The sequence below is a fragment of the Leeuwenhoekiella sp. H156 genome (assembly GCF_052218455.1).
GTDB lineage: Bacteria > Bacteroidota > Bacteroidia > Flavobacteriales > Flavobacteriaceae > Leeuwenhoekiella > Leeuwenhoekiella parthenopeia.
The window spans coordinates 2,866,976-2,924,646 of sequence record NZ_CP197499.1 but is presented as its reverse complement, the minus strand read 5'-3'; the positions used below and the strand labels follow the sequence as shown (position 1 = coordinate 2,924,646).

The window sequence follows — 57,671 nt, the reverse complement described above, 5'->3', positions numbered from 1 at the left end:
TACCCGCTGATATAGCGCGCCGGTAATCCTATAGAGCGTATGCAGGCGATAGCTATCTGAGCGAAATCCTGACACACCCCTTTACGCTCTTCCATCACTTCATTTATGGGTGTGGAAACACTAGTAAAACCCGATACGAAATCAAAATCCACATAAATACGCTGCATCAGTTCTTCGGCGGCTTCAAATACTGAACGTCCCGGTGTAAAACTCTTATTGGCATATTCCCGAATGTTTTCGCCCCAATGTCTTATAAAAATAGACTCCAGGACAAATTGTTTGGCTTCCAGAATATCTGCCTCTGTTTTTTGAAGGGTTTTACGCGCCTGCTCCAACGTGATTCCTGTACAGGCTTCCATGCGAAAAGATGCCCGATGCGATTCATAATCCCGATTCAGCTTACTCACCGTGGTAACCTTGAGCTGCTTATGCTCTTTTTGTATCGAAAAACGGGTGATATAATTTCCGAAGAAATCTACCCGTTCTGAAATTTCATCAGCTTCGGGACTGATTTGCATTTTATATTCCAGCAGTTCCTGGCCCGGTGATTTTCGGGGTTTGAGTACCGCGATGTTGTGGCAATAACTTACCGGAGCATCGTAATTATAGGTCGTGGTATGCGAGACAGCGTATAACATTAAATGGAAAAATTTTGATCTACCAGCTGACTCTGCTTATAGGTATGATTGAAATAGGTGTTGGTGATAGATTGTGAAGTTTGAAACAACAATTCGCTCAACTCTTCGAGCAGGTCATCCAGATCTTCACGCACATAACTTTCGGGGTTGGCAGTCATCGCGAGAGCTTCTGAACTCGCTAAACGCAACTTGCTGAATGCCTCAAAAACATTCTTCTCGTACTGCGTAAGCGTATCAGATCGCTGCGAATGTGGTAACCTGGCGATATCCTTCTGCAGACGACCTAATAAAAAAGTAAGGGATCGTGGATATTTCAAATCCATCAACATCAGGTTAATCACTGGTTCTACCCGGATAAACGAGCGGTAGCTGTAGCGGTATATATTCAGGCTTTCGTGACTGCTAAGCAAAGCTTCAAGAATCTCATATTCGGTTTGACCCGCCTGTTTGTTTACTAACAGCGCGCGGCATTTTGTGATGGTGAGGCTGCTATGTTCGAGCTGTAAACCTATAAAATAGAGCAAAAGCCCCTGCTCTACCATAATACTTTCTTCAATAAGTCCCATAAAAGCAATGAGACGGGTAATGAGTTGGTTAAGACCTTTAATAAGCTTGGTAACCGTGAGGTCTTTTTCGTTTTCCAGATTGCGCCACAGTTTTTGAATGGTTTCAAAAACACGCCACATATCGCTGCTCCACAAATTACGAATGGAATAATACGAGCTGCTGAACATACTCATGGTATGCCCCAGACTTCCTACCCGTTCCCGATTGAGAATGACATCAAAAATCTCCTCTAGCGGATTGCTCATCGCATAGGTACCATCTTCCCGTTTTTCCATAAATCCGGGATAGGTACCGGTCATCTGGGTTACGGCCTTGTAGAGAATATTCAGTTTTACCGAGCATTCTTCCTGAAGAATGGTTTCAGTAGCGCTGGTTTGTTTTAAAACCATGCGTAAAAAGCGGGCGTTAACCAAAGTACGTCCTACGTATCTGCCGGCCCAGTAGAGGTTTTCGGCCGTAAGGCTGGGCAAATCGGCAAGACCGCTTACCGAAATCGCCGAACGCCGGTTCCAGTTAAAATTTGGAGTTTCCTCACTCCGATCGGGGTCAATAATCCAAAAATCCTTGCTCGTACCCCCACGCTGATTACTCACTCTTAAAGTATTACGGTCGGGTGCAACGCGTACGAGGCCACCGGGCATCACATTATAGCCTTTTTTACCGGCGATGGTGAAGGTACGCGCTACCATATTGCGTGGCTCAAAGGTTCCCTTAGTAAAATTGGGTGCCGTAGAAAAGCTGATGCGCTCCTGAGCTACAAAATGATAGGGTTTGCGTTGAATTTCGTTTTTCAGCTTTTCGAGCTCTGCCTTGGACATCAGCGAACCAAAATGAATATGCTCCCTATTGGTACGATCTATAGGTTTTATGACCAAATTGTGCAGGTTTTCGAGCACGTAGTTTTTTTCCTTTTCCTGTCCGCACCACCATGAAGCAATCTGCGGAAGCATTAAAGGTTCATTCAGGAAAAATCTACAAATAGCCGGCATAAAAGGAATTAATCCCGGGTTTTCAAGCACTCCGCTGCCTATGGGATTTACAATGGCCACATTTTGCCTGCGAACCACATCGAGCAAACCGGCAACACCCAGATGCGAATCTTCCCGAAGCTCCAAAGGATCGGTAAAAATATCGTCTACCCTTCGCAGCACCACGTGTACGCGTTTTAAGCCCTTCAGGGATTTCATATACAGATTGCCTTCCCGCACCACCAGATCATTCCCCTGCACCAGCGGATACCCTAAAAAGGAAGCCAGATACGCGTGCTCAAAATAGGTCTCGTTATGCGATCCCGGCGTAAGAATCACGATGTTCGGGTTTTCGATCTTTTCGGGCGAAGCCTCAACCAAAAGATCATTAAAATCTTTAAAAAATTCAGACAGGCGTCTGACATTCATATCCACGAATATATCAGACAAAACCCGGTTTGTGGTAGAGCGGTTTTCTAGCGCATATCCCATACCGGACGGTGCCTGGGAGCGGTCGTTCACCACCCACATACGACCATCACTGCCACGGGCCAGATCGGCCGCATACAGGAGTAAATGTTTATCGAGTTTGTATTGAATTTTGTCGCACTGCCTTAAAAAACCGCGATGTCCGTAAATCACCTCGTGCGGCACCACCCCCTCTTTGATGAGGCGCCGCTCGCCATAAATATCTTTTAAAACCAGATTGAGCAGCTCTGCCCGTTGTTTCAATCCTTTTTCAATTTGCTGCCACTCGTCTGCATGCAGCAAAAACGGGATCACATTAAGATTCCACGGGCGGTTGAGTCCGTTAGGATCATTGTAGACATTGTAGGTAACCCCGTTTTCTTCGAGTAACCAGTCAATATCGTTCTGCCGCTGATTGAGCCCGTCTGTACCTATGCGCTTGAAATTCTCAAGCAGTTCTTTCCAGTTTCCTTTTACAGAAAGATCAGGAGAAAACATCTCGTCATAGGTATTATCTGTAAAATACCGGGTAAACCAGGTGTTTGTGGCAACGGTCATAGTTAGGGGTCTAGCTTAGTATTTCTTGCGTAAATCTAATAAATGTGGGAATTCCGGGTTCACAGGTATCTCTTTAAAATCAAAGGTTTTTTCCACAGTATTGGTCTTGAGCGTACGCCCTACCAATTTCGGATTAGGTTCTGATTCTGAATGCGTTATCGTTCCCTGGGTATGACCCATTTCCCAAAAACGGTTAATACGTCTCGATTCGGCTTCCAAACTGTTGATAGGATACGTCTCGTAAGACCTTCCGCCCGGATGCGCAACAAAATAAGTACAGCCGCCAACCGAACGCTCGTTCCACAGATCGACAATATCAAAAACCAAAGGTGTATCTACCCCAATGGTAGGATGCAGGGCAGACCAGGGCTGCCAGGCCTTGTAACGTACCCCTGCAACATACTCGCCTTCCACGCCCGTATTACTCATTTGAACCTTAACCCCGTTACAGGTCACCACATAACGCTCCTGATTAAAGTTGGTCACCTTCACCTGAACACGTTCGAGCGACGAGTCAACGTATCTGGAGGTACCGCTTCCGGTCATTTCTTCTCCCAAAACATTCCAGGGTTCAATGGCAGAGCGCAATTCAATCTGAATACCCTTGACCTCAACCTGCCCATAAAGCGGGAAACGAAACTCAAAAAACGGATCGAACCAGTCTAATTTGAACGGATATCCCGCAGCATTAAGCTGAGTCACCACGTCTTTAAGGTCTTCTTTCACGTAATGTTCCATCAGGAATTTATCGTGCAGGCGGGTACCCCAGCGCACCAGTTTATGTTTGTAAGGCTCACGCCAAAACCAGGCTACGAGGGTACGCACGAGCAACATCTGAGTAAGGCTCATGCGTGCGTGTGGCGGCATATCAAAGCCGCGCAACTCAAGGATTCCCAGTCTACCGCTGGACGAATCGGGTGAGTACAATTTATCTATACAGAACTCCGCGCGGTGCGTGTTTCCGGTAATATCGGTAAGCAGGTGACGGAATAAACGGTCGGTAAGCCAAAAGGGAACATCCTCATCTTCGGGAATCTGACTGAAAGCGATTTCCAGTTCATACAGGTTTTCCATTCGGCCTTCATCGATACGCGGTGCCTGGCTCGTAGTCCCTATAAAAGAACCCGAAAACAGATACGACAATCCCGGATGGTGTTGCCAGAAGGTAAGCAGACTGCGCAGCAAATCGGGTCTGCGAAGTAGCGGAGAGTCAGCCGGAGTGATTCCTCCCAGCGTAACGTGGTTACCACCACCGGTACCCGTATGCTTACCGTCAAGCATAAATTTTTCGGTGCTCAGGCGGCTCTTTTTGGCCTCCTCATAAAGCGTAAAGGTATTTTTAGAAAGTTCGTCCCAGCTTTTTGCAGGATGTACATTCACCTCGATCACACCGGGATCTGGAGTCACTTTAAGTACTTCAAGACGGTAATCGCGCGGCGGCTCATAGCCTTCAATCAACACGGGTATGTTTAACTGTTTCGCCGTAGCTTCGATAGAAGCCATCAGATCCAGAAAGGTTTCGGCATTATCCAGAGGCGGCAGAAATAAGTATAATTTCTTGTCGCGTACTTCGGCACACAAAGCGGTACGTGCAAAGGGGTTCTTCTCCTTTTTATCGGCGTTATAATCTATTTTTCCTTTTCTCGCTTTCGCGAAAGCTTTACGTTTCTCGAGCGCTTCAGCGTAGTCACCAAAAGGTTTGCGTTTATCAAAAAGATCAGGATCTGTGATGGGTTGCGACGGAACATCAGGTTCCTCAATGAGTGAGTTTAACGGCAACCGAAGCCCTACAGGTGAATTCCCGGGGATCAAAAACAAATGCTTGCGTATAAACTGCCAGGGGCTGGTCACCCATTTTCCCTGAATGTTCGCCAGCGGCAAAATATGGCCTATTTTTTTATCAAGACCCTGCTGTAAAATTCGCGCCAGCCGGTTTCGGACTGATGTAACCGTGTCGTCGCTGTCAAGCGGATCAACGTCTACCGGCAGGCGGCCTTCTTCCCACATAAAATAAAACACATCTTCGTATGCAGGCATAATGTATTCCAGACGCACCCCAAGATTTATCGCAAGTTCCTGCAGAAACTTTTTAGAAATGCCTTCGGGCAGATCGTATTCTTTGGTAAAAGAGGCCATCAGGCTTTCGTCCTTCCAGATGGGTTTACCGTCTTTTCGCCAGTGAATTCCTATCGACCAGCGCGGTATGGGTTCGCCGGGATACCACTTGCCCTGAGCGTGATGAAACATACCCCCTGGCGCAAATTTATGCAGTAAGCGGTTTGAAAGACCTTCTGCCAGCTTGCGCTTTTCAGGACCGTCAGCTTCAGTATTCCACTGCTCAGATTCCATATCGTCAACAGAAACAAATGTGGGTTCACCACCCATTGTAAGCCGCACATCGCCGTCCTGTAACTCCTGCTCCACCTTTTTACCCAACGCATCTATGGCTTCCCATTGATCTTCAGTATAGGGCTTGGTAACCCGTGGCGATTCGAAAATTCGTGTAACCGAATTCTCAAACTCAAACTCGGTTTCTGCAGGATCTGAAAAGCCGGTCACCGGGGCCGCACTTTCAAAAGAAGGTGTGCACGCCAGCGGAATATGACCTTCTCCGGCCAGTAATCCGGACGTCGAGTCAAGACCAATCCATCCTGCACCGGGCACATAAACCTCAGCCCAGGCGTGCAAATCGGTAAAATCTTCTTCAGGGCCAGACGGACCATCCAAAGCTTTTTCGTCAGACTTGAGCTGCACCAAATATCCCGAAACAAAACGGGCTGCAAGCCCCAGATGACGCAACGACTGTACTAAAAGCCAGGCAAAATCCCGGCAGGAACCCAGTTTCCTTTCAAGTGTTTCTTCGCAGGTTTGCACACCCGGCTCCATACGCACCGTATAATTGAGGTACTGGTTGATGTGCTGGTTGATCCCTATTAAAAAGTAGATGGTTTTTTGCTTGCTCGTATCTACAGTTTTTAGAAACTTCTGTAGCAAGGGCCCGTCATCGGTCACCTCCAGATAGGGCAATAATTCTTTTTTAAGCGATTCTTTATAGGTGAACGGAAACTCTTCTACCGCTTCTTCTACAAAAAAATCAAAGGGATTGATGGTTTTGAGATCGGCCAGAATTTCTACGTCAATAGAGAGTTCGTCGGTCTTTTCCGGAAAAACCACGCGCGCCAGATAATTCCCAAAAGGATCTTGCTGCCAGTTGAAAAAGTGATTTTCAGGCTTGATTTTTAACGAATACGCTTCAATGGGTGTTCTGCTGTGCGGTGCAGGTCTTAATCTAAAAATATGCGGTGACAGCGAGATGCGCTTGTCGTATTTATATTTCGTTTTATGTGAAATAACGACTTTGAGAGCCATAAATGGACAGTTTTGGTTAGGGTTGTGCTGCGTTTATGATGCGGTACAACCTCTACTAAGATAGTGTTCCAAACCTTAAAAAGCCGAAGCTTTGGTCAAAAACTCCGGCTATGCCCTCTATTTTTAGAAAATCGCTAATGAGATGGGTTTATAATATCTCATTCGCTATCTAAACAGGGATTTAAATCATTTTTTAAAAATGACTTCTACAGATTTTTAGACGAAAGCAAATCGAGCAAATGCGCATGCATCGCATCGGTATAATCGTAATGGGTCACCATACGCAGCTTGCCTTTACCCAAAGCGCTGATGAAGATCTGTTTTTCTTTTAGCTGCTGAATAAACTTCAACTCATCAACTTCAGGTCTCAATTTAAAAATAAGGATATTGGTTTCTACCGGCTCTACCAGAGCGACTTTAGCATGTGCCGCCAGTGCTGTAGCCAGCTCCTGAGCCTTGCGATGATCTTCTGCCATACGCTGCCAGTGATGTTCCAGGGCATAAATACCCGCGGCAGCCATAAAGCCTACCTGACGCATCCCGCCACCCAAAACTTTGCGTACGCGCATCGCCTTGTCCATAAATTTTTGTTTACCTACGAGCACCGAGCCCATTGGCGCACCCAGGCCTTTTGACAGGCACACCGAAATCGTATCAAAAACCTCCCCGTAATCTTTTGGAGATTCATCGGTAGCAACCAGCGCGTTCCAAAGGCGGGCACCATCCAGATGTAAGCCCAGACCGTGCTCGTCGCAAACTTTTCTGATTTTGACAATTTCCCTAAAATCATAACAGGCCCCGCCGCCTTTATTGGTCGTATTCTCAAGACAGACCAGTGATGTCAGCGGACTGTGGTAAAAATCGGGCGGATTGATGTTTTCTTCCACCTGCTCGGCGGTGATCATCCCGCGATGACCGTCTACCAGCTTGCACGAAACCCCGCTGTTAAACGAAACCCCGCCGCCCTCGTAGTTGTACACGTGCGCATATTTATCGGCGATGAGTTGTTCGCCGGGCTGGGTATGAATTTTAATCGCAGCCTGATTGGTCATACTTCCGGTAGGGAAATACAGCGCTGCATCCATCCCAAAAAGATGTGCGATATGCTCCTCGAGTTTATTAACCGTGGGATCTTCTTTATATACATCGTCCCCAACTTCGGCCTGCATCATCGCCTGCAACATTTCGGGGGTGGGTTTGGTAAGCGTATCGCTCCTTAAATCTATAATCATAAATTCCTTCAAATTCTAAACGGTTTTAAAGCTAAAAAAATCCGTTTTATGTTGTATCTGTTTATCTCAAATGCTCCCCGCCGTCCACCGGAATCACGGCTCCATTAATCCAGTTTGCTTCAGGTCTGGTAAGCAGGTAGACTGCATTAGCGACATCTTCGGCGGTTGTAAGCCGTCGGTTGGGATTGCGGGCCATCGCCTGCTCAATTAAAAGTTCACTTCCCGGTATCAGCTGCAGGCTTTCGGTATTGGTCACTCCCGCCTGAATACAGTTTGCCGTGATTTGCAAGGGTGCAAGCTCAAAAGCGAGACTGCGCACAATAGCCTCGAGCGCTGCTTTTGCGGCGGATACCGCGGCATAGTTAGGCAAGGGTTTGCTACTACCCTCGCTGGTAAACGCAAGGATTTTGCCGTGGGATGCAAATAATTTCGCATTCGCGAAAGCGCTTGCCCAGTCGTACAGGCTAACCGCCATAGCTTCCGCAGTAAGCATAAAATCTTTCCCACTCAGGGTCGCTTCCGAAGGATTATCGGTATAAATAGGTTTTAGATTTCCCTTGGCAATGCTGTGCAACATTAACTGAAGCCGGCCTTCTTTCGCCCTAAAAAAATCAAGTAATTTTTGAATGGTTTCAGCACTCAAGGCATCGGTATTGAATTCGGCTACTTCCACGCCAAAGGCCCGCATCCCATCTAGATCGTTTTCAAAATCACCCAGTTTACTCCGCCGGGTGCGGTGCACGATGCAAATGTTCAGGCCCTTTTCAGCCAGTTTTTTTGCCGAAGCCAGTCCCAAGCCGCTGCTGCCTCCCAGGATTAATGCCCATAAGTTCGCTTCAGGGCTGGTGTTAAATTCAAATGCTGTTACCATTGTATCAAAATGCGTTGTGCCGAAAATCCGGGTCCAAAACTAAGCATCAGACCGTAATCTCCATCAGGAATTTTGCGGTTTAAGAAGCGTTCCAAAACATACAACACCGTAACGCTGCTCATATTGCCATACAGGCGTAAAACTTCTTTGGTGTCGTCAATTGTTTTACCACGCTCCCCAAAGAGGGCTTCAACCGTTTGCACAATCTTTTTGCCTCCGGGATGAAATACCAGATGATTTACCGCATCGATATCTATGTTGTTTTTTGCCAAAAACGGATCGATGATTTGCGGAAAGTGCCCTGCAATGGTTTCGGGGACTGAAGGATCTAAAATCATTTTGAGTCCGGTATTGGTGAGTTTAAAACCCATCATATGCTCGGCATCAAAAAAGTGATACATCCCCGTATCAACCACTTTCGGCCCCTCGTCTTCTGCTTTGGACGAAAGCAATACACAGGCACCGCCATCGCCAAAAATCGCCGCGCTCACCACATTAGCCATCGAGTAATCGTTGAGCTGAAAGGTGGCCGTAGGGCTTTCTACCGCGATGACAGCCGCCCGTTTCCCGGGATTGGCCTTAAGAAAATCGTTGGCATATAAAATCCCTGAAATTCCTGCTGCGCAGCCCATCTCCGTAACCGGCAGGCGGGTGATATCCTGCCGCAAATGCAGTTTGTTGATGAGATAGGCATCCAGCGAAGGGATCATAATACCGGTGCAGCTCACCGTGATGATGTAATCGAGGCTTTGCGCATCCCAACCGCTTTTCTGCAAAGCATCGGTGAGTGCCTGTTCACCCAGTTTGATCACTTCACGGGTGTAAATATCATTTTTGTCTTCAAACGAAGTTGCGGTAAACACCTCTTCGGGCGCCATAATGCTGTAGCGTTTGTCTACTGCTGCATTGCTGAATATTTTTTTGACCTTACGGCGAAAGCGTTCGTCCTGCCCTTCAAGCCAAAGATCTACAAGGGGTAATATTTCGTGAGTCTCGCGGTGGTAATGCGGAATAGCTTTGGCCACCTCACAAATTTTTACCGGATTTTTAGTTGGTTCTGGGGAATTCAATGCTGTTTTTCTAGTATCCATAAATAGCGAAAAGCCCAGCGCCAACTCAACTGATAGCGGGTAACCGGAAGCTTTTTTGTGAAAGTTACTAATTCCTTTTTTGTAAATGCCCGTTTGATGGAGATCAAACCATCGTAACGCGCAATGTGACTGCGCATAAAAACCCGGCTGAAGCCCTTAAAAAGCACGTAAGCCAAACGGCTGCGCTGTAAATCATTGATCACAACTCCCAAGCGGGATAACTGTAAAAACTGATTTAAAAACCGGTCGATTTCGGCATTGGTAAAATGATGCATTGTAAGTACCGACAGGATAATATCGCACGAAAAATGATCAGCATCCAACTTTAAAATATCCTGAACCTCAAATTGAATCTCGGGATAATCCGTTGATTTTTCACGTGCTAACGCAATACTCTTGGGATTAAAATCATAACCCCGCAGACTCACAGAAATTCCTTTTTTACGGCAGTAATTGGCTACAGTTCTAAGCGTCGCCCCATCACCGCAACCCATATCTGCGATGCTGTACTGTTTCTTCGGAAATTTTTCAAAAAAATAATCAAGTCCGTGAGTGGTGACTTTATTTCCTCCCAAAATGCGGTTTACGAGAGTAACCTCGTTAAGCGCCTGCTGCAGGGTAACCGCGTCAAGCGAGGGATCGTCCATCAATTCGGGAAGGAGGCTTCGTTCTTTCAAATTTCCAGAGGTTTACCGTGGGTTAAACTGATGATTTTTGGCAGCACTCCGGGTATCCGTTGCAGGCTGCTTATACCCAGATTGGTAGCTGTTTCGTGCTGCAAAATACGCTGCAAAACCCGGCCTGCCTGCAAACGACCGGAGAATGTGCTGTTCCAGCGTTTGATATAGCTTTGCTCAAGCTCTTCACGGTCTTGGGATTTGAAGTGATACTCCACAATACTTTCTGCTAAGAGTTTAGCCGAATGAACCGCCATTGCCATCCCATTACCGCAAAGCGGATGAATGAGCCCCGCACTGTCACCACACATCAAAATATGATTCGTGATCAATTCTTTAGGCTGAAATGAAATTTGGCTGATACTAAGCGGCTTTTCAAACACCGGAGTTGCCTGATTGAAGAAGGCCTTAAGTCGTGGGTTCTGCGAAAGTACGTCATGCTGAAAACCTTCCAGATTGCCGGAAGCTTTAAAAGCATCGAGATGCGTGAGGTAACACACATTTACCCGATTGTTTTCAACTTTTGAAATACCGCAATAACCGCCATTAAAAGAGTGAAGGCTTACCACGTTTTCAGGAACATCTGCCTCGTAATGGGCTTTGACGCCCATCCAGGGGGTTTTGTTGCTGAAGAATTTTCGCGAAAGCGCAGCATCTAAAACCGAACGTTTACCAAAACTCCCGATGACCAAATCGCTTTCAAAGCTTTCACCGGACCGGCAAAAAATCTCAAAACCGGTGTTTTTATGTTCGATGCGTTCAACAGTATCCTGCGTCCACGTACCTCCCTTTTCTTTTGCCAATTCAGCCAGTTTAAAGTCCAGCGTATAACGGCTGATGCCAAAACCACCCAGCGGCAATGCGGTTTTAAGGGTTTTCCCGGAGCGAGAGCTGAGTTCAAATTCTTCAATTTGCACAGCGCCCCAATCGAAAGGGTTGATACCCAGAGATTGCCAGTAAGGAAGAATTTCATTGGAGATGTACTCACCGCAAACCTTATGTTTAGGGTACGCGTCTTTCTCAACTAGGTGTACCTGAAAACCTGCGCGAAGCAAATGTATTGCTGCGGTCAACCCGGCCAGACCGGCACCTGCTATAGCTATTTTTAAGTTCTTTTTCAATGCAGGCTCAAGATACTCATTCAATTGCTAATTCAAGGCTTCTTTGAGACTGAAACATAGCCCTGAGATGCGTAAAAAAACAAACCTCCTGACAGTAAATACTGCCAGGAGGTTTTCTAAAATCCTGTCAAAAGGAAATTAATTTATTATTGACCCTCACCTGCCTGTTGCTTAGCCTCATTTACCATTTCCTGATTCGGAACGATAGCTAGAGTTACACGACGGTTTTTAGAACGTCCCTCAGCGGTTTCGTTGGTGTATTTTGGTTGTTCTTCACCATACCACTGCGTTGTAAATCTTCCGGAAGCGATACCCTGACCTACTAAATAATTAGTAACTGCCTGAGCACGGTTTTTAGAAAGTGTCATGTTGTATTCCGCAGAACCGGTGCTGTCTGTATGACCCACCACAAGAACGTTAGTTTGAGGATATTCGGTCATAACTTTAGCCAAACCATTAAGTGTTTGCTGAGAAGCGGCGTTAATGCTGTACTGGTTTGTAGCAAAATACACCCCACTGTTTTCGTCAAAATTAACCACGATACCGTCGTCAATTCGTTCTACCTCAGCTCCGGGAATTTCCTGCTCAATACGCTTGGCCTGCTCATCCATACGCTTACCGATTACATTACCGGCAGCACCACCTACAACACCACCAATTACAGCACCCAATGCACCACCATCACCTTTAGTACCCACATTGTTACCTATCACGGCACCAATAATGGCACCACCGGCTGCACCGATAGCAGTACCTTTTTGTTGATTATTTGCATTACGGGTTGCCTCACAAGAAGTTAGCATCGTTAAGGCTACTGCAACTACAGCAGCTTGTTTCAATATAGATTTCATAAAAATTGTTTTAATTAAATTAAGGGGTTACCCATTCTGAACTCTTACTTATTCAGATATTTTTGAAAAATTCATTACAATCTTAAACGGTTTTCCATCAACCTGCACGGTCTGGGTAAATGTCAATTCGTTATCAGAAAGGTAGTTGATATTTAATCTAAATCCAGCATCATTCATAGTCGAATTCATTTTCTCGTCAGTTGGCTTCAACAAAATGTCATAGGATATGGCATTTTCCTGATCTGGAATGCTCCATACAAAATAACGCTTTCCGGGGTTGCAGGTGGTACTGGTAATCTCATAATTACCGAAGTTGTTATTCGGTATAAATCTCCAGGTACTTCCTACCATACATTCTGATGAAACATCTCCAAAAAGAGTTACATCATAAATTCCGGTTGCATTGTTATAATTGATGTTATCTAAATTCCAATAACCTTTAAGTGTTTTACGCGATTGCTTAACAACTTCACTGGTACCTCCACAAGAAACCAGAATGACACTCAAAATTAAAATGCTGATTACTTTTCTCATAATTTATTAGGGTTTAAAAGATCTAAATTATCTGAACAATCTTGACAGTAAACTGATCAGAAAAAGAACAATAAAAATGAAGAATAAAATTTTAGCGATTGATTCTGCACCGGAAGCAATTCCTCCAAATCCAAAGATTGCTGCTACAATTGCAATGATGATAAATATAACTGTCCACTTAAGCATAGTTGTAAATTTTATTGGTTAGTAATGAGTCAAAAATAGCAGCGATATGGAGATCGATGTTATTTATTAATAGTGTTTAACTCGCCGCTGTTAAAATGCGTTAACGAAAAAAACCACAAACAAACAATTCAATAAAATTTTAACATTTACAACTTTCAAAAGGCTCTTAGCTCCTGTAAAATCTGGGCTATGCGCTGTTTGGGCAAATATTGCTGTTCCAGATTTTGAGCGAAAGGTATGGGGGTATCTAAACTGCTTAAACGTCTTACCGGCGCATCTAAATACTGGAAACACGCTTCTGCAATAAATGCCGCAATGTCTGCCATAATATTACCAAAAGCGCTGTCTTCACATAAAAGCAAAACCCTGCCGGTTTTCTGAACAGACTGCTTTATAGCATCCCGGTCTAATGGCACCAGTGACCGCAGGTCTAGAAGATCTACTTTGAAGTCCGGTTTATCCTGAAGCGATTCAAGCGCCCAGTGAACCGCTGCTCCATAAGTAATGAGGGTAATCTCTTCGCCCGACTTTAATAGTGCCGCTTTACCAAAGGGCAGATTGTAATAGGCTTCAGGAACCTGACCTCTGATGTTTCGGTAGAGGGCTTTATGTTCAAAAAATAAAACCGGGTTGGGATCTTCAATTGCAGTAGCAAGTAAACCCTTAGCATCTTCAGGAAATGCAGGATATACCACTTTTAAACCCGGAGTATGTGTAAACCAGGCTTCGTTAGTCTGGCTGTGAAAGGGACCCGCACCCACTCCCGCCCCACAGGGCATTCTAATAACCACATCTGCAGATTGCCCCCAGCGGTAATGTGATTTAGCTAAATAATTTACAATAGGATTAAATCCGCTGCTTACAAAATCTGCAAACTGCATTTCTACTACAGATTTAAATCCATTTATCGAAAGTCCCATCGCAGTCTCAATAATGCCCGACTCACATATAGGCGTATTGCGCACCCGATCTCTTCCGTATTTATCAACAAAGCCTTCGGTAATTTTAAAGACACCGCCATATTCAGCAACATCCTGTCCCAGTATAACCAGGTTTTCAAAGCGCTGCATACTTTGGTCGAGACCCTGACTAATGGCATCAATAAACCGAAGTTCCTGTACAGATCCTTTGGGAGGTTTGAGAACGAAATCAAAAGGCGCGTAAACATCGTCAAGCTCCTGCTCAGCAGTTGAGGATATAGGTTCTTCAGCAAAAGTTTCCGCAAGGGCTGCGTCAATTTCTTCCAGAATTTTTGCGCGTATCTGCATATCCTGATCTTCAGACAACAAACCGGATTCTTTTAAATAGCTGCGGAAATTTTCAACAGGGTCGCGTTTTTCCCAGTGATCCATAAGTTCTTGCGGTACATATTTTGTTCCGCTAGCCTCCTCGTGACCACGCATTCTGAAGGTTTTAAATTCTAACAAAACAGGCCGCGGATTTTCACGTACCGATTGCGCAAGTTCTGAAACGCGCTGGTAGACTTCTAAAATATTATTACCATCTATGATGTGACTTTCCATCCCATAAGCCACTCCCCGATCGGCCAGATTCGCGCAACGGTATTGTTCTGATGTGGGCGTTGAAAGGCCGTAGCCGTTGTTTTCAATACAAAACAGGACCGGCAGATCCCAGACCGAAGCGATGTTGAGTGCTTCGTGAAAATCGCCTTCACTGGTCCCACCCTCACCGCTAAACACGGCAACAAGGTTTTGCTCTTTGCGCAATTTATGAGCCAGTGCGATACCATCTGCCACGCCTAGCTGAGGACCCAGATGCGAGATCATGCCAATGATTTTGTACTCCTGAGTGCCAAAATGAAAACTCCTATCGCGACCCTTTGTGAAGCCGTTGCGCTTGCCCTGCCATTGACTAAATAAGCGCTGCAACGGAATATTTCGGCTCGTAAACACCCCCAGATTGCGATGCATAGGCATAATGTACTCATATTCATGCAGGGCTGCCGTCACTCCTACCGATATGGCTTCCTGACCTATGCCGCTAAACCATTTGGAGATTTTCCCCTGTCTGAGCAGCACAAGCATTTTTTCTTCTACTAAACGGGGTTTGAGTAGCCGTTCATATAAAGAGAGTTGCATCGCGGCATCAACCCGAGCATTGCTAAAGTCTAAAATATTGGTAACTGTATCTTCTGTTGACATATCCTCAATTAATAAAATAAAAATAACGAAAAACGCAATGAAATGCGCTCAGCCTTTCAAACCATAGAATTTTAAGTTTAGTTTAAAATCACCCCCTCTTAAAATTTGATATATTTACGTATTAATAAATTCTCAGTATTCCTTAATTATGAATAACATCCCCAGTGTAGATCTCTCTGATTTTCTAAGCAGTGACCCTTCAAAAAAGCAAAAATTTGTAAATGAAATAGGTCGCGCTTATGAGGAAATTGGTTTTGTTTCGCTCAAAAACCATTTTTTAGACGACAATCTGGTAGACGATCTGTATAAAGAAGTCAAAGCATTTTTTGACTTACCCGAAGATACCAAGAAAGCTTATGAAATAGAAGGTCTGGGCGGTCAGCGGGGCTATATTTCTTTTGGGAAAGAGCACGCTAAAGGAAAGAAAGAAGGCGATCTTAAAGAGTTCTGGCATTTTGGTCAGGATCCTGAACCTGATGCTAACCTAACTGAAGAATATCCGGAAAATGTTCACGTAAAAGAACTGGAGCACTTTAACGAAACCGGGATGCAAGCCTATAGAATGCTTGAAAAAACCGGAATTTATGTGCTGCGTGCTCTTGCTATCTACATTGGTCTTGACGAAATGTATTTCGACAAATGGGTCAAAAATGGAAACAGTATTCTCAGACCTATACACTATCCTCCCATTACCGAAGAACCAAAAGGTGCTGTACGCGCCGGGGCACACGGTGATATCAATTTAATTACGCTGCTTATGGGTGCTTCGGCCGGTGGTTTGCAGGTGTTACGCAAAGATGGAGAGTGGATTGATGCCATACCCAATGAAGATGAACTGGTGATCAACGTGGGCGATATGCTGGAGCGTCACACCAACAATAAATTGCGTTCTACCATTCACCGTGTCGTGAATCCGCCAAGGGAAGAATGGGACACTCCGCGATACTCGATTCCGTTTTTTATGCATCCGCGTAGCGAAATGCCATTAAATTGTCTTGAGGAATGTATTGATGCAGAACATCCTAAAGCCTATGAAGATATTACTGCCGGCGAATTTCTACATCAACGCCTGGTGGAAATAGGACTTATTAAAAAATAGTTTATGGATTTACAGGACCAACTCAAAAACTTATTTCCCGATCATGAGCCGGAGCCTCAACAAGAGGCTGAAGATGCTAATGATTTAGGAATATGGATGCAGGATGATCCACTAATCTGCAAATATGAAAAACGAAAAGGCAAGCCGGTAACCATCATAGAAGGCTATACGGGCGCTGATTCTGATTTCAAAATTCTTGCAAAAGAGCTTAAAACCATGCTGGGTGTGGGCGGAAGTTTTAAAAAAGAAAGCATTCTAATCCAGGGGGATTACCGCGATAAAATCATGACTTTTTTAAAAGACAAGGGATTTCGGGTAAAACGCGTGGGTGGTTAAAACCCTATTCATATGAATTCAAATACCTTGCATATCACCAACGGCGATATGGTACTAAAACGCCTTGATGCCCTAAATTTTAATGGAGATCGAATTGTTTGGCGCGAAATGCTCTGCGAAGGCCCCACCGTTGAAGAAGTAGGTTCAGAACAGTTTATCGAAGCCCGGAAGCATTTTTTAAAAGAGAATTATAATATTACCGAAGCAGATTACGAGGACAAGTTTGTTTCAGAACTGAATAAACTGGCTGCCATTAACGGCTATGAAAAGATTGTGCTCTGGTTTGAATTTGATTTATTCTGCCATGTTAATATGCTTGCAGCAATAAGTTACCTCATACAGAATAAGAAAATAATGCCTATCTACGTCGTGTGCAGCGGCTGGGTAGATGGCGAATTACAGCTTAAAGGCTTGTCGGAGCTTACCGATGAACAATTTATTAAGCACTACGAAAACAAACTCAAACTTGCCCCTGAAGACCTTGCAGTCGCGCACCACATCTGGCAGTTGTACTGCGATGAAAAACCCATAGAGCTTAAAGCCGAAATTACCAAAAGCTCTAACTTCAAATACCTGTCTAGTTGCTTACGCGCCCATGTAGAACGCTTTCCCAACAGCAAAACCGGTCTGAACACGCTGGAAACCAACATTCTTAAGCTTATAGATTTACACGAAGTTTCCTCAACACATCAACTTTGTGGTTATGTGTTGAAGTATCAAGGCTATTACGGTTATGGCGATATGCAAATCGAAAGGATGATCAAAGCCTTAAAACCTTTTTTCAAAATGAAAGAAGGCAAGCTGGTTTTAAACACCAAGGGACAGGCTGTACTTGAGGGGTCTCAAAATTTTTACGAAACCTTAAAAGATGAGTCCTTTTATGGTGGCACACAGAAATACGATTTCCTCTACAATTCAAACAATCACGAACTGGTAAGATCACACTAATTATGCCTTTAGCCTCTTCAGAGCTTATTTTAAACGAAGATCAGAGTATTTATCATTTACACCTTAAGCCTGAAAACCTTGCTGATGTTGTTATAACTGTAGGAGATCCAGACCGGGTAGCTGAAGTTAGCAGACATTTTGAACATATTGAATTCAGCACCCAGAAGCGGGAATTTAAAACCGAAACGGGAACATTTAAAGGCAAACGCATTTCTGTGATTTCTACGGGAATTGGCACAGACAATATTGATATCGTTCTCAACGAGCTGGATGCTTTAGTCAATATCGATTTTGAAACCCGGGAAATTAAAGAGCAAAAAAAATCCCTGCAACTAATAAGACTTGGTACCAGTGGAGCCATTCAGTCAGACATTCCGGTAGATTCTATTCTTTTAAGCAAACGTGCGTTGGGATTTGACTCCTTACTGCATTTTTATCAGAGTGCTTCGGTACGTGACCACGCATTTGAAGAGGCATTTTCAGCACACCTGCAATTAAATCCTGAAAAAAGCACTCCCTATTGTGTCGAAGCCGATTCCGCTTTGCTTAATCACTTCAAAAATCCCAACTATTTTGAAGGAACCACGGTAACTAACGTGGGTTTCTACGGTCCGCAAGGTCGTACCCTACGCCTTCAGACTGAAGACGTAGCTCTTAATGACAAGCTGCAATCCTTTCGCCTTCAGTCTGAAAAAATCACCAATCTGGAGATGGAAACTTCAGGCATTTATGGGCTGAGTAAACTTCTGGCGCACCGCGCATTATCTGTAAATGCAATTTTGGCCAATCGTACCACAGGAAAATTCAGCAAAAATCCTTCTGAAATCGTCGAACGTATGATTACTGAAGCCCTGGAACGCATAGCAGAACTCTAAAGGCTTTTTAACAAAAGCTTAATTTTGCGCGAGACGGGCTTTCGTATTTTTGGTCAAAATACAAGCCTAACCTATGGAAACTGACCAATCCCGACATTTAAAGCACAGAGACTTAAACTGGCTGAGTTTTAATGAGCGTGTGCTACAGGAAGCGGAAGACCGCGAGCGCAATCCGCTTTACGAGCGTATGAAATTCCTTGCGATTTACAGCTCAAATCTGGATGAGTATTTTAGGGTTCGCGTGAGTCAGTTAAGACAAATGAAGCGTATCGAAAAAAGTATACGCAAGAAACTTTCACTGCAACCTAACAAAACGGTCAAAAAAATCCTGGCCCGGGTAAAGGAACAGCAGGAACGTTTTGGCACCATTTTTAAAGATCAAATCATTCCCGATCTTGCTAAAAACAACATCAGGCTGGTAAGCGATACCGATTTTACTTCGGTTCACGGAGATTTAGCAGACATCTGGTACACCACACATCTTAAAAATACCCTGGAAACGAAGCTGGTTGTCCCTTCAAAAGGCAATTCGATCTTTATTGAAAACCAAACCCTGTATTTCTGCGTGACGTTTGAAGATGATAAGCAGTTTGGTTTTGTAAAAATACCCACAGACAGCAACTCGCGTTTTGTAGATCTGGGCAGGCATCAGGGCAACTATTACATAACGTTTATTGACGATATCATACGCTACAAGGTTCAGAGCCTTTTTGATCACACCGTTAAAGGTGTTTATGAAATGAAACTTTCGCGGGATGCCGAATTGTACATCGATGACGAACTCGACGGAATTTTAGCTGAGCGCATTTATAAATCCCTGGAGCAGCGTCAGGAAGGTCAACCTACACGCTTGCTTTATGATTCGGCTATGCCGAAAGATGAGGCCAAAAAGCTTCGCAAGCTGCTTAATCTGGGCAAAATAGACATGATGCCCGGTGGCAGGTATCATAATTTTAATGATTTCTTCAAATTCCCTGATCCTACTGAAAACCCGGAGTTGCATTATGCCGAAAAACCTTTCATCCCACATAAGGTTTTAGAGAAATCAAAGGATTACTTTAAGACGATCAGAGCGAAAGATCAGTTGGTGCATTTTCCGTTTATGACCTTTAATTACATTGAACGTCTTGTAGAGCAAGCCTCTACAGATCCCGATGTAACGCATATCAAAATCTCATTATACCGTGTTGCAGACGAGTCGGTATTAACCACAGCGCTGCTTCAGGCCATTGACAACGGTAAGGATGTCACGATCTTTATTGAGGCTAAAGCGCGCTTTGATGAAGAAAACAACATCAGCTGGGGCCGAAAGTTTGAAGACAAGGGCGGTCGCGTGATATACAGTTATCCGCGTATCAAGGTGCATTCTAAAATTTTGATGATTATACGCAATGAAGACGATAAAGCCAGAAGATACGCCTACATAGGCACCGGAAACTTCAACGGCGAAACCTCAAAAATCTATTGCGATCACGGTCTTTTTACTGCGCATCCAAAAATCACCAAAGAAATACACCGGGTTTTTAGGGTTCTGGAAGGAGAGTTAATCATCCCCCGAAACAAGCATTTGCTTATTTCTCCATTTACCACCCGTCGTATTTTTGAAAAGCTGATACAACAGGAGATTGATACTGCTCTTGAAGGTAAACCGGCGGCCATTACAGCAAAAATGAATAGCCTTGAAGACCCTGATATCATTGCGCTGCTGTACAAAGCGAGCCAGGCCGGAGTTAAAATACGTCTTATCGTTCGCGGTTTTACCTGCCTGATACCCGGAGTTGAAGGCTTAAGCGAGCATATCGAAATGACCTCAATTGTAGATCGTTATCTGGAGCATGGTCGTATCTATTTATTTCACAACGGTGGCGACGAGCAAATGTTTATGGGCTCGGCAGACTGGATGACGCGTAATCTAGACCGACGCATTGAGGTATTGACCCCTATTTATGACGAAGATTTGTTTAAAGAGCTAAGAGCAATTTTGCTCATTCAGCTTCAGGACAATGTAAAGGCACGTCTACAGGATGCCGAAGAAACAAACACCTATGTACCTCAAAAGCCCGGCGAATCTGCCATACGCTCGCAATATGCGATCTATGATTTTTTAAAGGCCAAAAACTAAACCATGAAAACTTTAAAAGTGGGCGGAGTGCCCGAGCATTTTAACCTCCCCATACATTTATGCATCGAAGAAGGTCTTTTTAGGGCTGAAGGAATTGAGGTGGAATGGGTAGAATTTCCGGGAGGAACCGGAGCGATGAATGCTGCTTTACGAGATGAAGAAATCGACGTTGCCGTTATTTTGACCGAAGGTATCATACGCGACATTGCAAACGGGAATCCGTCAAAAATTATTCAAAATTATGTATCGAGCCCATTGATCTGGGGTGTTCACGTTGCCGCTGAAAGCGCATTTCAGAGCATTGACGATTTAAAAGATGCCAGGCCGGCCATTAGCAGGTTTGGCTCAGGTTCTCACGTGATGGCTTTTATTCAGGCACATCAACTGGGATGGGACACCTCAAAACTGGAGTGCGTGGTGGTAAATAATCTGGACAATGCGATTGAAGCGCTACAAAATGGTGAAGCAGATTATTTTATGTGGGAGCATTTTACCACAAAACCTTTGGTAGATCGGGGCATCTTCCGTCGTGTTGCAGATTTCCCTACCCCCTGGTCCAGTTTTGTTTTTGCAGCTACCGAAACTGCACTAAAAAACAAAAGTCAGGAGCTTTCGGCATTCTTAAGAGTTGTAAATGCCAAAACCAAAATTTTCAAAAATATTGAAGGAATTGATCTTATTCTTGCAGAGCGCTATGATCAAAAACTAAAGGATATTCAAAAGTGGTTATCTCTTACAAACTGGTCACAAGAGAAGCTCCCGGAGGCTGAATCTGAGCAAATTGTATCCTTTTTAAAACAATTAAATATAGTAGAAATAAACTATTACTATAAATAGTAATTAACTAAGATTTAATGAAACTTTTACATTTAATTGTCTCATTCATAGAAAAATATTGCACACTTTTGTACCGAAGTAATTAAACAACTTAAATAATTCAAACATGGTTACCTTTTTTACAATTTTAGGTATCCTCCTGTTGATTAACGTGCTATTATTTAAATATAGTGTAGCAGGAGGTCCCGCTCAAAAACCGAAAAAACGTGTAGCCCCTATCGAAACAACGTTTAACGAGTCTGCCTATGCGCTTAACAAAGCATCATAAACAGATTTAAAACCAAAACCTCTAGAAAATGCCTTGAAAATTTCAAGGCATTTTTTTGTTTATAGTTTACCAGTTAATTTTGGTTTTTCCTGCGTTTTCGAGTTTTTGGTTTGTTTCACTAAAGTGTTTGTTACCAAACCAATAACCCCGATTGGCACTTAAAGGTGATGGGTGACCACTGGTTAAAACCGTATGTTTTTGAGTGTTTATCAAGGAGGCCTTCTTTTTAGCAAAACCACCCCAAAGCAAAAACAGAACACCTTGCTGTTCTTCAGAGATTCTGCGTATTACCGCATCGGTAAAAGTTTCCCAACCTTTATTCTGGTGTGAACCTGCCTGATGGGCTCTTACGGTAAGTGTAGCATTTAGAAGCAGTACGCCTTGTTTAGCCCAATGCTCCAGGTTTCCGCTATTCGGAAAAGGCTTATTTAAATCAGTCTCCAGTTCTTTAAAAATATTGATCAGAGAAGGCGGCATCGCAATACCTTCGGGCACCGAAAAGCACAAGCCGTGCGCCTGCCCGGGCCCGTGATACGGATCCTGACCTAAAATAACCACCTTAACGGCATCAAAAGGACAAAAATCAAAGGCCTTAAAAATATCTTTCCCTTTTGGGTAACAGGAATGCCGGGTGTACTCCTCACGCACAAAAGTCGCAAGTGATTTAAAGTAATCTTTTTCAAATTCAGGTTCCAGAACAGCTTTCCAGCTGGGGTGTATGTCAACGTTCATGAATATCTTAAATTTACAGGGCTGAATGAATACAAGTTTAAAATTCAGCTACGCCTTAAAATTAGGCATTTGCTATGATAAAAATTCATCCTAAAACACTTGCAGATTTAGAGTTCCACACCGTTTGTTCTCAGGTTAGTGCGCTTTGCGTTACCGAAAAAGGTAAAGTGAAAGCCCTTAAACTGCATCCTCAGCGCAGCTTTAAAAAGACGCTTTTTGCACTTGATCAAACCAAGGAATACATCAACTCAGACACCCACGAAACGCCCATACCCAATCACGGCTTTGACGCGCTTGATCACGAACTCAAAATGCTGAGTATCGAAGATACCACGCTAGAGCTGGGCAGTTTTAGAAAAATAGGGAGCCTTTCAGAAACTGCAAACAATCACCTCAGGTATTTTAAAAAGTTTCAGGAGACCTTTCCGGTTCTTTACAGAACGGTTCTTGATACCGAATATACCACGGTAATTACTGACGAAATCTCCAGAATTATAGATCGTTTTGGCGAAATAAAAGATGACGCCTCTCCCCTGCTTCAGCAAACGCGCCGAAGCATCAATATCGAAAAAGGAAAAATCAACAGCAGCTTTGCCAAAGCACTTTCAGAATATGCTTCTTACGGTTATCTCGATGAGATCAGAGAATCTATCGTAGACAATGTGCGGGTTTTAGCCGTAACTGCAATGCACCGCCGCAAGGTGAAGGGTTCGATAATGGGTAATTCAAAGACCGGAAGCATTGTGTACATTCAGCCGGAAGCTACTCAAAATGCACAACGCGAACTCAACAACCTGCTTTACGACGAGCAGGAAGAGGTAAAGCGCATTCTCAAAGCGCTTACCAATTATGTAAGGCCGTTTGCGCCTTTGCTTGAAGATTATCAAAAGTTGCTGAGTACCATTGATGTTATTTCCGCGAAAGCGAAATATGCCAAAAAACTCAATGCGGTATTGCCCAAGATCACGACAGAGCGTGAACTCGAAATAAAAGAGGCTTACCATCCCCTGCTTTTGCTCAACAACCGCAAACGTGGTGAGAAAACCTTCCCGCAGGATATCAGTCTCGACAACGATAACCGCATTATCGTAATTAGTGGGCCTAATGCCGGGGGAAAAAGTATAACCTTAAAAACCGTTGGATTGCTTCAGCTTATGTTGCAAAGCGGCATGCTGGTGCCCGTACATGAGTATTCGCGGTTTTGCCTTTTCGAAAAAATACTGACCGATATCGGCGACAATCAAAGTATCGAAAACCACCTGAGCACCTACAGCTACCGCCTGAAGAATATGAATTATTTCCTGCGGAAATGCGACGCCAACACGCTCTTTCTCATCGATGAATTTGGTACCGGTAGTGACCCCGAGTTGGGTGGCGCGCTGGCGGAAACCTTTCTTGAAGTATTTTACGAGCGTGGCAGTTATGGTATTATCACGACGCATTATGCCAACTTAAAAATGATGGCAAATGAGACCGAAGCCATCACTAATGCAAACATGCTATTTGACTCGCGGACGCTAGAACCTTTATATAAATTGTATGTGGGGGAAGCCGGAAGTTCATTCACCTTTGAGGTGGCACAGAAAAATGGGATTCCGTATTCGCTGATCAACCGGTCTAAAAAGAAAGTAGAGCGCGGCAAAATACGCTTTGATAAGAGTATCGCCGATCTTCAGAAAGAGCGCAGTAAGCTGGCCAAAACCACTAATGCGCTTAAAACTAAAGAGCAGCAGGCACAAAAACAGCAGCAGGAACTCGATAAAACCAATGCGCGCATTCAGGAGAAACTGGAAAGCTATCAGGAACTCTACGACAGCAATCAGCGTCTCATTTATTTGGGCCAAAAACTGGACGATCTTAGTGATAAGTTTTTCACCAACAAAAACAAAAAACAGCTTATGGATGAGCTGTATAAAGTGGTGCAAATCGAAAATTCGAAGCGTGCCAAGCAATCTGCAAAAGAAAAAAGAGCGCAAAAAGCCAAAGAACAGAAAATAAAACAGGAAGCTGAGAAAAAGGTTGAAGTCATACGCGAGAAGAAAAAAGAGCAAAAGCAAAAGGCTGTAAAAATTGAAGCCGAAAAGCCCAAAATAGAACTTAAAATAGGGGATCGCGTACGCCTGCCGGATGGCCGTGCAACAGGAACGCTAGATAAAATTGAAAAAGGAAAAGCAACGGTAAATTACGGTATGTTTACCACGCAGGTAGATCTCGATATGCTCGAATTTGTGCTAAGACCCAAAAAATGAGTTCCGAAAAAATCATATTGTTTGACGGAGTTTGCAATTTGTGCAATGGCGCTATCAATTTCATCATAAAGCATGATCCCAAGGCACAGTTTAAGTTCGCATCCCTTCAGGGTGAAAACGGGCAAAGACTTCTTGCGCAGCATCAAATCAATCCCAAAGAAACCGATTCTATCGTTTTGATAGAACCCCAGCGCGTTTCTGTCAAATCTTCGGCAGCCCTGCGCATTGCCAAATATTTGAACAGAGGCTATCCCCTGCTCTACGCTTTTATGATCATTCCCGGTTTTATTAGAAATGCGGTTTACGACTTTATCGCCGCCAACCGGTACAAGTGGTTTGGTAAAAAAGAGAGCTGTATGATTCCCACACCTGAGCTGAAAAGCCGATTTTTAGATTAAGAAATTACTATATCTCTATTTAATGCATTGTAAACTAAAGATTTCGTTTATTTTTAGATAAACTTTTCATTTTATGCGCGCTATAACTTATTTTCTCTGCCTTTTTATTTCTACTTCCCAAATTTGGGCGATTACTAATCCAGTTCTTCCTCAAAAGTCAAAAATCGAAAAGGTAACCGTCTTTCTTCAAGGCGCGACCATTGAACGATCAGCTTCTGTAAATGTGGTTGGAGGTGTCAACGAAATCGTGTTCAACAACCTTTCTCCGGATATTCTGGAAAGTAGTATTCAGTTACGCGGACTTGAAAAGGCAAGCATTCTTTCTATCGCATTTAACCTCGATTTTTTAGATAAAAAAGAAACCTCTGCAGAATATGAAACACTAAAAAGTGATTTGGATAAACTTCTATTTGAGAAAAACGCGCTCCAAAATTCAATTGAAGGCTATGAGCGTGAACTTAGATTATTGAGCGAAAACCAAAAAATAAATAGTGATAACACAGACCTTTCCCTTGAGAAAGTAAAGCAGATAAGCGCCTATTACCGGGAACGCAGCACCGAAATTCAGAATACCATTTACAGGATAAAACGAGATACTCAGGATCTAGATCGGAAGATAAACGACTACCGGCAGCAGATGAGTAATCTGGAAGATTCGCGCAAAGAAACCCGTGGCGAGATTACTGTGAAATTACAAAGTGAACGTGCTACTACGCTAAACATTGAGTTATCGTATAACATTCAGAATGCCGGTTGGTTTCCCTTGTACGACATCAGGGCTGAAAATGCTTCAAGCCCTATTCAACTTAGTTACAAAGCCAATGTTTATCAGCAAAGCGGAATTGACTGGCAGGACGTCAAATTAATTCTTTCAACAGGAGATCCCAATACCAATAATTTCAAACCCAATCTGGAGCCTAAATACCTCAATTTTGTAAGCCGTAACTACCGCAATTCTTCAGCCGTAAGCCGAAGTAATTACAAATACAATCCAACAATTCGCAGTGTTTCAGGTATCGTAACAGATGACTCCGGAGAAGTTCTTCCCGGAGCAAATGTCATACAAAAAGGAACATCAAACAGCACGACTACAGATTTCAATGGTCAATACCAACTTAATATTCAAGGCAATGGAGGGGAAGATTTAGTGTACAGTTATATAGGCTTTGATACAGAATCCAGACCTATCTATGGGTCAATAATGAATGTTACATTAAATGCCGCTCAGGAAGCTCTTGAGGAAGTTGTTGTAGTTGGTTATGGTACTCAGAAAAGAAATGCGGCGGTAACTGCTTTAGAAGGCCAAGCTGCGGGAATGAGCATTAGAGGAACTTCAATGCCTATACCTCAAGCATACAATGAAACCGTAGAAGCAAAACAGGAAAGCCTTACCAATACGCGTTTTGAGATCAAAAAACGCTATACCATTGTCTCAAATCAGGACATTACAACCATTGAGATTGACCAATTTGATTTACCTGCCAGCTATCAGCATTATGCTGCTCCTGAGCTCAATGAGAATGTGTTCTTAACTGCGACCGTCACAGACTGGGAGCGCTATGATTTACTGCAAGGTGAGGCCAATATTTATTTTGAAGGAAGCTACGCAGGCAAAACTGCTATTAGTCCGCTTGCTACTACAGACAGTCTTGAAATTTCTCTGGGCATCGACCCGAACATAATAGTAAAGCGCGAAAAGAAAGACAACTTCAAAAGTAAATCCCTGCTGGGCTCTACCCGAGTTGTTGATAAAGCTTACGAGATTACCGTACGAAATAATAAAAGTACTGCTGTGAATTTACTTCTTGAAGATCGAATCCCCGTTTCACAAAATAAGGATATTAAGGTCTCAGATCAGGAAACAGGAGATGCATCATATAAAGAAGATACCGGTATTTTAAAATGGGAACTCCTATTAGAACCCAAGGCTTCTGTCACAAAAAGTTTTTCGTATGAAGTACGTTATCCGAAAGGTCGAAATATAAATCTATAATTACCTGTTTTGAAACCCAAACTCCTCCTTTTTGACGTAAACGAAACCCTGCTTGACCTCAAGCCTCTGGCACGGCGAATCAATACCACATTGAGCAACAATCTGGCTTTTGATCTTTGGTTTAGCAGTCTTTTGCATTACTCACTGGTGGAAACGACCACAGGAAATCACGAGGATTTTAGCAAAATTGCCAAGGCAACTTTTGAGATGACAGCCTTTAAATTTAAAAAAGTAGTTCCTGAAGAAGAAATCGAGTCTATTTTGGGATTGATAAAAAAACTACCCCCACATCCCGATACGGTAGAAGCTTTACAGGTTTTGAAGCAAAAAGGCTTTCTGCTGGCTGCTCTTACCAATGGAAATCCAACCGTCGCTCAGTTGCAACTCACTTTTGCAGAAATCAACCAGTTCTTTGAACGTATTTTTAGCGTGGATGAAGCGCGGGCATTTAAACCCAATCCAAAGCCGTATGTCTTCGTTCTCGATCAATTAAAGGTCAAAGCTCAGGAAAGTTTGATGGTCGCTGCGCACGGCTGGGATATCACCGGCGCTAAGCGTGCCGGTCTTCAAACCGCATTCATTGCACGGGATGGTAAGTTCAAATATCCACTGGCCGAAGCACCTACCTATGATTGTAAAGACCTCAAGGATTTAGTTAAACGCTTGTCCTGAATTGATAACTCCCGGGCTTTGGCTATCAGGGCCGTCCCAGTCAAAATCTGCATAGGAATTACCTGTTCCTATTAATTTTAAACTATAACCTATGGGTACATCACCTGGCATGGAAACACCAATATCTGTAGCCGTCATTCCGGCTGCAGGCCCTGTGGCAGCTGTAAAACTTCCTTCGTAACTCAAAAACTGCATTACATTACCTAAAGGATCAACCAGCGCAATCCCATCAGGACCGTTTTGCATATTAAGCGGAATTTTCATCGTACCATAACCGGCCTGTTGATTTGGGATTGCTCCACTTAAAGCCACGGCTTTTATAATAGTTCCGTTTGAACCGTTGTAATGCACAATTTGATAGCCGCTAACATCTAATGCATTCCCGGCAACCTCAACGAATTCATCGGCAGTAATATCAGAACCCGTATTTTCGTAGCGAAATTCATTGATCCACAATTTCTGATCGTCATCAATGACACCTAATGTATGCGTATTTTGAGAACCTATTTGTGGTGTGCCATCACCCCCGGCTATACTCTCAATCGTAAATACGATGTTTGAATTTCCCTGAATAGCCGTATTGTCTAAATACGAAAAGGCTGAAGAGGTTGTAAAGCTGTCATAGCTACGCGAAACGGTAATAGTAACCGGCCCGTTTTGTACCAAATGGGTATAATCGCTAGCACTCACGGTAAGCACCAGACTATTAAAGGGCGAAGGGTTTTCAATAGAAAATGAAAGCGGGATACCACCGGAATTTTCGAGTATCGTTTGTCTGGCAGTGGTAAAAGATACTGTAGCAGACTCTGAAGAGGTACTTAAACAATAGACATTCTTAAACTGAATCCCATCCCACATTTTCAGGCAGCGCTCTACACCCTCTTCATTGTAAAAAACCACGAGACCAATGTCGGCAAGCGTTGCACGTGAAGCAATGTCATTTAAGGCAGCAAGAGTGGAAACCCTTGGCGGCATCAGACCTCTAAAACCTCCGTCTGATGATTCGCTGCTGATCTCAAGCATAGAAGCGGGACTCGGTGTAGTGGTACCAATACCTACCTGAGCCTGAATTGAAAAACTTAATAACGCTAAAACGAGATAAAAAACTTTCATACCTACCTATTTAAGTCAATAAATGGTAAGTCAAGTTTTAAAGTTGTGTAGGGCCAACGTATAGGTAGTTGGGTATCACCAATTTAAAAAATTATTAAATACGAAAATCAGAAATTTTGTGTCTTCCTATTTTTCATTATCAACATCAAAAGCTGCATCAGGTTGTTTATCAGGATTGTAATTAAACAAGCCTTCACCCTTGGCGATCACGGAAGAAACCGTAGCATCACCGGTTACATTTACAACCGTTCTGCACATATCTAAAATACGATCTACAGGAAAGATAATCCCTATCCACGCCGGGTTTAAACCTACAGATTCTAAAACGATAATGAGCATCACCAGACCTGCACTGGGCACTGCCGCAGAACCTATAGACGCAAGAGTAGCCGTTAAAACAATGGTTAATTGCTGCCCTAAAGTCAAATCAATCATATGCAGTTGTGCCAAAAAGACCACGGCAACCGCCTGATACAGGCAGGTTCCGTCCATATTTACGGTAGCACCAATGGGAAGTACAAAACTGGTCACTTTCTTATCAACGCCCAGGTTATCCTCTACACATTCCATAGTAACCGGAAGCGTCGCAGCGCTACTCGAAGTCGAAAAAGCAAGCGTTTGCGCAGGTCCCATCGCTCTGAAAAAACCGAAATAGGAAACCTTTCGCACAAATATTTTAAATATGAGGGGATAGATTACAAAAATCATTAAGGCCAAACCAAGAACTACTGTGAGTGAATACCAACTTAAACCTTTAAATATTTCGACCACTTTACCTATATCGTTACCGGCCATTTGACTCACGACACCGGCAAGCAAGGCGAAAACAAAAAACGGCGCTGCCTGCATTGTGAGGTCAACCATTTTGAGGAATACCTCCATAATACCATCAACCGCACGTGTTACGGGAGCCGACTTTTTAGGGTCGATAAACAGCATACTTACCCCGAAAAATAATCCGAAGAAAATCACTTGAAGCATCAGACCGTTATCGGCTAAAGAATTGAAAAAGTTATCGGGAACAATGTCTACCAGCGGTTGAAGGGGTCCGGCATCTTTAGTAGCATTGGCAGTTGCCATCTTATCATTTACTGAAGCATCCTGAAGCTCACTTCGCGAAAGATCTGAAATTTCTTTGGCACGATCCATAAATTCAGGATCCTGTAAATAGTTGATTCCATCTTTGATCACATAGCCTTCATTGGCAGCCCAAATTTCATAACCAATACGGTTATCAATTCGGCTTTGCTCATCTACCAGTTTCCCGGGACCGATAAGGTTTACGAGAAAAAGTCCCATTCCCACTGCAAGGACGGTAGTAACCAGATAAGCCAGAAGGGTCTTACCTCCCATTCTACCCAGACTGGCCGGGTCGCCCAGGTTTGCAACACCACTTATAATTGAAAAAAGCACAAGAGGCACTGCGATTAATTTTAGCAAATTGATGAAGATTTCACCAAAAGGCGCGATCCAGTCGATGGTAAATTGGCTCCAACCCAGTTTACTGGAAATTAATGCCCAAATAATACCCAGAACCAGACCTATTATAATCTTCCAGTGCAGTGCAAGTTTTTTCATGAATTGATGTTTTGTGTATTGACTTAGCCTTAAGGCGAAAGATAAACAAAATCGATTTATTTTAAACCGATGCTTATGGATTAAGCCAATCTTTGATCCCAGAAATAATCTTCGGTCCTGACCAGAGAGCCTTTTTTAGAGAATTCCGGGTGTGAGGTATTGATGATAAAATTGTATTCCTGGGGGATCACCGCTGAAGGCACTTTTAAAATCAGGCTGCGTTTAGAGCGGTACCATTCTGAGCCCATTTGCTGCAACTGAGGGTAAGCGAATAGTCCGCGCCAGTTTAGCGGAAGCATTTCCTTCTTCAACTCCTCATAAAGCGAACTGTCATCTGCTAAAGAAATGACCATGACCTTGTAATGAGTTCCTGTTGGAATAGCCATACGGTTCACTACAAGCTCCAGAGAAGCCAATGCCCTGCTACCCGAGGTGTAAAGTACATTTTCCCCGGCCCGGTTCCATCGAGCTTCAGCTCCTGAACAGGTTAAAGCATTCGCGTAGTGTTCTGCCGAGATGCGATAGACTTCCATCTCAAAACTTAAACGTTATCCCCAAACTCCATCCCGGTAAGACGGTTGTCAATAAACTTCGTGCCGCTGTAGGTGTTTAAAAAACTGGCTGGGGCCTTTTTGTCAAAAAAGAAATTAGGCTTTTTAAGCCAATCTGAAAATGCTTCAAATGAACCAAAGACAGCTTTTCCGTGATTGAACAGGGCAATAAGCAATACAATCTTTTCCTGAACGTGATCTTTTATAACTGTATGATTGCTCTTATAATTTCTTAAGGTCTTAACGTTGACATTGAGCCATTCTGCAATTTCCGCCTCATTAAAATGGGCCATTTCCCGAAGTTTATCTAAGGTAGCAACATCAACAACGGTATGCTCCAGATAATATATAACTGCCGCTTCATTGAGCGCTAAGGGTGTTTTATCAAACTCTGTATAGCTCATAATCAACTTATTTGCTCAAAAAAAGGTATTTTTTCGTATCTATAAAAGCATTTTTACCTAAATAAATTGAACATAAAAAAACCTGAATGCTGCATTGCATTCAGGTTTTCCGGTTTCTATTTGTCAATTCTAACTAGATCTTAGCCGCTTTGTTAATCAGCATATAATCTGCAAGTACCAGTGCAGCCATAGCTTCTACAATAGGCACCGCGCGTGGTACCACACAAGGATCGTGACGCCCTTTGCCTTGCATTTCGGTCTCGTTTCCTTCCTTATCTATGGTAGGCTGATTCTGCATAATGGTCGCTACCGGCTTAAAGGCAACTCTAAAATAAATATCCATTCCGTTACTGATTCCACCCTGAATACCCCCGCTGAGATTGGTTTTGGTGCTTCCGTCTTTATTAAACAGATCGTTGTGCTCACTGCCCAGCATAGAGGCTCCGTGGAAACCGCTACCGTATTCAAAACCTTTCACCGCATTAATCGAAAGCATCGCTTTACCCAACTCTGCGTGTAATTTATCGAAAACAGGTTCGCCCAGACCCACAGGTACATTTTGTATCACGCACATTACCGTCCCGCCAATGGTGTCACCGGCTTTGCGTATTTCCTTGATTTTATCGATCATTTTTTCGGCGAAGGCCTCTTCGGGACAACGCACGATATTTGATTCAATCTTATCAAAATCAAGCTCCTGATAAGGCGTGGTCATACGTATATCACCCACCTGATCTACAAAAGCATTGATTTTGATATTTTTTAAAAATTGCTTGGCAATTGCTCCTGCCGCAACACGGCTAGCGGTCTCCCGTGCAGAAGACCGGCCTCCGCCACGGTAATCGCGTATTCCGTATTTTTGGTCATAGGTATAATCAGCGTGAGACGGGCGATACGTGTCTTTTATATGGCTGTAGTCGTGAGATTTTTGATTGGTATTTACGATATTAAAACCAATAGGCGTCCCGGTAGTTTTTCCTTCAAAAATCCCTGAAAAAAAGTTCACACTGTCCGGCTCCTTGCGCTGGGTAACAATCTTAGACTGTCCCGGCTTACGACGTTCCATATCTTTATAGACCAAATCCAGATCGATCTCAACTCCGGCCGGACAGCCGTCTATGATTCCTCCTATCGCCTCGCCGTGGGATTCCCCAAAAGTGGTAAGTGTGAATAATTTTCCGAAAGTATTACCTGCCATAACGTGTATTTGAGCGGCGAAATTAAAATGTTTTCAGCTAAAAGCCTTGTTATTAATTGCCTATTTGACCCTAAAAAGCTGAAAAGACTAAAATTATTTAATGCTCCCCTAATACTCAGGTAACACCAAATGAGGTAATTTGTTAAAAATCATATTCTTTGAAACGTAAAGTTGATCTTGTCATCCTCTCTGATGTACACCTGGGCACCTATGGTTCGCAGGCTAAAAACCTGGTAAACTACCTCCAAAGTATCAATCCCAAAACCCTTATTCTCAACGGGGATATCATCGATATCTGGCAGTTTAGGAAACGTTATTTTCCCAAATCACATCTGCAGGTGATTAAAAAAATCATCTCGCTTGCTGCGAAAGGCACCAAAGTCTATTACATAACCGGCAATCACGATGAGAAGTTGCGCAAATTCAGTCCGGTGGAGCTGGGTAATATTTCGGTGCTTGATAAACTGGTTTTAAATCTGGACGGAAAAAAAGCCTGGATTTTCCACGGAGATGTATTTGATGCTTCGATACAGCACACCAAATGGATTGCAAAACTAGGCGGCTGGGGCTATGATTTTTTAATTGTGCTGAATAGTTTCATCAACTTCTGTTTGGTGCAACTTGGAAGACCGAAATATTCCCTTTCCAAAAAAATCAAGAACAGTGTAAAAAAAGCGGTGAGCTTTATCACCAATTTTGAAGATACCGCCGCCGAACTCGCAATCGAAAACCACTTTGATTATGTCATCTGCGGGCATATTCACCAGCCGCAAATGCGCGAGATAAAGACCGAAAAAGGTTGCTGCCTCTACCTCAACAGCGGCGACTGGATCGAGAACCTAACCGCTCTGGAATACCACAAAAAAACCTGGTCACTGATGGAATATGAAAAGCAAAATCTCGCTTTGGCTCAGGAAGACGAGTCGGTTAATACAGAGATTGACCCGGTAAGCCTGTTGGCCTCGATAAAAATGATGCGTTAATCCTCAAGTCTTGAATAGACAATTTTGTCTACACAATTTTCAGTAGGACCGCAGGGTTTAAAATTGATGGTTAACACCGACTGGTTTTCGGTAATCCTGTAGCCCACAGCCATACGCTCTGAGATATCCCGAACATCCAAATCATCAAGGGCTGGCACATAAGCTGGTGTTCCGGCTTCGATATAAAATTGTTTTGTTGTGAAAAAGATAATAGAATCTCTGGTTAACTCATAGTCCCCCGAAACCTTATAATCATAACCTAATAATTCATTGCTTTCTGCATTCCTGAAGGTACTCACTCCTTCAAAAGTGCCGTCTCCTTTAAAGGTATAGGTAAATCGATATAAAGTTGCACCTTCATCCAATTCGCTTCCGTTAAACCAGTCCCCTTTAAGATTGGCAGTTTCCGGGTTAATCAGATCCTGATCATCCTGATCGCAAGAGATTATAAATACAGCTAGAATCGCAATTAAGATTAAATTTTTCATGGGTTGATTGATTAGATGTTCCCCACTTAGATACACATATTCTCAACAGGTTGCGTAGCCTAGTCTAAAATCTTCAATTTCGCGAAGCGTAATAACAGCTTCTTGATTCCGCCGGTCTGAAAACGGATTTCTGCCTTTTGATCCTGACCTATACCTTCAATACTCAAGACCTCTCCCTGCCCGAAACGACTGTGCTCCACACGCATTCCTTTAGAAAGGTTATCATTCAAATCATCAGTCTGAATACCGGGAGTTGACTGAGGTCTTAATTTACGCAGCTTTTGCAATTGCTCTTCGGTAGGTTTACCCACTGTAGGAGGTGCGCTGCCCACGGGTTTCTTAAGGCGCAGTTTACTTTTATCGGGTTCTCCAAAAATATCGCTGTCAATCATCGGCTTATAGCGATACGTATCTAGCGGTGTCTGGATATCCAGAAATTTCTCATCGATCTCTTCAATAAACCGGCTGGGTTCTGCATCGATGAGTTTACCCCAGCGGTAGCGCGATTCGGTATAGGTAAGATAGGCCTGTTTCTCAGCACGGGTAAGTGCCACGTAGAATAAGCGACGCTCTTCTTCAAGCTCGCTGCGCGTATTCATACTCATCCCGCTTGGGAATAAATCTTCCTCGAGACCTACGATATACACATACGGAAACTCTAAACCTTTAGCCAGGTGAATGGTCATCAGCGAAACACGGTCCACATCGTCGATGTCTTTATCCATATCGGTAGCGAGGGCTACATCTTCCAGGAATTCCGAAAGGCTTCCGGTGGCATCTGCGATCTCTTTTTGTCCTTCCACAAAATCGCGCATCCCGTTAAGCAGTTCTTCAATATTCTCGATACGCGCAATCCCTTCGGGCGTTCCGTCTTTTTTCAGTTCCTGCAATAAACCGGTTTTTCGGGCAACCTCTTCGGCAACCACAAACGCATCGGCATTTTCCGCAGTAATCTGAAAACTGCGAATCATATTGACAAAGTTGTACAGCTTATTTTTGGTGCTTGAGTTGATTTTAATATCCAAATGCTGAATATTTTCCATCACCTCAAAAATTGAACGCCCGTATTGCTTAGCCGCAATCACAAGACGATCTATGGTTGTTGCCCCAATCCCTCTCGCCGGATAATTGATGACCCGCTTAATGGCTTCTTCATCGCTAGGATTCACCAGCAAACGCAGGTAAGCGAGGACGTCTTTGATTTCTTTTCGCTGATAAAAAGACAAACCACCAAAAATGCGATAGGGGATTTCACGCTTGCGCAGCGCATCTTCCATCGCACGGGACTGGGCATTTGTACGGTATAAAATGGCAAAATCACTGTGCTTCAGCTGGTTGTTCATCTTATTTTCAAAGATGCTGCTGGCCACATAACGCCCCTCTTCCCCATCGGTCAGGGAACGGTGCACGATGATTTTAGGTCCCTCATCATTTGCCGTCCAGACCACCTTATCCAGTTTGGTCTTGTTGTGCTCAATCACCGAGTTTGCCGCCTCTACAATGTTTTTGGTGGAGCGGTAATTTTGCTCGAGACGGTACACTTTTACGTCATCATAATCCCGCTGAAAGTTGAGAATGTTATTGATGTTCGCTCCGCGGAAGGCATAAATACTCTGCGAGTCATCACCCACCACACAAATATTTTGAAAACGATCTGCCAGTGCCTTTACAATCAGGTACTGAGAATGGTTAGTATCCTGGTACTCATCAACCAGAATGTATTGAAAACGTTTTTGATATTTTGCCAGAACTTCCGGAAAACGCGCCAGAAGTTCATTGGTACGCAGGAGTAAATCATCAAAATCCATCGCACCGGCCTTAAAGCAACGTTCTACGTACTCTTCATAGATTTGCCCCATACGAGGCTTTTTAGACATCGCATCAGCTTCCTGAAGTTCGGGGTTTTGGAAATAGGCTTTTACCGTAATCAGGCTGTTTTTAAAAGACGAAATACGGCTGTGCACCTGCTTGTACTTATAAATATCCTTATCAAGTCCCATTTCTTTGATAATCGCCGAAATAAGCCGTTGCGAATCCTGAGAATCGTAAATCGTAAAGTTGGGCGGAAACCCCAGATGATGCCCTTCAATACGCAAAATCTTAGCAAAAACCGAGTGAAAGGTTCCCATCCACAGGTTTTTAGCTTCGCTGTTACCTACGATGGTACCGATACGATTTTTCATCTCCCGCGCGGCTTTATTGGTAAAGGTAAGTGCCAAAATATTAAAGGCGTCTACACCTTGTTGCATCAGGTAAGCGATACGCATCGTGAGCACCCGGGTTTTACCCGAGCCTGCACCGGCGATCACCATCATCGCGCCATCTTTCTGTAAAACCGGTGCGCGCTGCGCGTCATTCAATCCTTCTAAAAGTGCCTCCAAAACATGTTCTTTTTTAAAATTTTTCTGCCTTTTTCGCAGGAGCGGAAAAATAAGGAAACTTCCCATTTTTGTGGTCCCGTTCTACATATAGTTATCAAAAAATTATCAAATAATGTCCGTTTATTTAAATGAAAAAAACCGCAATCAGTCAATTGGAAAAAAACTGATTTTTCGTCAGTTCAGAAAATAAGGCTTTTAAGAATGGGTTCCCCACATTTTAAATATCTTTAAATCACTAAAGCACCCATATGCCATTTTACAAATCAACGATTCTTTTGTTTTTTAGTATCGCATTCGCGAAAACAACACAGGCCCAGCAGCTTATTTCAGGTCCATTGATTGAAGGATTTGGGGATACGTTTACAGTGCCTGAAGCCGATTTATCTGCCGATTCTGAAAAAATCTACAAGGTGGTTTTTGACATTGCTCAATCTCCGGAAGATCCCGCCGAACTAAACCTGTATTTCAACACCGTTGCCCGCTTTTTAAATATGCACGCGGCTGCCGGTGTGCCTCAGCAAAACCTGAAACCCGTTCTGGTGGTTCACGGTAGCGCTGCTTTTGACTTGCTAAAAAATGAGGATTACAGCGAAAAATACGGCGTTGACAACCCCAATCTTCCGCTTCTGGAAGCGTTTCACAAACTAGACATCCCTGTTATCCTTTGCGGGCAAACAGCCGGTAAGCGCAATATCCCTCAGGAAAAACGCTGGGAGCATACGCAACTGGCACTTTCGGCAATGACGGCTTTAATTCATTATCAGGATTTAGGCTATGCCCTAATTTCCTTCTAAATTCAAAAAATCAATTATTTAAAATAACAGATATGAAGAAACTACACCTTCTGGCCTTACTTGGTTTAAGCACGAGTGCTTTTGCCCAGTCTCCGGACAAGGAGCTTATGGCTGCAGCAGAATCTATAGAAGACCAGGTTATACAATGGCGACACGAGATTCATCAAAACCCCGAACTCAGCAATCGCGAATTCGAAACCGCAGCAAAAATCGCGGCGCATTTAAAATCATTAGGTATAGAAGTACAAACCGAAGTTGCCAAAACCGGTGTGGTAGGTATTCTTAAAGGCGATCATCCCGGCAAAGTGGTTGCGCTGCGCGCAGACATAGACGCCCTACCGGTAACCGAACGCAATGATTTGCCCTTCAAAAGCAAAAATACAGCCAACTTTCTGGGGAGTGAGACCGGTGTGATGCACGCCTGCGGGCACGACACACACGTTGCTATCCTGATGGGTACTGCCGAAATTCTTTCAAAACATAAAGACAAAATACATGGTACGGTAAAATTCGTCTTTCAGCCTGCTGAAGAAGGACCGCCACCGGGAGAAGAAGGAGGTGCAGCTTTGATGATTAAAGAAGGAGTACTAAAAAATCCTGATGTGGATGCTATTTTTGGTCTGCATATCAACAGCGCAACCCCGGTAGGACAAATCAATTACAAGCCCGGTGGTACGATGGCGGCTGTAGAGCGTTTCGTAGTAAAAGTAAAAGGAAAACAAACTCACGGTTCACAGCCATGGGGCGGAGTGGACCCTATTTACATTTCTGCGAAAATCATTGACGGATATCAATCAATTATCAGTCGGGAGTCCAATCTTTTGGTAGAACCGGCGGTGATTACCGTTGGCAAAATCACATCAGGTGTTCGCTTTAACATCATTCCGGAAGAAGCGGAACTGATAGGAACCGTACGCACACTTGATCCCGATATGAAAAAACTCATCATTCGTCGTATGACCGAAATGACCGAAGGGCTGGCTAAAACCTACGGAGGCAGTGCGACAATTGAGTTTCAAAATAACACAGCGATTACCTACAACGACGAAGAGCTTACTGCTCAAATGCTACCTACCTTGCAAAACGTGGCAGGAGCCGAAAATGTGAATCTGGTAAAAGCCACTACAGGCGGTGAGGATTTCAGCTTTTTTCAGGAAAAAGTGCCCGGCTTTTATTTCTTTTTAGGAGGAATGACCCCCGGAAACACCACTCCGTATCCGCATCACACTCCAGATTTTATGATAGATGATGACGGTTTGCTGCTGGGTGTAAAAACCATGAGCCAGCTTACCCTTGATTATCTGAATGCGCAGTAACTTTGAAAATGTATGACCGAATTTTTTGACATCCTAAAATCCATACCCTGGTGGGGATGGGTGCTCATCGCACTCGCTGTAATCGCTATACGCGATGTGTTTTTTAATAAGAAGCATATCATCACGCACAACTTCCCCGTAGTTGGGCACATACGCTATATGCTTGAGAGTATAGGCCCCGAGTTGCGCCAGTACATCGTTGCTAATAACCGTGAGGAGCTTCCGTTTAACCGTATTGAACGCGGCTGGATTTATGCTTCCGCTAAAAACCAAAACAACTACGAGGGTTTTGGTACCGATCAGAATATTTACGAAGCCAACTATATCTTCATCAATAACGCGATGATGGGCTTCCGCATTCCGCCCGATCATCCCAATGCCAAAAACCCGTATTTTCTGCCCTCGGCTAAAGTTATGGGGCTTTACAACAAGCGGCGTAAACCCTATCGTCCCGCTTCAATAATCAATGTATCGGCGATGAGTTTTGGTTCGCTTTCGGCACGTGCGATCGAGTCGCTCAACAAAGGTTGCAAACTGGCTCACGCCTATCACAACACCGGTGAGGGCGGACTCTCCCCCTATCACAAACAAGGCGCCGATGTGATTTTTCAGATTGGGACCGGCTATTTTGGGGTACGTGATGAAGCGGGTAATTTTTCGATGGAAAAACTGGTAAAGCTGGTTGAAGAAAATCCGCAGCTAAAAGCCATTGAAGTCAAACTTTCTCAGGGAGCTAAACCGGGAAAAGGCGGCGTGCTTCCGGCATCAAAAATCACTAAGGAAATCTCAGAAATACGCCATGTTCCTATGGGCAAGGATGTGATTTCGCCTGCAACACACACGGCTTTTACAGATGTTGAAGGCCTCGTTGAGTTTGTAGAGGCCATCGCCGAAGCTACCGGTCTTCCGGTTGGGATTAAGGCAGCCATAGGTAAATTACACGACTGGGAAAAACTCGCCCAGATTATGGTGAAAACCAATAAAGGCCCCGATTTTATTCAGGTTGACGGCGGCGAGGGCGGTACCGGAGCAGCACCACCCAGTTTTGCAGATCACGTTTCGTTGCCCTGGGTGTATGCGTTTAGCGACCTCTACAAGATTTTCAAAAAGCACCACCTTACCGAACGCATTGTCTTTATAGGCAGCGGTAAACTTGGGCTTCCGGCGAAGGGCGCTATGGCTTTTGCTATGGGTGCAGATATCATAAACGTCGCCCGCGAGGCTATGCTGTCAATAGGCTGCATTCAGGCTAAAGCATGCCACAATAACACATGTCCCAGCGGCGTGGCGACGCAAAACAAATGGTTGCAGGCCGGTATCAATATTGAAGATAAGGCGGTACGTACCAATTTTTACTTTAAAAATTTCCGGAAGGAGTTGCTTGAAATTACACACGCCTGTGGTTATGAACATCCGTGCCAGTTGACTACAGAAGACGTAGATTTGTCCCTTGGAGATAAAAACCTCACCCAGACCCTGGCGGCCTGCTTCAGCTATAACAAGGTGGAAGTGCCTTTCAAATCGATGCAAGACCTCATTGATTGCCCGCATCTGGGAGGTTGTTACGACCCCAAAACAGCTAAGACTGAAAAAGAAATTCAACAAAAACCTGAAAAAGTACGTTATTAATTTATGGACCAAATCCTGGAAATTGCAATTGCTGTAGGACCTGCCATTGTGGTAGGTGTTATCGCCTATTACTTTTTTGATTCTTTCCTGAAAAATGAAGAAGGCCGCCGCCGTTTCTTATTACATAAAGAGACTCAAAAAGACGTGCTCCCTTTAAAACTGCAGGCCTATGAGCGGTTGACCTTATTTTTAGAACGCATAAACCCCACTCAATTGCTCATACGCGTGAAACCGGTGACTGACGATAAGAAAGCCTATGTTGATCTGCTCGCCGCAACCATCGAGCAGGAATTTGAACACAATCTTACGCAACAGATTTACCTGTCTTCAGAATGCTGGGGTGTGATTAAATCCTCAAAAAATGCGCTTATACAACAACTGCGTAAATCTGTGGCAAAAAGCGAAATCACCTCAGCCCATCAATTAAGGGAATATCTTATTCAGAATCCGGATGGGCAGGAAAATCCCACACGAGTGGCTCTGGACTATTTAAAAACCGAGGTCCGGGAACTTTTCAATTAGAATCTAACAGATTTACTTAGAAAAACTATGGTTTTATTTTAACCTAATCACCTTTCGATAATTGAAATCTTAAAGTCTTATTTATTGTAAAAAATAGCATGATGAAAATCACATTTAGGAATAATTATATTTCAATAAAAAAATTTGACCCAATAGAAATTAGTGATTTTTCGATACTGACGGGAATAAACGGAGCCGGAAAAACTCATTTTTTGCAAGCTATAAATAATGGAAATATACTTATAGATAAAATTAGCAATAATGAAATACAGTATTATAACTACAATAGTTTTAGTATAGAAGCACAAAATAATGACGGATCTCAGTCGAATTGGAACAATGGAAGAAATCAAATTATCCAAAAATTATCCGTTATTAAACAAAATTTGAATAAAAAATACTTAGCAGATAAAGATATTTTTCAACAAATTATTTTCAATCTTATTCAACAAAAAGGTTACAATTTTGAAACTTTCTTTAAAGAAAATAGTGGATTACATCTTCTCAAGAAAAAAGAATTGGACAGAAATCAGTTTGAGATGGAGTTAATGAACAATCATAACAATCTTAATTCACAAGTTTTCAACTTTCTTTTGGATCTCAATAATCGACACGACATCGATAGAAGCAAATATGACATCGAAGTTTTAAAAGATCTCTTTAAAAAAGAAGAAAAACAATTTAATTCAGAATATGAAGCAGAATTTCGTAAAATCTTATTAGAAAGTGATAAAGACCTGTATGATTACTTATCTAATAGTAATTTAGTTGAAAGCCTAAGTAAATTAGGTATTAATGACTTTGAAACTTCAGATTTTTTGTTAGGAGAAATAGCTGAAAAAGAAAAAAATTATCAATTTCTTAAACTACAAAATTCATTCAACAAAACTTTAAATATTGAAAACAATAAGAATTTACCCTATTTGACCGAACAGGAATTTATCAACACATATGGAATATCACCTGTCGAAGAGATTAATCAGGTTTTAACTGAATATGATACAAATGGATATTTTCTTCAATCTAATAATTTAGATATTCAATTAGGGGTAGACAGAGCTAATTTTCCAATAAACCTACAATTAATCAATAAAAAAAAAGGTTATAGCACAAGCTTCTCCCAACTTTCATCTGGCGAAAAAACATTAATTACACTTTCCTTGCTAATATATAAGTCAAAGAAAAAATTCGTACCTAGAATATTATTATTAGATGAAATAGATTCTGCGCTCCATCCAACAATGATCACAAGACTACTGAATGTTTTAAAGAATATTTTTGTTGAGAAGAAGAAATTAAAAATTATTATGGCTACGCATTCTGTTACAAGTATAGCATTAGCTGAAGAAAACTCTATCTATGTAATTGACAACTCTAATGAAAGTTTGATAAGAAAAGAAAAAAAAGAACACGCCATAAAAATATTGTCTGAAGGCTTTATAACAATCGAAGAAGGAATTACTATTTTCGACCAATTCAGCGATAAAAAAATTTCAATTTTTACAGAAGGAAATAATATATCCTATATAAAAAAGGCAATTGAAATTTTAGAGCCAAGTTTAATTAATTCAGTTGAAATAGTCGAAAAATTAAAAGATCGTACAGGCAAAAATCAACTATCAACTCTATTTGACTTTTTCAAAAGAACAAATCACAATAATAAAATACTATTTGTTTATGATTGTGACGTAAAAACAGATATTAAGGAGGAGAACAAAACATATGGTTTTATTTTCGATCAAAATGTCAAAAATACTAAGGTATTAAAAGGCATTGAAAATCTATTCGAAGAAGGTCTATTTACAGAAGAATATTACATAACCAAGTCAAAAGAAGATGGCGGTTTAGTATCGAATTTAGATAAACCTAAATTTGAAGATTTTATTTTAAAGCAAAATTCAAAAACTGTTTTTGAAAATTTTAGCCCACTAATTTCGAAGATTAAATCTTTAAATGAAAGTGAATAAACCAATCCTTATAAATATAAACAACTAAAACCGAAGTCTATGCGCGTTACTTTTTTCTTCATCCCGGTATTGCTTCTGCTTTTAGCCTGCGACAATACTAAACCTACTTCAAAGTCGCTTGATCCCATAAACTGGGAAAATCGCCGCATTGAACTGCCTGAAACCGATTCGCTTACAACCGCCAAAACCTATCTGGGTATTTATTCGGAGATCTACAGCACTTCAGAACACAACACCCACGACCTTACGGTAACGGTAAGCCTGCGAAATACCAGTGAAAACGATACGGTGATTTTGACCAAAGGAGTTTATTACGATACCGCGGGTAATCCCATACGCACCTATTTTGATTTCCCCATTCAGCTAAAACCACTGGAGACTGTTGAAATCATCATTGAAGAAGGCGACAAAACAGGAGGCACAGGCGGCAATTTTATCTTCGACTGGCTTGATGATCCTGAAGTAACAGACCCGCTTTTTGAAGGAATTATGATCTCAACCCGCGGCACGCAAGGCCTTTCTTTTAGCGTACAGGGAAAACGTATCCAATAAAAAAAATCCTTTATCAAGTCTCCAAATGAACCTAACAATAGAAAATATTGTTCTTGTAGGCTCTGTCTTACTATTAATCAGCATCATTGTAGGCAAGACCTCTTATAAATTTGGGGTTCCCACTTTACTGTTGTTTTTGGTGGTAGGCATGCTTGCAGGTTCTGATGGTATAGGCGGTATTCATTTTGACAACCCGCAAATTGCGCAGTTTATAGGCATCGTATCCCTCAATTTTATTCTTTTTTCAGGGGGTTTAGATACCAACTGGTCAACTGTAAAACCCATTCTTAGGGAAGGTCTTGCGCTCTCTACCCTGGGCGTTCTGCTTACTGCAGTTTCTTTAGGCCTCTTTGTGTATTATATCACAGACTTCACCATTTACGAAAGTTTGCTTCTGGGTTCTATTGTTTCTTCAACCGATGCAGCTGCCGTTTTTTCCATTTTACGGTCTAAGAGCCTGGCGCTCAAAACCAATCTGAGACCCACTTTAGAGCTTGAAAGCGGCAGCAATGATCCCATGGCCTACGTGCTTACCATCGCGTTTCTTTCTTTAGTGATCAATGAAGATCAGGGGCTGCTTTCGGTCGTACCCATGCTATTGAGGCAAATGATTTTAGGCGGGATCGCCGGTTTTCTTTTTGGTAAACTAAGCAAACTTATCATCAATAAAATCGAATTGGGTTTTGAAGGATTATATCCGGTTCTGGTAATTGCACTGATGTTTATAACCTTTTCTGCTACCGAATTTATTGGCGGAAATGGTTTCCTTGCTATTTACATCTGCGCAGTTTATTTGGGTAATCAGGATTTAATACATAAACAAACAATCCTCAAAATGTTTGACGGTCTTGCGTGGCTTATGCAAATCGTGTTGTTCTTAACCCTTGGCTTATTAGTATTTCCCACTCAGGTAGTTCCTTTCATTGGGATAGGTCTTATGATTTCCTTATTTCTCATTTTCCTTGCCAGACCCATAGGCGTTTTTATAAGCCTGATGTTCTTTAAAATGAAAATGAGACGCAGGTTTTACATCTCGTGGGTGGGACTGCGAGGCGCGGTGCCTATTGTGTTTGCTACTTATCCGCTGCTCGCGGGTATTGAGAAAGCGCATATGATTTTTAATATTGTATTTTTTATCTCACTGACTTCAGTTTTAATACAGGGAACTACACTTTCAATTGTGGCGAGGTGGCTTAATGTAGGCCTGCCCGATGAAGAAAAACCAAAGCAAAATATGGCCGGTATGATATCTGAAATTCCTAAAACGGCAATGAAAGAAATCGTCATCAAACCCAGCTGTACTGCTGTTAATAAGAAAATAGTAGAATTGGGATTCCCTAAAAATGCAATCATTGCAATGATTAAACGCAATGATAAGTTTCTTACGCCGAAAGGTGCTACCGTAATTAATGAAGGAGATACTCTTGTCGTACTCTCAGAGAATGAAGAAGGTCTGGATGATGTTGTAAGATGTCTTAACAGCCCGAACTAGATATTATTTCAAAATCCTTCCGGAAAATTGACGCGTTCGGTTTATTCCCGGTCAGTGTTTATTCGGTTTCCGGAATTTGGCGCAACTTATTTTCCTGAGCCTGTTTTGCTTTCGCGGCAGCGTAATCCCAACCCTGTTGCCACCAGCTGCTCATTAATTTTTTGTTGAAAATCAGGCTGTTTTCGGTAAGTTTTGAAGGCGTATAATACAAATTAAGCGGCACATCTCTATTAATCGCGGCCAGCTTGCCCACGATCACATCATGGTATTCTACCTGATCCATTAAAAAGCCAAAGAGATTTACCATCAGCGAAAACGGATTCTTCCCCAGTACCTTGTTGTACTCCATATTCTCAGACTCCAGAATAATCGCGTCAACCTCAGTAGCCCCGCGGCGAATGGCCTCGCGTATAGGCACAATGCACCCAAAACCACCATCGGCATATTCAAAACCGTTCTTATTAACCAGACTCATAAAGGGCACGTAGTTGCAACTTATCCAGATCCACTCACAAAAATCGTCGTACTCCCAGTTTTTAATAGACTTGTATTCTACCGTGTTTTTAGTAAGGTTTGAGACGGTAACCACCACATCTGCGGTTTGCCTTTTAATGTCTTCAAACTCTGCTTTAGATAAATTCTTGCGGATGTTTTTAAGCAGATTTTTGCTTTCACCAAAAGTGCGCTTGCGCTTTATAAACTGCCAGACGGTATTCCAGTAGTTGATAGAAACGTACTCCCGGTCGCCCTTTTTCTTGATATTAAAAGGGTTAACATTAAAAATAGTGTTTTGGTTAACCTGAGTATAGACCTCGTATGCCCGCTTAATGTTATTATTGGCAAGTTGTGAAATAAGCAAACTCCCGGTTGAAGTACCCAGAAACAAATCATACTTATGACCCTGCTCTTCAATAAGATGTTGAGCCACACCACCTGCATAGGCTCCTTTACTCCCCCCTCCGGAAATAACTAAAGCCCGCATTTAGAGTAATTTTTCATTAACCAAAGCCTGCTCTTTTGGATTGTCAAACTTCAATTTCTCCAGTTCTTTGCGATAATCCGGGTTTTTGACCACCTCATCTAAAATCGATTTGCAAGCCTGCGCAAAACGCCAGTTGTGATGAAAACAGGCCTCAACCAGATTGGCCAGACTTTTGGGCTCATACAACTGCAATTGGTATAATTTTTCGAAAGCGTTCAATCGGGTCTCAAACGCATAGCGATCACCCGTAAATCGGGTAAGCCTAAAGAAATGATCGCGTATGTAAGCTTCCTCATAATCTAAAGTAGAAATAGCCAGAGCCAGCCATAAAATTTCAACATTATGATCTGCAAAACCCTGCACGCCTTTCATCTTGTCTAAATACGTGTGACGGTCTGCCGGAAAGGATCTCCACAAATTGAAAAAAGCGTATTCCCTGGTGAGATACGAATCGTCATTGAGCAAACGCTCGTAATTCACTTTCATAAATGCCGGCACATCGGTGATTGTTTCGGCAATAGCCTGGCGCACCCAGGCATTATTCGTATAAAACGCCCGCTCATAAATACGCGCTGCAGATGAAGCCGGCACTTTAGCCAACTGGTAAATAACTTCCCGACCGCTGTACTTATCAGGCAAAGCCAAAAGTTCAAACAGTTTGTTCTGCTTTTGACCAAAAGACTGAGCTCGCAGGGCTACTACGCGTTTATAGCGCTGAATCACCGGTGAATCTTTTAGAAGCTCCTGAGCCTCTGCGTATGGAAACTCGGTTCCCTCAAGCCAGGTCCCGGCAAAATCCATCAGATCTTCACCGCTGGCGGCACGGGCCTCGACCAGAAAATCTTCGGTCTCCACGTTGCTAAACTTGTGCTTGTTTAAATAATTTTTTACCGCAGTTTTAAAAGCCTCATCTCCAATTTTATTGCGCAAAGCGAAAAGCGCCCAGGCTCCTTTTTGGTAAAACGTAAGCGAGCTCGCATTGGGATTCAGCAACTTTTCGCCTTTACCCTGCTTGCTAAGCGCCTGAAGCTGCTCTGCTGACTCGTAAAGCTTCCAGTAAAACTCATCATCACCCAGAAATTTTCGCTCTGCGAGTAAGGCATAATAAGTCGCAAAACCTTCCTGAAGCCAGTGATGCGTTCCGGAGGTTTCGGTCACATAATCGCCAAACCATTGATGGGCGAGTTCGTGCGCATTAACACTCACATAATTGCGGTCTGTAAAACCGGTACGGTCTACCACATACTGATCGCTAAAAATAGTCGCGGTGGTGTTTTCCATCCCGGCATACAGAAAATCCTTTACCGGAATCTGCTTATAATTGGGCCAGGGATAAGGAACACCTATTTCCTCTTCGAAATAATCAAAAATATCATCGCTGTAGCGGTAGGTGGTCATCACCTTCATAGAATCTTCCGGATAATAGTACAGCTCTATCGGAATCCCGCTGTCTGACGCACGCTTTTGCTTTCGATAATCACCCAGTACAACGGCAACCAGATAACTCGACATAGGCTCAGACATCTCATAATGCCAGATAAACTTCTCGCCGTTTTCTTCCTTTTCCTTTAAAACACCGTTTGCCACTACTTCCTGACCGGGATAGGCCACGATGCTTAGGTCAAACTCAATCTTGTCGTTCATATCATCGATACTGGGCAGCCAGTTTGAGGTGTATTTGCCCTGACCCTGCGTCCAGATTTGCTGAAAACCGCCGTTATTCACAAAATAAAGAGCCTTGTCCGGTTTAGCGGTGTACTTGAGTTTAAGGTGATAGGTCTGCCCTTTTGCGAAGCTTTCGGTAAAAATGATACGCCCCTCATCGGTATGTGTGCTCACGAGTTTCTCGTTAAGCAGCGACTCATAGCGCAGAATATTTTTTGCATCGAGATACACAAAATCGGTATCGTCGAGCATGGTAAATTTGATTTCCAGATCGCCGCTTACGGAAGCTTCGGCAAAATTAAAGTCGAGCAAGGCATAGATGCGTTCAAAATCTACTATTTGCGTTTGCTGGCCATACCCTGTGCTTATCAAAAGCGTGGCGATAAGCGAAAAAAACCATTTCATCAATACATCAATTTATAAATCTGTAACACAGATTGGATTAGACAGGTATTCTTTTACGCAGTTGCGAAAAGCTTCTTAACTGTCATTTTTAGTTAAAACCAGAATTGGCTGCCAAATTAAGGATTTGATTTTAAAAGCGCTTGTTTAATGCGGGTGAATACACGTATAAAATTGAGACGTTTTATATATTCGTTGCGATGAACGCGGGCAAACTACAAACACCTATAGATTACCTGAAGGGCGTGGGCCCCAGCCGGGCCGATTTGCTGCGCTCAGAGCTGGGCATTCACACCTATCAGGATTTGCTCAACCTCTTCCCCAACCGCTACATCGATAAAACTCAATATTATACCATAAACCAACTGCAGCCCACCAGTGCAGATGTGCAAATCATAGGTAAAGTGACCCACATCAAAACCGTGGGCGAGGGCCGCTCAAAACGTCTGGTCGCTACCTACATTGATCAAACCGGAGCGATGGAACTGGTGTGGTTTAAAGGCCTGAAATGGATACGCGAACGCCTTAAAATCAACGTGCCCTATGTGGCTTTTGGCCGGGTACAGCGTTTTGGCAGCACCTACTCGATCGCACACCCCGATCTCGAACTGCTTGAAGAACACGAAAAGGGATTGCGGGCGGCGATGCAACCCGTTTATCCTTCCACCGAAAAACTGAGCAATCGCGGCATTACAAACCGGGTGATGAACGGGCTGATGCAAACCCTGTTTCAGGAAGTACATAAAGAACTGGACGAATCGCTGTCGCCGGGAATTATTGAAACCCTCAAGCTGATGTCGCGCAAAAAGGCTTATCTCAATATTCACTTTCCGCAGAAACAGGAAAATCTGGCACGGGCGCAATTCAGGCTGAAGTTTGAAGAATTGTTCTTCATTCAGTTTCAATTACTGGTTAAAAACCTGCTGCACAAGAAAAAAATCAAGGGCTATGCCTTTGAACATATAGGCGAAAACTTTACCGAGTTTTACAACAAACACCTGCCTTTTGAACTTACAGAAGCTCAAAAACGGGTGGTAAAAGAAATACGGAACGATCTGGGCAAGCCCGCACAAATGAACCGCTTATTACAGGGCGATGTAGGCAGCGGAAAAACCATAGTTGCCCTACTCACCATGCTTATTGCGATAGACAATGGCTTCCAGGCCTGCCTGATGGCGCCCACCGAAATATTGGCTATTCAGCATTATCAGGGACTTAGCGAATTGTGTCAAAAGCTGGACATTAAAATCGCCTTGCTCACCGGTTCGTCAAAAACCAGAGAACGCCGCGTGATTCACGAAAGTCTTGAAGACGGCTCGCTACACATTTTAATTGGAACCCATGCCCTGCTTGAAGATAAGGTGCAGTTTAAAAATCTGGGACTGGCGATTATAGACGAGCAGCACCGTTTTGGCGTAGCCCAGCGCAGTAAACTTTGGCACAAAAACGATTTGCCTCCACACATTTTGATTATGACCGCAACGCCCATTCCCCGCACGCTGGCGATGAGTGTTTACGGTGATCTCGATGTTTCGGTGATTGACGAACTGCCTCCCGGAAGGAAAGCCATTAAAACGGTACATCGGTATGATAACAACCGCCTGAAAGTCTTCGGTTTTATTAGGGATGAAATCAAAAAAGGCCGCCAAATCTACATCGTTTATCCGTTGATTCAGGAAAGTGAAGCGCTTGATTATAAGGATTTGATGGACGGTTATGAAAGCATCAGCCGCGAGTTCCCGATGCCCGATTACCAGATCTCTATCGTTCACGGCCAGATGAAACCCGACGATAAAAACTACGAGATGAACCGTTTTGTAAACGGCGAAACCCAGATTATGGTTGCCACCACCGTGATTGAAGTAGGCGTTAATGTACCTAATGCTTCGGTGATGGTAATTGAAAGTGCCGAGCGTTTCGGGCTTTCGCAGTTACACCAGTTGCGGGGACGTGTAGGACGTGGTGCAGACCAGAGTTATTGCATTTTGATGACCGGTCACAAACTTTCGGAAGACAGTAAAACCCGTTTGCAAACAATGACCCGCACCAATGACGGTTTTGAAATCGCAGAAGTTGATCTTAAACTGCGTGGTCCCGGTGATCTTATGGGAACCCAGCAAAGCGGCGTGCTCAACCTGAAAATCGCCGATATCGTAAAAGATAACGAGATCATGAAAGCCGCCCGCGGTTATGCTTCGGCCGTTTTGAAAGAGGATCCACAATTACAAAAACCCGAAAACCTGCCCATTCGCCAGACCTACGCAGCCCTGATGAAATTTAAAAACATCTGGAATTACATCAGTTAGCCCGTATTAATTCTGAATTCAGAATTCCGAATTCAGAATTATTTGAGTTCTGTATTTTCGATAACTCAGAGTGCCAAAAAGCGGTGTAAATAGTATATTTGCCCTTTCTAAAACAAAGGCATGCAAATAAGTTACAACTGGCTAAAACAGTTTTTAAATATTGATTGGGAAGCCGAAAAAACCGGCAATCTCCTTACCGATTTAGGTCTTGAAGTTGAAGGTATTGAAGACTTTCAGAGTGTAAAAGGCGGACTTAAAGATATCGTGGTAGGCCACGTGCTTACCTGCGTTAAGCACCCCAATGCAGACCGTTTAAAACTGACCACCGTTGATATTGGCGATGGTGAACCCGTGCAGATTGTTTGCGGCGCGCCAAACGTTGATGCAGGTCAAAAAGTACCTGTAGCTACTGTGGGCACAACCTTGTTTGATGATAAGGGCGAAGCCTGGAAAATCAAAAAAGGAAAAATACGCGGCGAAGTGAGTAACGGAATGATTTGCGCCGAAGACGAACTCGGACTTGGCGAAAGTCACGACGGTATTATGATTCTTGATGACGATCTTGCCCCGGGCACTCCCCTCTCTGATGTTTTTGAGGTTGAAGATGATTTGGTTTTTGAAATCGGGCTTACGCCTAACCGCGCCGATGCGATGAGCCATATGGGTGTTGCGCGCGACCTGCGTGCCGGTCTTATTCAGCTGGGCAAACACCCGGAATTCATTACTCCATCCACGAGTTCCTTTAGAATAGATAACCGCACCCAGAAAGTAAGTGTTGAAGTGCTTGACGCGCAAAAGGCTCCACGCTACTGCGGGGTTACCATGACCGGTCTTACCGTGAAAGAATCTCCGCTATGGATGCAAAACCGCCTGAAAGCAATAGGGCTTACGCCGAAAAATAATCTGGTCGACATTACCAATTACGTTTTACACGAACTGGGACAACCGCTTCATGCTTTTGATCTTTCTAAAATCGCCGGAAAACAAATCAATGTAAAGACTGTAGCTTCGGGTACTAAATTTACCACTCTTGATGGCGTAGAACGCGAATTAGATGCAGAAGATCTGATGATTTGCGATGCCGAAAAACCACTGTGTATTGCGGGTGTCTTTGGCGGAGCGAATAGTGGTGTTACCGAAAATACGACGTCCATATTTCTGGAAAGTGCGTACTTCAATCCGGTAAGCATTCGTAAGACCGCAAAAAGACACGGTTTAAATACCGATGCGTCGTTCCGGTTTGAACGTGGCATTGACCCAAGTATTACCGAATATGCGCTGATGCGTGCCGTACTGCTGATTAAAGAATTAGCCGGCGGTGATGTAACCAGCGATGTTGTGGATATTTATCCCAAAAAGATTGAAGACCATCAGGTCATTTTAAATTTTGAACGGGCTCAGAAGCTTATTGGGGAAGAAATTCCGAAGGAGACCATCAAGTCTATTCTATCTTCATTAGACATTAAAATCAACAACATCACCGAGTCTGGTATCGGGATGACGATCCCCGCCTATCGTAACGATGTGACCCGGGAAGTAGACGTTATCGAAGAAATCCTTCGGGTTTACGGGTATAATAAAATCAAGTTTAAAGCAAAGCTGAATGCTTCTGTTTCTAAAACCAGCCGTTTTGCCGATCATAAAGTGCAGCAAATCACAGGAAGTTTACTGGCGTCTCTTGGATTTCACGAGATCCTGAACAACTCGCTGACCAACCCTGAATACGCAACTTTAAATGAAGCTTACAAAGAGGAACACAGCGTTAAGATGCTCAATCCACTAAGTACCGATCTATCGGTGATGCGCCAATCGCTTTTATTTTCGGGTCTTGAAGTGGTCGCCTTTAACAGCAACCGCCGCCAGTCTGACCTCAAGTTGTTTGAGTTTGGCAAGAGCTATCATCAGTTTGGTGACAAGCGTGAAGAATACAAGCATTTAAGCTTGCTTCTGTGCGGAAAACAAAATCCGGAAAACTGGTATCAGCAACAGCAAAACACCACATTTTTCAACCTGAAAGGAATGGTTGAAGTGGTGCTCAACAGGCTGGGCATAAAAGACTGGCAGATTAAGCCGGTTAAAAGCAATGAATTCTCTGAAGGTCTTACTTACACCATTGACAAAAAACCCGTGGTACATTTTGGACTGGTTGCCAAAGCCGTTCGCAATCACTTTGACATTGATCTCGAGGTGCTGTACGCAGATTTTAACTGGGACACGATTTTAGAACTTATTGAGCAAAACAAAATAAGCTACGCGCCTATTCCTAAAAACCCTGCAGTGCGTCGCGATTTTGCACTCCTGCTGGATAAGCAGATCAGTTTTGAAGAAATCTATAACGAAGCGTACAAGACCGAAAACAAGCTGCTCAAAAAAGTAGCCCTGTTTGACGTGTATGAAGGGAAAAACCTGCCTCAGGGCAAGAAGAGTTATGCGGTAAGTTTTACGCTTCAGGATGAGCACAAAACCTTAACCGATGCGGAAATTGACAAGATCATGAGCAAATTGCAGAAACGCTTTGAAGAACAGCTACAGGCAGTTCTGCGTTAATACTTTAGCATTTATAAGGTTGTGATTTTGGGTGTTATTGGTTAATTTTAGCATAAAAAGAAAAAGATGCTGTTAAAGAAAACCAATATTCACGATAAACTGTATCGTGAAGAATTTAAGAATGCCGAAAAGGGCCTTATAAGCTGGGTTACCGGTTTTATAAATAAAAGCGAAAGTGAGAACGAGCGCATTTTAAACAATCTTGCATCAGAATCTCCTGAAGATGCCGTGAAGTTTAATTTTGACCTGCTGCAATCGGATCGCATTTTTCACGAAAAGAGCATAAAAAAGATTTGTGTAGACTATCGTCTGCGATTTCTGGATTCCCGATATTTTAAAGGTACATTTCCGCAGGAAGCCCTTTCAGAAATAAGCCGTCTTGAAAACGAACATGAGATAAGCCTGAAAGGTTTTAAAATCATGGCGCCTTCCAAGATGTTTGTTTTGAGTAAAACTGACGATCCCTTACTCTTTGCTCCAATGGGCAACGGCTATTATTACCTTATACACAAATGGGGAAATGATTTACATCCTTTACGCAAGTGGATGATGTGGCCTTTTAAGAACTTTGAAAACCTTATCTTCACGATACTCCTATCCAGTGTCGTGGCTACGCTTTTAGTTCCTGATGGTTTGTTTACCAGAGAACAGGATTTTAGCCAGGATGTGATGGTATTCTTTTTTATGTTTAAATCTATCGCCGCCGTGGTTCTGTTTTATGGTTTTGCCCTGGGCAAAAATTTCAATACAGCAATCTGGCGTTGTCAGTATGATAAAGCCCAGTAAATGATCACAGACTCAAATTATGAACGCGTTTACTCGGGTTCTGAAATCAATGCAAACTACCTTAAAACCTATCTGGAAGACTCGGGGATAAAGAGCATTTTGCGCAATGATAAGGAAAGCGCGTTACGCGGAGGATTTGGAAATTATGAAAGTGAAGTATTGCTTTTTGTTGAAAAAGAAAACCTGATAAAAGCAAAACATCTGGTCGAAAAGGCTTTTGCAGAAGAACAATACATCGATAGCGAACTTGAGGCTGAAGCATCACAGAGCCGCCTGGAAGAAGAAGGATACGTAAGCTCAGAAGGAAGACCGCTTATTCAGAAAGGAGAAAAACCACAGCGTTCTAAATGGAATTTGCTTATAAACGCAGCACTTCTTATCTATTCACTATGGAGACTTTACCCACTTACTCAGGGAGAAGATCTGTCGACTTTCAGGATATTTTTGAGTGGTTTTATTGCTGCGATAAGTGCGTTTGCACTCATCAATCACTTTAGAAAGTAGGCCTTTAATCGTTCAGATTGAGATACGTCCCCGAATAATTGCCGTAAATGACTTCGCCGTCATTTCGGGTAAAGCTAAAATCAAGGGAAATTTCTGATGCTGTAATACGGTTAATCACCACCTCTATTGCTACTGACTGTTCTGCGGTTACCTGGTAATTTAAAATCGCGTCACCGCGGCTGTAGCTCCCTTCAGAAATAGTTCCTTCCACAAAGAACTCGTAATCCACCGCGTTAGTGTAGGTAACCGCTTTGATAACATCATCAGTAAGCGCAAAATATATCGCGGTAATGTCATCCAGATCTTCCCCGGAAGTCATTTGAGCCGTAGTTTTATTGAAGAAATTGAAACCTATTTTTGAAGGTTCGTCGCTTTGGGTATTTTCATCAAAAATCCATAAGGTTTGCATATCAAACAAAATCCCGTCAAACACAAATGCATTTACGGGATCTTCCAGATTTTCTTGTGTAGCGGCGTCATCGTCAGATGAACAGGCTATACCTAAAGAAACAACTAAGATTAAAATAAGTAACCTGATTTTCATAATGGCCTTCCTGATTTGGGATCGAGAAGGCCAATATACTAAAATTTAGGCCTCAACAGCATACATTTGGTTACGCTGTTCCTTGATCTTAGGATCGCTCATGTAGTCATCAAATGACATATGGCGGTCTATCACACCTTTTGGAGTAAGCTCTACGATGCGGTTACCAACGGTTTGAGCAAACTCGTGGTCACTTGTCGTAAGCAATATTGTGCCTTTAAAATTCTTGAGACTATTATTGATTGCGGTAATCGACTCCAGATCCAGGTGGTTTGTAGGTTCATCAAACATCAACACATTTGCACGTTGCATCATCATTCTGCTTAACATACAACGCACTTTTTCACCTCCTGAAAGTACATTAGATGTTTTAAGCGCTTCCTCGCCTGAGAAAATCATTTTTCCTAAAAACCCCCTCAAAAATACTTCCTCGCGTTCCTCTTCGGTCTTGGCATATTGACGTAACCAGTCTACCAAAGTCAAATCGTTTTCAAAATATTCCTGATTATCAACCGGAAGATACGATTGGTTTGTAGTTACACCCCACTCGTACTTACCTTCTAAGGCTTTTTGTTTGCCGTTTATGATTTCGTAGAAAGCCGTAGTAGCCCGGCTGTCCTTTGAATACACCACAACCTTGTCGCCTTTAGCCAGATTGAGGTTAATGTTTTTAAACAGAATCTCCCCGTCAATAGATGAAGCCAGTTTTTCAATATTTAAAATCTGATCGCCGGCCTCACGTTCACGTTCAAAAATAATTGCAGGATATCTTCGGCTTGAAGGCTTAATCTCATTTACATTGAGTTTTTCAATCATCTTTTTACGAGAAGTAGCCTGTTTACTCTTAGCCACGTTTGCGCTAAAACGACGGATAAATTCTTCAAGTTCTTTCTTCTTTTCTTCGGCTTTCTTGTTCTGCTGTGCACGCTGACGGGCGGCTAACTGAGAAGATTCATACCAGAAGGTATAGTTTCCGCTAAAATGGGAAATCTTACCAAAATCAATATCTGAAATGTGCGTACAAACCGCATCCAGGAAGTGACGGTCGTGCGATACCACAATCACACAGTTATCGTAGTTTGCCAAAAAGTTCTCAAGCCAGTTGATGGTCTCGTAATCGAGGTCGTTTGTAGGCTCATCCATAATCAATACATCAGGATTGCCAAAAAGTGCCTGAGCCAAAAGCACCCGTACTTTTTGTTTACTATCAAGATCCTTTACGAGATTATAGTGTAAATCTTCGGTAATCCCAAGACTTGAAAGCAATGCAGCGGCATCACTGTCGGCATTCCAGCCGTTCATTTCCTCAAACTCAACCTGAAGTTCTCCTATGCGGTCTGCATTTTCATCAGAATAATCGGCATAGAGCGCATCTATTTCCGTCTTGATTTTAAAAAGGGGCTTATTCCCCATAAGCACGGTCTCCAGAACCGTATGCTCATCGTAGGCGTAGTGATCCTGTTCTAAAACAGACATACGCTTACCGGGCTCGAGATGCACATGACCACTGGTAGGGTCTTCCTTTCCTGAAATAATTTTTAAAAAGGTAGATTTTCCGGCGCCATTTGCACCTATAATACCATAGCAATTACCCTGAGTAAAGGAAACATTAACCTCATCAAACAACACGCGCTTTCCAAACTGAACAGATAAATTAGATACTGATAACATAGTCAAACCTCTTTTTAATTAAGGCCGCAAAAGTACAGCTATTGCCGTAAAAGATGAAAGATTAACTTTTTAATTCTATGTTTTAACTTGTAATTAACAAGGTAAAATCTACAACACGGCTACATTTAGCCTCCAATAGCCATCAAAGTAATTTTTACTGTCCCTAAACTCAAGACCTGACTTCCTATGATTGAAAAGTTACTTTTCTTCATACTTATTTTATTATTAGCCGGTTGCGGCAGTGATACTCCTAAAGCTGACACCGGTACATATCTGGGTGGCGAGGTGGTGAACCCGGTATCGAATCATGTGATTCTATCTAAAGATGGTATTTTTCTGGACAGTATTTCGTTAGATCAAAACAATCGCTTTTTATATCAATTCAAAAAAACTCCAAAAGGCATTTATACTTTTGAGCATAATGAAGAGCAGATCGTATATATAGAGCCGGGGGACAGCCTTTTGCTTCGCGTAAATACTTTTGAGTTTGACGAAACCCTGACCTACACGGGTTACGGTGCATCTGAAAACAACCTGCTTATTGAATTTTTCCTGAAGAATGAGGAAGAAAACAATCTGATGATTCAACGGGAAATCTACCAGCAGGATCCGGCGACTTTTAGCCGAAGTATTCTGAGTTTTAAGAATGAACGTCAGGACATGCTTGATGAATTTTTAAAAAGTCACGATGTAAGCGATGATTTTGAAAGCATAGCGCAAGCCCTTGTAGATTATGATTACTATGCCAGGCTTGAAGTCTACCCGATGTCGCATTTTGGGGTAGATCGCGTTGACTTTATCAAATCCCTACCCAACTCGTTTTACGATTACCGTAAAAAAGTAAACTTCAATGAAGCCAAATTTATAGAGCTTTATCCCTACCAGCGATTTTTATTCAATTATTTCAATCAGGCAGCCTTTAGAGAATACTTTACAGAAGAAACTTACAATCCGCTGTCATTTACCCACAACCTGCATAAGCTGCGTCTCATTCAGTCTGAAATCAAAAACGACTCGGTAAAAAGCTTTTTACTAACCCGTACGATCAAAGACTATCTGGCGAACAGCAACGATAAAAAAGGAGGCGAAACGCTATACGAAATGTATATGAATCAAATTCCTTCGGAAGCAGATAAGAAAGAAATTCGCGATTTATACACGGCAAATAAAAAGATCGAAACCGGAAAACGCATTCCCGATGAGCAATTGCTCACGCTGCAACAGGACACGGTTACTTTTGAAACCAGCATAAAAAAACCGGCTTTTATTTTCTTTTGGTCAAACGATAATAAAACCCACGCTAAACGCGCCCAGCAACTTGCAGAAAGTTACCTGGAAAAATTTCCGGAATTCACGTTTATGGCCATTAACGTAAACGATGATTACACCAGCTGGAAACGCAGTATTGAGCGCTATGACTTTAAACCTCAAAACCAGTTTCTGTTTACCGGCGATTACAATCAACTGGTAAAGG

The 57,671-nt window shown here is 42.9% G+C and carries 47 protein-coding genes (2 of these 47 running past the window's edge); 23 read left to right on the top strand and 24 right to left on the bottom strand.

Annotated elements, in window-relative coordinates; all coding sequences use genetic code 11:
- The 12 genes from ACSSS3_RS12570 to ACSSS3_RS12515 form a co-directional block, all read right to left on the bottom strand.
- On the bottom strand, positions 1-638 hold the 5' portion of the coding sequence (locus ACSSS3_RS12570) for a transglutaminase family protein (protein ID WP_442844906.1). It extends 253 nt beyond the left edge of the window; only the first 638 of its 891 coding nucleotides appear in the window; the start codon lies at positions 636-638; its stop codon lies off the left edge, out of view.
- Positions 638-3,199, bottom strand: coding sequence for a circularly permuted type 2 ATP-grasp protein (locus ACSSS3_RS12565; protein WP_442844905.1), 2,562 nt, complete (start codon positions 3,197-3,199; stop codon positions 638-640). The genes ACSSS3_RS12570 and ACSSS3_RS12565 overlap by 1 nt, the downstream gene beginning before the upstream one ends.
- Positions 3,200-3,214: 15 nt before the next feature.
- Positions 3,215-6,568 carry a transglutaminase family protein gene (locus ACSSS3_RS12560; protein ID WP_442844904.1) on the bottom strand — a complete coding sequence of 1,118 codons (3,354 nt, stop codon included), beginning with the start codon at positions 6,566-6,568 and terminating at the stop codon, positions 3,215-3,217.
- Between the two features lie 206 nt (positions 6,569-6,774).
- Complete coding sequence (locus tag ACSSS3_RS12555; RefSeq protein WP_228230739.1) at positions 6,775-7,800, bottom strand: threonine aldolase family protein; 1,026 nt, start codon at positions 7,798-7,800, stop codon at positions 6,775-6,777.
- A 61-nt stretch (positions 7,801-7,861) separates the two neighbouring features.
- Positions 7,862-8,671, bottom strand: coding sequence for an SDR family oxidoreductase (locus ACSSS3_RS12550; RefSeq protein ID WP_442844903.1), 810 nt, complete (start codon positions 8,669-8,671; stop codon positions 7,862-7,864).
- On the bottom strand, positions 8,665-9,762 hold the full coding sequence (locus ACSSS3_RS12545; RefSeq protein ID WP_442844902.1) for a type III polyketide synthase: 1,098 nt from the start codon (positions 9,760-9,762) through the stop codon (positions 8,665-8,667). The genes ACSSS3_RS12550 and ACSSS3_RS12545 overlap by 7 nt, the downstream gene beginning before the upstream one ends.
- A complete protein-coding gene (locus tag ACSSS3_RS12540; protein ID WP_442844901.1) occupies positions 9,738-10,439 on the bottom strand; it encodes a methyltransferase domain-containing protein in 702 nt (233 codons plus the stop codon). Before ACSSS3_RS12540 ends, ACSSS3_RS12545 begins: the two co-directional genes overlap by 25 nt.
- Positions 10,436-11,584 carry an NAD(P)/FAD-dependent oxidoreductase gene (locus tag ACSSS3_RS12535; protein WP_442844900.1) on the bottom strand — a complete coding sequence of 383 codons (1,149 nt, stop codon included), beginning with the start codon at positions 11,582-11,584 and terminating at the stop codon, positions 10,436-10,438. Before ACSSS3_RS12535 ends, ACSSS3_RS12540 begins: the two co-directional genes overlap by 4 nt.
- 122 nt (positions 11,585-11,706) lie before the next feature.
- The gene (locus tag ACSSS3_RS12530; RefSeq protein ID WP_442844899.1) at positions 11,707-12,411 is read right to left on the bottom strand and encodes an OmpA family protein; all 705 of its coding nucleotides are present in this window, start codon (positions 12,409-12,411) and stop codon (positions 11,707-11,709) included.
- 48 nt (positions 12,412-12,459) lie between these two features.
- On the bottom strand, positions 12,460-12,945 hold the full coding sequence (locus ACSSS3_RS12525; RefSeq protein WP_228230745.1) for a lipocalin family protein: 486 nt from the start codon (positions 12,943-12,945) through the stop codon (positions 12,460-12,462).
- 27 nt (positions 12,946-12,972) lie between these two features.
- Positions 12,973-13,131, bottom strand: a complete 159-nt coding sequence (locus ACSSS3_RS12520) for a DUF1328 domain-containing protein (RefSeq protein WP_072984756.1) — start codon at positions 13,129-13,131, stop codon at positions 12,973-12,975.
- A gap of 155 nt (positions 13,132-13,286) precedes the next feature.
- A complete protein-coding gene (locus ACSSS3_RS12515) occupies positions 13,287-15,293 on the bottom strand; it encodes an alpha-ketoacid dehydrogenase subunit alpha/beta (RefSeq protein WP_442844898.1) in 2,007 nt (668 codons plus the stop codon).
- 148 nt (positions 15,294-15,441) lie between these two features.
- On the opposite strand from ACSSS3_RS12515, the gene ACSSS3_RS12510 reads away from it, so the two are divergent.
- The 6 genes from ACSSS3_RS12510 to ACSSS3_RS12485 all read left to right on the top strand — a co-directional run bounded on the left by ACSSS3_RS12510 (position 15,442) and on the right by ACSSS3_RS12485 (position 21,510).
- Positions 15,442-16,392 (top strand): isopenicillin N synthase family dioxygenase, encoded by a 951-nt coding sequence (locus tag ACSSS3_RS12510; RefSeq protein WP_442844897.1) that lies wholly within the window; start codon positions 15,442-15,444, stop codon positions 16,390-16,392.
- Positions 16,393-16,395: 3 nt separating this feature from the next.
- Positions 16,396-16,728, top strand: a complete 333-nt coding sequence (locus ACSSS3_RS12505; RefSeq protein WP_228230749.1) for a translation initiation factor — start codon at positions 16,396-16,398, stop codon at positions 16,726-16,728.
- Positions 16,729-16,740: 12 nt separating this feature from the next.
- Complete coding sequence (locus ACSSS3_RS12500; protein ID WP_442844896.1) at positions 16,741-17,676, top strand: DUF1835 domain-containing protein; 936 nt, start codon at positions 16,741-16,743, stop codon at positions 17,674-17,676.
- Between the two features lie 2 nt (positions 17,677-17,678).
- The gene (locus tag ACSSS3_RS12495) at positions 17,679-18,551 is read left to right on the top strand and encodes a nucleoside phosphorylase (RefSeq protein WP_442844895.1); all 873 of its coding nucleotides are present in this window, start codon (positions 17,679-17,681) and stop codon (positions 18,549-18,551) included.
- Between the two features lie 73 nt (positions 18,552-18,624).
- Positions 18,625-20,673 (top strand): polyphosphate kinase 1, encoded by a 2,049-nt coding sequence (ppk1, locus tag ACSSS3_RS12490; protein WP_442844894.1) that lies wholly within the window; start codon positions 18,625-18,627, stop codon positions 20,671-20,673.
- Between the two features lie 3 nt (positions 20,674-20,676).
- The gene (locus tag ACSSS3_RS12485; protein ID WP_442844893.1) at positions 20,677-21,510 is read left to right on the top strand and encodes a substrate-binding domain-containing protein; all 834 of its coding nucleotides are present in this window, start codon (positions 20,677-20,679) and stop codon (positions 21,508-21,510) included.
- A gap of 334 nt (positions 21,511-21,844) precedes the next feature.
- On the opposite strand, the gene ACSSS3_RS12480 is transcribed toward ACSSS3_RS12485, so the two are convergent.
- Positions 21,845-22,510 (bottom strand): uracil-DNA glycosylase, encoded by a 666-nt coding sequence (locus ACSSS3_RS12480; protein ID WP_442844892.1) that lies wholly within the window; start codon positions 22,508-22,510, stop codon positions 21,845-21,847.
- A 74-nt stretch (positions 22,511-22,584) separates the two neighbouring features.
- Between ACSSS3_RS12480 and ACSSS3_RS12475 the strand changes: the two genes are divergently transcribed.
- The 4 genes from ACSSS3_RS12475 (at position 22,585) to ACSSS3_RS12460 (ending at position 27,822) form a co-directional block, all read left to right on the top strand.
- A complete protein-coding gene (locus tag ACSSS3_RS12475) occupies positions 22,585-24,759 on the top strand; it encodes an endonuclease MutS2 (RefSeq protein WP_442844891.1) in 2,175 nt (724 codons plus the stop codon).
- Positions 24,756-25,157, top strand: a complete 402-nt coding sequence (locus ACSSS3_RS12470) for a thiol-disulfide oxidoreductase DCC family protein (protein ID WP_442844890.1) — start codon at positions 24,756-24,758, stop codon at positions 25,155-25,157. The genes ACSSS3_RS12475 and ACSSS3_RS12470 overlap by 4 nt, the downstream gene beginning before the upstream one ends.
- A gap of 73 nt (positions 25,158-25,230) precedes the next feature.
- Entirely contained in the window at positions 25,231-27,150 is a 1,920-nt protein-coding gene (locus ACSSS3_RS12465; protein ID WP_442844889.1) for a mucoidy inhibitor MuiA family protein, read from the top strand.
- A 9-nt stretch (positions 27,151-27,159) separates the two neighbouring features.
- A complete protein-coding gene (locus ACSSS3_RS12460) occupies positions 27,160-27,822 on the top strand; it encodes a haloacid dehalogenase type II (protein WP_442844888.1) in 663 nt (220 codons plus the stop codon).
- Here the strand turns inward: ACSSS3_RS12460 and ACSSS3_RS12455 are convergent.
- The 5 genes from ACSSS3_RS12455 to aroC all read right to left on the bottom strand — a co-directional run bounded on the left by ACSSS3_RS12455 (position 27,802) and on the right by aroC (position 32,666).
- The gene (locus ACSSS3_RS12455) at positions 27,802-28,935 is read right to left on the bottom strand and encodes a hypothetical protein (protein ID WP_442844887.1); all 1,134 of its coding nucleotides are present in this window, start codon (positions 28,933-28,935) and stop codon (positions 27,802-27,804) included. The genes ACSSS3_RS12460 and ACSSS3_RS12455 overlap by 21 nt on opposite strands.
- 126 nt (positions 28,936-29,061) lie before the next feature.
- Positions 29,062-30,513 carry a dicarboxylate/amino acid:cation symporter gene (locus tag ACSSS3_RS12450; protein WP_228230908.1) on the bottom strand — a complete coding sequence of 484 codons (1,452 nt, stop codon included), beginning with the start codon at positions 30,511-30,513 and terminating at the stop codon, positions 29,062-29,064.
- 80 nt (positions 30,514-30,593) lie between these two features.
- Positions 30,594-31,046 (bottom strand): RES family NAD+ phosphorylase, encoded by a 453-nt coding sequence (locus ACSSS3_RS12445; RefSeq protein WP_442844886.1) that lies wholly within the window; start codon positions 31,044-31,046, stop codon positions 30,594-30,596.
- A gap of 8 nt (positions 31,047-31,054) precedes the next feature.
- Positions 31,055-31,468, bottom strand: coding sequence for an antitoxin Xre/MbcA/ParS toxin-binding domain-containing protein (locus tag ACSSS3_RS12440; RefSeq protein WP_442844885.1), 414 nt, complete (start codon positions 31,466-31,468; stop codon positions 31,055-31,057).
- Positions 31,469-31,601: 133 nt separating this feature from the next.
- A complete protein-coding gene (aroC, locus tag ACSSS3_RS12435) occupies positions 31,602-32,666 on the bottom strand; it encodes a chorismate synthase (protein ID WP_442844884.1) in 1,065 nt (354 codons plus the stop codon).
- Between the two features lie 158 nt (positions 32,667-32,824).
- Here aroC and ACSSS3_RS12430 point away from each other — a divergent pair, with 158 nt between their 5' ends.
- Positions 32,825-33,649 carry a UDP-2,3-diacylglucosamine diphosphatase gene (locus tag ACSSS3_RS12430; RefSeq protein WP_442844883.1) on the top strand — a complete coding sequence of 275 codons (825 nt, stop codon included), beginning with the start codon at positions 32,825-32,827 and terminating at the stop codon, positions 33,647-33,649.
- On the opposite strand, the gene ACSSS3_RS12425 is transcribed toward ACSSS3_RS12430, so the two are convergent.
- Together ACSSS3_RS12425 and ACSSS3_RS12420 are read right to left on the bottom strand one after the other, a co-directional pair.
- A complete protein-coding gene (locus tag ACSSS3_RS12425) occupies positions 33,646-34,137 on the bottom strand; it encodes a hypothetical protein (protein ID WP_442844882.1) in 492 nt (163 codons plus the stop codon). The two genes, ACSSS3_RS12430 and ACSSS3_RS12425, sit on opposite strands and share 4 nt — an antisense overlap.
- A 59-nt stretch (positions 34,138-34,196) precedes the next feature.
- Positions 34,197-36,518, bottom strand: coding sequence for an ATP-dependent helicase (locus tag ACSSS3_RS12420; RefSeq protein WP_442844881.1), 2,322 nt, complete (start codon positions 36,516-36,518; stop codon positions 34,197-34,199).
- Positions 36,519-36,766: 248 nt separating this feature from the next.
- On the opposite strand from ACSSS3_RS12420, the gene ACSSS3_RS12415 reads away from it, so the two are divergent.
- The 7 genes from ACSSS3_RS12415 to ACSSS3_RS12385 all read left to right on the top strand — a co-directional run bounded on the left by ACSSS3_RS12415 (position 36,767) and on the right by ACSSS3_RS12385 (position 44,790).
- On the top strand, positions 36,767-37,312 hold the full coding sequence (locus ACSSS3_RS12415; RefSeq protein WP_442844880.1) for a DsrE family protein: 546 nt from the start codon (positions 36,767-36,769) through the stop codon (positions 37,310-37,312).
- A 32-nt stretch (positions 37,313-37,344) separates the two neighbouring features.
- Positions 37,345-38,628 carry an amidohydrolase gene (locus ACSSS3_RS12410; RefSeq protein WP_442844879.1) on the top strand — a complete coding sequence of 428 codons (1,284 nt, stop codon included), beginning with the start codon at positions 37,345-37,347 and terminating at the stop codon, positions 38,626-38,628.
- A gap of 12 nt (positions 38,629-38,640) precedes the next feature.
- Positions 38,641-40,257: an FMN-binding glutamate synthase family protein gene (locus tag ACSSS3_RS12405; protein WP_442844878.1), complete on the top strand. Its 1,617-nt coding sequence runs from the start codon at positions 38,641-38,643 to the stop codon at positions 40,255-40,257.
- A 3-nt stretch (positions 40,258-40,260) separates the two neighbouring features.
- Positions 40,261-40,779 (top strand): DUF7935 family protein, encoded by a 519-nt coding sequence (locus ACSSS3_RS12400; RefSeq protein ID WP_442844877.1) that lies wholly within the window; start codon positions 40,261-40,263, stop codon positions 40,777-40,779.
- A 98-nt stretch (positions 40,780-40,877) separates the two neighbouring features.
- Positions 40,878-42,746, top strand: coding sequence for an AAA family ATPase (locus tag ACSSS3_RS12395; RefSeq protein WP_442844876.1), 1,869 nt, complete (start codon positions 40,878-40,880; stop codon positions 42,744-42,746).
- A gap of 39 nt (positions 42,747-42,785) precedes the next feature.
- The gene (locus ACSSS3_RS12390) at positions 42,786-43,298 is read left to right on the top strand and encodes a DUF3124 domain-containing protein (protein ID WP_442844875.1); all 513 of its coding nucleotides are present in this window, start codon (positions 42,786-42,788) and stop codon (positions 43,296-43,298) included.
- 25 nt (positions 43,299-43,323) lie between these two features.
- Positions 43,324-44,790, top strand: a complete 1,467-nt coding sequence (locus ACSSS3_RS12385) for a potassium/proton antiporter (RefSeq protein WP_442844874.1) — start codon at positions 43,324-43,326, stop codon at positions 44,788-44,790.
- Between the two features lie 58 nt (positions 44,791-44,848).
- On the opposite strand, the gene ACSSS3_RS12380 is transcribed toward ACSSS3_RS12385, so the two are convergent.
- Together ACSSS3_RS12380 and ACSSS3_RS12375 are read right to left on the bottom strand one after the other, a co-directional pair.
- On the bottom strand, positions 44,849-45,772 hold the full coding sequence (locus tag ACSSS3_RS12380) for a patatin-like phospholipase family protein (protein WP_228230921.1): 924 nt from the start codon (positions 45,770-45,772) through the stop codon (positions 44,849-44,851).
- On the bottom strand, positions 45,773-47,842 hold the full coding sequence (locus ACSSS3_RS12375; RefSeq protein ID WP_442844873.1) for a M1 family metallopeptidase: 2,070 nt from the start codon (positions 47,840-47,842) through the stop codon (positions 45,773-45,775).
- 197 nt (positions 47,843-48,039) lie between these two features.
- Here ACSSS3_RS12375 and recG point away from each other — a divergent pair, with 197 nt between their 5' ends.
- The 4 genes from recG to ACSSS3_RS12355 all read left to right on the top strand — a co-directional run bounded on the left by recG (position 48,040) and on the right by ACSSS3_RS12355 (position 53,982).
- A complete protein-coding gene (recG, locus tag ACSSS3_RS12370; protein ID WP_442847427.1) occupies positions 48,040-50,145 on the top strand; it encodes an ATP-dependent DNA helicase RecG in 2,106 nt (701 codons plus the stop codon).
- A 120-nt stretch (positions 50,146-50,265) separates the two neighbouring features.
- Entirely contained in the window at positions 50,266-52,692 is a 2,427-nt protein-coding gene (gene pheT, locus ACSSS3_RS12365) for a phenylalanine--tRNA ligase subunit beta (RefSeq protein WP_442844872.1), read from the top strand.
- Positions 52,693-52,758: 66 nt separating this feature from the next.
- Positions 52,759-53,478, top strand: coding sequence for a hypothetical protein (locus ACSSS3_RS12360; RefSeq protein WP_442844871.1), 720 nt, complete (start codon positions 52,759-52,761; stop codon positions 53,476-53,478).
- Positions 53,479-53,982 carry a putative signal transducing protein gene (locus ACSSS3_RS12355; protein ID WP_442844870.1) on the top strand — a complete coding sequence of 168 codons (504 nt, stop codon included), beginning with the start codon at positions 53,479-53,481 and terminating at the stop codon, positions 53,980-53,982.
- Between the two features lie 4 nt (positions 53,983-53,986).
- On the opposite strand, the gene ACSSS3_RS12350 is transcribed toward ACSSS3_RS12355, so the two are convergent.
- Both ACSSS3_RS12350 and ACSSS3_RS12345 read right to left on the bottom strand, forming a co-directional pair.
- Complete coding sequence (locus tag ACSSS3_RS12350) at positions 53,987-54,526, bottom strand: hypothetical protein (protein WP_442844869.1); 540 nt, start codon at positions 54,524-54,526, stop codon at positions 53,987-53,989.
- 45 nt (positions 54,527-54,571) lie between these two features.
- A complete protein-coding gene (locus ACSSS3_RS12345; protein WP_228230928.1) occupies positions 54,572-56,197 on the bottom strand; it encodes an ABC-F family ATP-binding cassette domain-containing protein in 1,626 nt (541 codons plus the stop codon).
- Positions 56,198-56,383: 186 nt separating this feature from the next.
- On the opposite strand from ACSSS3_RS12345, the gene ACSSS3_RS12340 reads away from it, so the two are divergent.
- Positions 56,384-57,671, top strand: partial view of a hypothetical protein gene (locus ACSSS3_RS12340; RefSeq protein WP_442844868.1) — the 5' portion only. The gene runs 125 nt beyond the window's last position; 1,288 of the gene's 1,413 nt are visible here — the first part of the coding sequence; it begins with the start codon at positions 56,384-56,386; the stop codon falls past the right edge of the window.

Excerpts from the sequence above, each read along its gene's own strand:
- ACSSS3_RS12565 (WP_442844905.1), bottom strand. The coding sequence starts at position 3,199 with ATGACCGTTGCCACAAACACCTGGTTTACCCGGTATTTTACAGATAAT.
- ACSSS3_RS12560 (WP_442844904.1), bottom strand. The coding sequence starts at position 6,568 with ATGGCTCTCAAAGTCGTTATTTCACATAAAACGAAATATAAATACGAC.
- ACSSS3_RS12555 (WP_228230739.1), bottom strand. The coding sequence starts at position 7,800 with ATGATTATAGATTTAAGGAGCGATACGCTTACCAAACCCACCCCCGAA.
- ACSSS3_RS12550 (WP_442844903.1), bottom strand. The coding sequence starts at position 8,671 with ATGGTAACAGCATTTGAATTTAACACCAGCCCTGAAGCGAACTTATGG.
- ACSSS3_RS12545 (WP_442844902.1), bottom strand. The coding sequence starts at position 9,762 with ATGGATACTAGAAAAACAGCATTGAATTCCCCAGAACCAACTAAAAAT.
- ACSSS3_RS12530 (WP_442844899.1), bottom strand. The coding sequence starts at position 12,411 with ATGAAATCTATATTGAAACAAGCTGCTGTAGTTGCAGTAGCCTTAACG.
- ACSSS3_RS12525 (WP_228230745.1), bottom strand. The coding sequence starts at position 12,945 with ATGAGAAAAGTAATCAGCATTTTAATTTTGAGTGTCATTCTGGTTTCT.
- ACSSS3_RS12520 (WP_072984756.1), bottom strand. The coding sequence starts at position 13,131 with ATGCTTAAGTGGACAGTTATATTTATCATCATTGCAATTGTAGCAGCA.
- ACSSS3_RS12515 (WP_442844898.1), bottom strand. The coding sequence starts at position 15,293 with ATGTCAACAGAAGATACAGTTACCAATATTTTAGACTTTAGCAATGCT.
- ACSSS3_RS12510 (WP_442844897.1), top strand. The coding sequence starts at position 15,442 with ATGAATAACATCCCCAGTGTAGATCTCTCTGATTTTCTAAGCAGTGAC.
- ACSSS3_RS12505 (WP_228230749.1), top strand. The coding sequence starts at position 16,396 with ATGGATTTACAGGACCAACTCAAAAACTTATTTCCCGATCATGAGCCG.
- ACSSS3_RS12500 (WP_442844896.1), top strand. The coding sequence starts at position 16,741 with ATGAATTCAAATACCTTGCATATCACCAACGGCGATATGGTACTAAAA.
- ACSSS3_RS12495 (WP_442844895.1), top strand. The coding sequence starts at position 17,679 with ATGCCTTTAGCCTCTTCAGAGCTTATTTTAAACGAAGATCAGAGTATT.
- ppk1 (WP_442844894.1), top strand. The coding sequence starts at position 18,625 with ATGGAAACTGACCAATCCCGACATTTAAAGCACAGAGACTTAAACTGG.
- ACSSS3_RS12485 (WP_442844893.1), top strand. The coding sequence starts at position 20,677 with ATGAAAACTTTAAAAGTGGGCGGAGTGCCCGAGCATTTTAACCTCCCC.
- ACSSS3_RS12480 (WP_442844892.1), bottom strand. The coding sequence starts at position 22,510 with ATGAACGTTGACATACACCCCAGCTGGAAAGCTGTTCTGGAACCTGAA.
- ACSSS3_RS12475 (WP_442844891.1), top strand. The coding sequence starts at position 22,585 with ATGATAAAAATTCATCCTAAAACACTTGCAGATTTAGAGTTCCACACC.
- ACSSS3_RS12470 (WP_442844890.1), top strand. The coding sequence starts at position 24,756 with ATGAGTTCCGAAAAAATCATATTGTTTGACGGAGTTTGCAATTTGTGC.
- ACSSS3_RS12465 (WP_442844889.1), top strand. The coding sequence starts at position 25,231 with ATGCGCGCTATAACTTATTTTCTCTGCCTTTTTATTTCTACTTCCCAA.
- ACSSS3_RS12455 (WP_442844887.1), bottom strand. The coding sequence starts at position 28,935 with ATGAAAGTTTTTTATCTCGTTTTAGCGTTATTAAGTTTTTCAATTCAG.
- ACSSS3_RS12450 (WP_228230908.1), bottom strand. The coding sequence starts at position 30,513 with ATGAAAAAACTTGCACTGCACTGGAAGATTATAATAGGTCTGGTTCTG.
- ACSSS3_RS12445 (WP_442844886.1), bottom strand. The coding sequence starts at position 31,046 with ATGGAAGTCTATCGCATCTCGGCAGAACACTACGCGAATGCTTTAACC.
- ACSSS3_RS12440 (WP_442844885.1), bottom strand. The coding sequence starts at position 31,468 with ATGAGCTATACAGAGTTTGATAAAACACCCTTAGCGCTCAATGAAGCG.
- aroC (WP_442844884.1), bottom strand. The coding sequence starts at position 32,666 with ATGGCAGGTAATACTTTCGGAAAATTATTCACACTTACCACTTTTGGG.
- ACSSS3_RS12425 (WP_442844882.1), bottom strand. The coding sequence starts at position 34,137 with ATGAAAAATTTAATCTTAATTGCGATTCTAGCTGTATTTATAATCTCT.
- ACSSS3_RS12415 (WP_442844880.1), top strand. The coding sequence starts at position 36,767 with ATGCCATTTTACAAATCAACGATTCTTTTGTTTTTTAGTATCGCATTC.
- ACSSS3_RS12410 (WP_442844879.1), top strand. The coding sequence starts at position 37,345 with ATGAAGAAACTACACCTTCTGGCCTTACTTGGTTTAAGCACGAGTGCT.
- ACSSS3_RS12405 (WP_442844878.1), top strand. The coding sequence starts at position 38,641 with ATGACCGAATTTTTTGACATCCTAAAATCCATACCCTGGTGGGGATGG.
- ACSSS3_RS12400 (WP_442844877.1), top strand. The coding sequence starts at position 40,261 with ATGGACCAAATCCTGGAAATTGCAATTGCTGTAGGACCTGCCATTGTG.
- ACSSS3_RS12395 (WP_442844876.1), top strand. The coding sequence starts at position 40,878 with ATGATGAAAATCACATTTAGGAATAATTATATTTCAATAAAAAAATTT.
- ACSSS3_RS12390 (WP_442844875.1), top strand. The coding sequence starts at position 42,786 with ATGCGCGTTACTTTTTTCTTCATCCCGGTATTGCTTCTGCTTTTAGCC.
- ACSSS3_RS12385 (WP_442844874.1), top strand. The coding sequence starts at position 43,324 with ATGAACCTAACAATAGAAAATATTGTTCTTGTAGGCTCTGTCTTACTA.
- ACSSS3_RS12380 (WP_228230921.1), bottom strand. The coding sequence starts at position 45,772 with ATGCGGGCTTTAGTTATTTCCGGAGGGGGGAGTAAAGGAGCCTATGCA.
- ACSSS3_RS12375 (WP_442844873.1), bottom strand. The coding sequence starts at position 47,842 with ATGAAATGGTTTTTTTCGCTTATCGCCACGCTTTTGATAAGCACAGGG.
- recG (WP_442847427.1), top strand. The coding sequence starts at position 48,040 with ATGAACGCGGGCAAACTACAAACACCTATAGATTACCTGAAGGGCGTG.
- pheT (WP_442844872.1), top strand. The coding sequence starts at position 50,266 with ATGCAAATAAGTTACAACTGGCTAAAACAGTTTTTAAATATTGATTGG.
- ACSSS3_RS12360 (WP_442844871.1), top strand. The coding sequence starts at position 52,759 with ATGCTGTTAAAGAAAACCAATATTCACGATAAACTGTATCGTGAAGAA.
- ACSSS3_RS12355 (WP_442844870.1), top strand. The coding sequence starts at position 53,479 with ATGATCACAGACTCAAATTATGAACGCGTTTACTCGGGTTCTGAAATC.
- ACSSS3_RS12350 (WP_442844869.1), bottom strand. The coding sequence starts at position 54,526 with ATGAAAATCAGGTTACTTATTTTAATCTTAGTTGTTTCTTTAGGTATA.
- ACSSS3_RS12345 (WP_228230928.1), bottom strand. The coding sequence starts at position 56,197 with ATGTTATCAGTATCTAATTTATCTGTTCAGTTTGGAAAGCGCGTGTTG.